Origin of the sequence: uncultured Microbacterium sp. (assembly GCF_963524805.1) — a bacterium.
Classification (GTDB): Bacteria; Actinomycetota; Actinomycetes; order Actinomycetales; family Microbacteriaceae; genus Microbacterium.
In genome coordinates this window covers 57,036-113,430 of the sequence record NZ_CAURGG010000010.1, presented here as the reverse complement: position 1 = coordinate 113,430, position 56,395 = coordinate 57,036, and the positions used below count along the sequence as shown (strand labels likewise).

Below are 56,395 nucleotides of genomic sequence, written 5' to 3'. Positions count from 1 at the left end.
CAAGATCATCGGGCGGGAGTTCATCCGCTCGTTCGAGGCGGCCGAGAAGGCGCTCGTCGCCGAGGCGGCCGCCGACGGCGAGCCGATCCGCTTCCTCGTGCAGGGCACGCTGTACCCCGACGTCGTGGAGTCCGGCGGCGGCAGCGGGACGGCGAACATCAAGTCCCATCACAACGTGGGGGGCCTTCCCGAGGACCTGCAGTTCGAGCTCGTCGAGCCCCTGCGCACCCTGTTCAAGGACGAGGTCCGCGCGATCGGCCGCGAGCTGGGCCTGCCCGAGGTGATCGTCGGGCGCCAGCCGTTTCCGGGGCCCGGCCTCGGCATCCGGATCGTCGGCGAGGTCACCGCTGACCGTCTCGAGATTCTGCGTGACGCCGACGCGATCGCCCGCGAGGAGCTGACCCGAGCGGGCCTCGACGGCGAGATCTGGCAGTGCCCGGTCGTGCTGCTCGCCGACGTCCGCTCGGTCGGCGTCCAGGGCGACGGCCGTACGTACGGGCACCCGATCGTGCTGCGCCCCGTCTCGTCCGAAGATGCGATGACCGCGGACTGGACGCGCCTGCCGTACGACGTGCTGGCGCGCATCTCGAACCGCATCACAAACGAGGTGCGCGAGGTGAACCGCGTCGTGCTCGATGTCACCAGCAAGCCGCCGGGCACGATCGAGTGGGAGTGACCCGGTAGAGGCAGGATGGGAGCGTGAGCGACTTTCCGGATGCCGAATACCTCATCCTCTCGAGCAGGCTGATCCCCGACCACGACGGCGGCTACGCCCTGGCCACTCTCGCCCGCGCGCGGCAGATGGCGGCGGCGGGCGTGCACAACGGACTCGGCCCGCTGCTGCTGACGCTGGACCCCGCGCCCCCGGCCGCGCACGCACAGCATCGGGCAGCGTTCGCCGGACGCGACCTGGTGGTCGACCCGGATCGCATGCGCAATCTCTTCGACGAGGCCACCGGCCCGCGCGGCGGAGCGGCTGACTGGCTCCGCGCCGCCGCACACGCGGGCGAGCCCGACCCGGCGCTGGAGTACCGTGCCATCGCCGATGACGCGGGACGCCCCGTCGCCGGACTGCCGGTCATCGCCGGCGACCCGGACTGGCACGTCACGACTGCGCCGATCGCCGTGTACGACGACCGCGGTCAGATCGCCGGGGTGGTCGACGGGTTCGGGGCGCTCTACCGGGCATGGCTGCAGCACGTCGTCGACGGCGTGCGGTCGGGGGATGCCGGCCGCGCCGTCGTCGTCGTCTGCGAATCCCGCCAGCTCGGCGAGCTGCTCGCGGGCTGGGACGATCCGGCGCTGCGCCTCGTGCACGCGATCCACACGATCCACCTCGAGCCGCCCTTCACCCCGGATGCGTCGCTGAATCCCCTCTGGTCCCGCTGGTTCAGCCTCGCCGAGCGGTTCGATGCGGTGCTGTGGCCGACGGCTGCGCAGCGCGCCGACGTCGAGGACCGCTTCGGCTCCTCTCCCGTGCACGTCGTCGTGCCGCATGCCGTCGGGGCGGCGGCATCCGTCACCCCGCTCGCCGACCGGGTGCCGGGTCGCGTCGTCATGCTCAACCGGCTCGCACCGGGCAAGCGCGTCGATCACGCGATCCGCGCGTTCGCGGCGGTGGTGGAAGCGGTGCCCGAGGCGTCGCTGGACATCTACGGGGACGGACCCGAGCGCGAGGCGCTGCAGGAGCTGATCGACGGGCTCGAACTCGAGGCGCACGTGGTGCTCCGCGGGATCACCGATGAGGCCGGGCGCGAGCTGGACGCGGCATCCGTCTTCGTCTCGACCTCGGCCTTCGAGGGGCAGGGCCTGTCGATCGCCGAGGCGCTCGTGCACGGCTGCCCCGTGGTCGCGTACGACGTGCGGTACGGTCCGCGGGATCTGCTCGCCGACGGTGGCGGGATCCTGGTGCCGGATGCCGACCTCGACGCGCTCGCGCGGGCCGTCGTCGACCTGCTCACCGACGTGGAGCTGCGCGCCCGGCTGACCGCCGAGGCCGTCGCGGCCGGGCGCGCCGTGCACCCGGATCACGCGATGGCGGCACTCGCCCAGGCGGTCCAGGACGTGCTGGCCCGGCCCTCCCGCCGGGTCTGAGCGGCGCCTCTTCTTCGCGAGATCACCCCGTGCTCGCGAAGTCACACCGCGCGGCCGCGGGTAGCAGGTGACCTGGCGGACAGCGGGTGATCTCGCGCACAGTGCGACGCCCGCTAGCCGCTCAGGGCGGATCAGCCGGGGGCGGAACGCGATGCCGCACCCGCGGCGTCGCGGCACGCTGGGGTCATGGCAGACGACGGCAAGATCCCCCAGTTCGGCGCCGAGGCGCGACGAGAACTGTTCCACCAGCGCGTGCTCGTGCTCGACGGGCCGCTCGACGACGACAACGGCACCCTGATCGCGACGCAGCTGCTCGCGCTCGCCGCCCAGGACGACTCCTCCGACATCGCCCTGTGGATCCACTCGCCCGGCGGGTCGGTCCCGGCGATGCTCGCGATCCGCGACGTCATGCGCCTGATCCCGAACGACGTCGCGACGCTGGCCCTGGGGCTCGCGTGCAGCGCCGGCCAGTTCCTGCTGTCGTCGGGAACGCCGGGCAAGCGCCGCGCACTGCCGCATGCGCGCATCCTGATGCACCAGGGCTCGGCGGGCATCGGCGGCTCGACCGTCGAGGTCGAGGTGCAGGCCGGCGACCTGCGCCACATGCGCGACACCGTGCTCGGGCTGATCGCGGCTGACACCGGCCAGAGCATCGAGCGCATCTTCGAGGACTCCCTGCACGACCGCTGGTACACCGCGGCGCAGGCGCAGTCCTACGGCTTCATAGACGGCATCGTGACCGACTTCGCGCAGGTCGTGCCCCGGCGGCGCCGGCCCGCGGGCCTGGGACTGGGGCTGCCGGACGAGCGCACCACGGAGGTGGCGGCATGAGCTACACGATCCCGAACGTGGTGTCGCAGCATCCACGGGGCGACCGCATCATGGATGTGTACTCGCAGCTGCTGACGGAGCGGGTCGTCTACCTCGGCACGGGAATCGACGCGGGTGTCGCCAACGCCCTCATCGCGCAGCTGCTGCACCTGGACGCGGACAACCCGGACCGCGACATCCAGCTGTACATCAACTCCGAGGGCGGTGACCCGAGCGCGATGCTGGCGATCTACGACACGATGCAGCACGTGCGGCCCGATGTGGCGACCACCTGCGTCGGACAGGCGATCGGCGTCAGCGCGGTCATGCTGGCCGCCGGCGCCCCCGGCAAACGGGCGGTCCTGCCGCACGCCCGGGTCGTGCTGCACCAGCCCGCCGGTCAGGGGCGAGGAGCCATTCCCGATCTGATCCTCCAGGCCGACGAGCTCGTGCGGGTGCGCGGCGAGGTCGAGGAGATCCTCGCCCGGCATACGGGTCAGGATGCCGCGAAACTGCGCACCGACACCGACCGCGACCGTGTCTTCACCGCCGATGAAGCCGTCGCGTACGGGCTGGTGGACCGGGTGCTGACGGATCGATCCGGAGGCGAACGCTAGAAATACTAGAGAATCCGCCCGACCGTGAATGCGGGTCGATTATGGTGACCTCATGCGGGCGATCGTCATCGGAAGCGGCTTCGGCGGCCTCGCCGCAGCCATCCGGCTGGCCGCCGCCGGGCACGAGGTGACCGTGCTCGAGAAGCGTGAGCGCATCGGCGGCCGCGCCTACCTGTACGAGCTGGACGGGTTCCGCTTCGACGGCGGGCCGACCGTGCTGACGGCCCCGTTCATGTTCGAGGAGTTGTTCGCGCTGGCCGGAGAGCGGCTGGAAGACCACGTGCAGCTCGTTCCGCTAGACCCGTTCTATCGCGCGTTCGACCAGGACGGCACGCACTTCGACTTCCACGCAGACCCGGTGCGCATGCAGCAGGAGGTTGCGCGGCGCAGCCCCTCGGACGAGCAGGGATACACGCGCCTGCGCGGCCGGGTCAGCCGCATCTTCGACGCGTTCTATCCCTACACGGAGCGGCCGATGATGCAGCTGCACGTCATGATGCGGATGCTGCCCTTCCTGCTGCGCCACCGGGCCGCGCTCGGCGTGCAGAGACTTGTCGACGGCTGCATCCGGGACCCCTTCCTGCGTCGCGCGCTGGCCTTCCATCCCCTGCTGATCGGCGGCCACCCGTCGCGCACGCCCGCGCTGTACGCGCTGATCGTCGAGTTCGAGCGGCGCTGGGGCGTGCATTACGCCGTCGGCGGCACCGCGGCGCTCGTGGACGCGCTCGGTGCGCTGCTGCAGCGGCTCGGCGGACGGATCGAGTGCGGGGTCGCGGTCGATCGCATCCTCGTCGAGTCCGGCCGCGCGGTCGGAGTGCACCTCGAGGACGGCCGCCGCCGCGACACCGATGTGGTGATCTCCAACGCCGACCCGGGCTACACCTACGACCGCCTGCTCGGAGCGGAGGGCGGTCTCGCGGCCCGTCGGCTGCGGGCTGCGCAGCCCAGCATGTCGCTGCACGTGCTGTACTTCGGCGCCGACCGCACGTGGCCGCAGACACCGCTCGCGCACCACAACCTGCTTCTCGGGGGCGACTCCGACGGTGTTCTCGGCAGGGTGTTCGGGCGGTCGCGCCGCGCGCGCGACAAGCACGGTGAGCCGCTGACGGCCGACGACTTGTTCCTCTACGTGCATCTGCCCACCCGGACTGACCCGTCGATCGCGCCGGCGGACTGCGAGGCGCTGTACGTCCTCGTCGCGGCGCCGCCGATCGACGCGGACGAGGTGGTGTCGGAGGCCACCGCGCGCCGGGTGCGCGATCTGGTCGTCGAGGTGCTCGATCAGCGGTATCTGCCCGGTCTGGCATCTCACCTGGTCGTCGAGCACGCGATCGGACCCGAGCATTTCCGCGATGTGCTGAACACGCCGCGCGGGGCCGCGTTCTCGCTGCAGCCGACGCTGTTCCAATCCGGATGGTTCCGGCCGCACAATCGGTCGCGTCGCGTCGAGGGTCTGTACCTGGTCGGCGCCGGCACGCACCCGGGCGCCGGAATCCCCGCGGTGCTCGCCTCGGGCAAGATCGCCGCCGAGCTGATCGAGGGCAGTGCGGCGGCGCAGCACGAGCGGGCTCGTGCTCAGCCGACGGCGGCGGGGACATGACCGCGGCGCCGTTCGCCGTGCACGGGTTCGGGGAGAGCCCCGAGGTGGCGATCGACGACGTGGCCGTACGCGGCGAGCTGCCGCCCTGGCTCACCGGATCGCTGCTGCGCAACGGACCGGGCACGTTCCAGGTGGGCGAGCGCCGCTATCGCCACTGGTTCGACGGACTGGCGATGCTGCACCGCTTCACGATCCGCGGCGGGCGGGTGTCGTACGCCAACAGGTTCCTGGAGACCGAGTCGTACCGCATCGCGCGCGACGAAGGCCGCATCGCATACCCCGAATTCGCCACTGACCCGTGCCGCTCGATGTTCGCCCGCGCCATGGCGGTGTTCGATCCGCAGCCCACCGACAGCGCGAAGGTGAACATCGCCCGCGTGGCCGAGCACTATCTCGCGCTCGCCGAGACGCCCATCCAGGTGGAGTTCGACCCCGAGACGCTGCGCACCGTGGGGGTCACCGGGTGGGACCGCTCGAACTTCGGCCGGATCACGACGGTGCACCCGCACCTGGACGAGCAGCGCCACGAGGCCATCAATCTCGTCACGCGCTATGGCGCGGTCAGCACCTACGTGTTCCGGCGCGTCGACACCATGCCCGCCGACGCCGCGGACCGGGGGCCGCTGCCCGGGGAGACGATCGCCTCAAAGGCGGTGCGGGAGCCGTCCTACATCCACTCGTTCGGCATGTCGCAGCGTCACCTGGTGATCGTGGAGTTCCCGCTCGTGGTGAACCCGATCTCGCTGCTGCTGTGGCTGCGCCCGTACATCGAGAACTTCCGGTGGAAGCCGTCGCGAGGCACCCGCATCCACGTGTTCGATCGCGCGACCGGAGCGCATGTCCGCTCGGCGACCGCCGACCCGTTCTTCGCCTTCCACCACGTCAACGCCTATGACGATGAGGACGGATCGGTCGTCGTCGACCTGGTCGCGTACGACGACGCCTCGGTGATCGAGTCCTTCTACCTGCACCGGCTCTCCGAGCCGGACGTGCAGATCCCGCCGGGGACGCTGCGCCGCCTGCGGGTGCCTCTCACGGGAAAGCAGGAGCGACTGCGCCTGGAGGTGCTCGCGCCCACGGGCATCGAGCTGCCGAGCACCGACTACGCCCGCCGCAACACCAGCCCCGCCCTGCGCTGCGTCTACGGCGTCGGGGTGCGCGGGGACCGCGGCTTCTACGACCAGCTCGTGAAGATCGACCTCGAGAGCCGCACCACGCTCACGTGGTCGGAGCCGGGATGCTATCCCGGCGAGGGAGTGTTCGTCGGCCGGCCGGAACGGATCGCCGAAGACGACGGCGTCATCCTGTCGGTCGTGCTCGACGCGGAGCGGGGGATCTCCTTCCTGCTCGTGCTGGATGCGGCATCCTTCGTCGAGATCGCCCGCGCCGAGCTGCCTCACCCGGTGCTGCTCGGGTACCACGGCCAGTTCTACGACGACCTGCTGGTCTCGGGCGAGCCGTCGTCCTCGGAGGCGCGCCCGGGCCAGGACTTGCCCGCCCAGGGGTCGTAGTCGGCCAGCAGTTCGCCCTGCGACGGACGAGCGGCCTCGGGGACGTGCTGCAGGTTGATGCGCACCCGGTACCAGAGCGAGCTCGAGCCCCGCATGCCGTCGACCATGGTGTCGGCGGGGTGAAGGTCGGCGACGAGGCCGGGATGCTGCGCCTTCCACTGCTCGAGCGCGGCGAGCGCCTCGGGCTTGGTCTTGGTGCGGGCGATCTCGATGAGGGGCATCGTCGAGGCACGCCGACCGGAACCGTCGCCGCCGCGCGGCGGCTTCTCGGCCGGACCGAGCTGCTTCGCGAGTGCCAGCAGCCCGTCGAGCGTGCCGATCGCATCGTCGATGCCCTCGTGCGGATCGCCGATGTCGGCGAAGCGTGCCGGCACGGTGAGTGCGGTGAACTCCTCGGGACGCCGCAGGCGCACCTCGTCCCAGTCCAGCGGGGTGGACACCCGCGCATCGGGGAGCGGACGGATCGAGTACGCGGAGGCGACGGTGCGGTCCTTCGCATTCTGGTTGAAGTCCACGAACACGCTCTCACCGCGCTCCTCCTTCCACCACCTCGCCGTCGCGAGCCCCGGAGCGCGGTTCTCGACCTCGCGGGCGAGAGTCTCAGCGGCCAGCCGCACGTCCTTGAAGTCCCAGTGCGGGGCGATCCGCACGAGGATGTGCAGGCCCCGTGAGCCGGAGGTCTTCGGCCACCCGATGAGCCCGACGTCGTCCAGCACCTCGCGGGCGACGGACGCGACGTCGACGATCTGAGACCAGTCCACGCCGGGCATCGGGTCGAGGTCCACCCGCAGTTCGTCGGGGTGGTCGAGATCCTCGGCGCGGACCGGATGCGGGTTGAGGTCGAGGCACCCCAGGTTGACCACCCATGCCAGGCCGGCGGCATCCCGGATCACTGCCTCCTCCGCCGACGTGCCACGGGCGTAGTGCAGCGTCGCGGTGTCGATGTAGTCGGGATGGTTCTCGGGCACGCGCTTCTGGAAGAACGCCTCCTGCTCGATGCCCTTCACGAAGCGCTTGAGCACCATCGGGCGACCGCCGGCGCCGCGCAGCGCGCCGGGGGCGACCGCGAGGTAGTACTGCACCACCTCGAGCTTGGTCAGCCCGATCTGCGGGAACACGATCTTGTCGGGGCTCGAAACGCGCACCTCGACGCCGTCGACCTCGATGGTCGTGTCTTTGCGCGCAGCGGGACTCATACTCGCGACGCTACCGGGCGGGCGGATGCCGCGGCCAGGCCTTGACGCGTGGCGAACGACGTCAGGCGACCAGCGACAGCCCGACCTGGTTGCCCACGGCAGCGCGCTCGGCGGTGCGCTCGCGCAGTTCGTCGACGACCGCCGCGGTGAGGTCTACGAGCGTCACTTCCAGCGCTCCGGCCACGGCCGCGATCATCTCGCTCGAGGGCTCCTTGAGTCCGCGCTCCATCTCGGACAGGTACTGCGGCGAGACCCCGGCGCGCTCGGCCGTATCGGCCAGCCGCTCGCCCCGATCGTGGCGCTTGCGGCGGAGCTGCTCGCCGAGCACGTCCCGCCACAGCGGTTCAGGCGCCCGCGCGGGCCGCTTGGTGGGCAACGGGATGATCTCCGCCGTACGTTCCTGCATGCGCTCACGATAGAACGTGCCGATGCCCGCTCCGAGTCGTTCCGCTCAGGGCAGAACGACCCGCCGAAAGCCCGGTCGGTCGTGCGACATGCCGGGCCGGGATGCCGAAAGCCCGGCGTGTCCGATGACGCGCCGGGCTTTCGGTGAGGGGTGAGCTAGTTCGAGCCTCGCAGGATCGCGAGGATCCGCAGGATCTCGACGTACAGCCAGACGACCGTGACCATGATGCCGAAGGCACCGAGCCAGGCGTACTGACGGGGAGCGCCGTTGCGCACACCCTGCTGGATCTGGTCGAAGTCGAGCACGAGCGAGTAGGCGGCCATGATGACCACGACCACGCCGATGATGAGGCCCAGCGGGATGCCGAACACCGTCATGCTGTACAGGCCGAAGGCGCCACCGGCGATCGGCACGTTGAACAGCATGAGCCCGAGGTTGATCAGGCCGAAGACCAGGTAGCCGATCATCGCGATCATGAAGACCTTGGTCGCCCGCTTGGAGGCGCGGATCTTGCCGCTCGCGAACAGGGCGAGCGTCACTCCGACGACCGTGAGGGTCGCCAGCGTCGCCTGCACCACGATGCCGGGGTAGAGGAACTCGAAGAAGGCCGAGATGCCGCCGACGAAAAGGCCCTCGAACAGGGCATAGCCGAAGATGAGCGCGGGACGCACCTTCTTGCGGGAGCCGAAGATGACGACCATCGCCATCACGAATCCGCCGAGCATGCCGATGATCCACGGTGCGATGTTCGGGTTGGGGTTCTGCGGGGTCACGCCGGCCATCGTCCAGACCCAGCCGCCGACCGCGGCGACCACGAGGATCGCGAACAGGCCGACCGTCTTCCAGACGGTGTCCTCGACGCTCATCCGGTCGGTCTCGATGGCGCCGGCGGCGGGGGCGGCGTACATGCCCTCGAGCTGGGCCTGCGCGGCGGCATCCGTTCCCGCGTGCTGCGCGGTCGCGTACTGCGTCGGCGCGGGCGGCGGAGTCAAACCGGCAGCCTGACGGCCACCGGGGTAGGACTTCACGGCTCTCGGGTCCTGAAAGGCCGGGTTATCGAATGCGGGGTTCTTGAGGGCCACAGCTCTCACACTCCAAGGTCAGGGGTTCACAGCACTGTGCTGTAGACCAACGATATCGGACGACCCGCATTCCCTCACGGACGGCCGCTGTGAGACGGCTTTGAGCGGGGCCTGCGCAGGGTGGCTTCGGACGGCCGGCGGGCCACCGGCGCGTAGCCTGAATCCGTGCCCCGGACCAGCCCGCTCGTGATCGGCCACCGTGGCGCGCCCGGCTACCGGCCCGAGCACTCGCGCTCGTCGTACGACCTCGCGCTCGCGATGGGCGTCGACGCCGTCGAGCCCGATGTCGTGGTCTCCAGAGACGGGGTGCTCGTCGTCCGCCATGAGAATGAGATCTCCGGCACGACCGATGTCGCCGACCGCCCCGAGTTCGCCCAGCGCCGCACGACGAAGACGATCGACGGCGCGGAGCTGACGGGGTGGTTCACGGAGGACTTCACGTGGCCTGAGCTCTCGAGCCTCCGCTGCCGGGAGCGGCTGCCGAAGCTGCGTCCGTCCAGCGCGTCCTTCGACGACGAACAGCCTGTCCTGCGGCTGCGCGACGTGCTCGATCTCGTGAAAGCGGGTTCGCTCGAGCAGGGCCGCGAGATCGGCGTCGTGCTGGAGATCAAGCATGCGACCTACTTCGACGGCATCGGCTGGGACATCGCCGATCTGGTCGAAGGGGAGCTGCTCGAGGCCGGCTGGGGGAGCGGCGAGCTGCCCCTGACGATCGAGGCGTTCGAGTCGACCGTGCTGCGCCGGCTGCGCGAGCGCGGCATCCCCGGGTCGTATGTCTATCTCCTCGAGGCCGCCGGCCGCCCCTTCGACGCCGTCGCCGCCCTCGGCGCTGTGGCGCCGACGTACCGGCAGACGGCGCAGCCCGCGGGCCTGGACCGCCTCGTCGGCGTCGTCGACGGCATCAGCGTGGACAAGCGCATGATCCTCGCCCCCGACAAGCTCGGGCGCGCCACCGGCCCCTCTTCGCTCGTCGCCGATGCCCACGAGCGGGGCCTGCGCGTCTTCACGTGGACGTGCCGTCCCGAGAACGCCTTCCTGGTGGCGCAGTTCCGCTCGCGGGGCGGAGCTGGCGCGTTCGGCGACTACGAGAGCGAATGGGCGATGATCCGGGAGGCCGGTGTGGACGGTGTCTTCGTGGACCATGCCGATCTCGGAGTCGCGTTCTTCCGGGGCTGAACCGCGAACGCGTGTGCCGGCGGGGTTTGCTCAGATCCCGTGCTGGCGGCGGAACGCCGTTTCGGCGGCATCCCCGTCTCGCAGGGTGATCGCCTCGCGGAGCTTCAGGTACCACTCGTGACGGCTGCCCGCATCGCCCACCAGGGGACGAGCTTCTCGGAGGTTGCGCTCCATCGTGGCGCCGGCTTCGCGCATGACGCGCATCAGCACGCGATTCTGCGACAGCTGCGTGAGATACAGCACGAACTCGCGCGCGGCCCGGTACAGGCGCTTGGCGTCGCCGGCCGTGTTCGCGTCGATCATGTCGTCCACCAGCGCTACTGCGGCGGCGAGCTGCTCGTCATCGAGCCGGGGGACGGCCATGCGCACCGCGATGCCGGCCTGATAGCCGGTGTACTCCAACGTCTCGCGCGCGAGCGCGCTGTCGACGGAGGTCACGCGCGTGTAGCGACTCGGTGAGGTCTCGATGAGTCCGACGGTCTGCAGCCGCGTCAGGGCGTCGCGGATCGGAGTGCGCGAAACCCCCAGCCAGCGCTGCAGATCGCTGTCGCGCAGCGTCTCTCCGGCCTGGAGCGTTCCGTCGAGGATCGCCGCGGTGAGGCGTTCGAGCACCGCGTCGGCGAGGCGGCCTTCGTCGGGTTCGATCGGCGCGGGTTCATCGGGTACGGGCATCGGGCGGCCTCCGGCACCGACTCTAATACTCCGCTCTAGGACGACGCCGAGTCCTGCCGGCGGGTGACGACCAGCCAGGAGGTGTAGTGCTCCGTGACGTGCCCGCCGAGGTCCGCCACGGCAGAGGCGGCCAGACCCACCTCCTCGGGCGACCAATCGCTGAACGTCGTGAAGAGCCGATGCACCTGCGCCTCATCGAATTCCACACTCCATCGGTACGTGTGCGTGGCCTCCACGCGGAACAGGCCCGATCGGGTGAGTGCTGAGGAAGCGGCATCGACTTCCTCCGCGATGTCGGACCGGGCAGGCGCACGGCGTGCGGCCACGATCTGCGCGATGCGATCACGGAACGGGGTGGATGCCGTGGGGTCGCCGAAGACGTTCCGCCAGACCAGCAGCATGCCGTCCGGTCGGAGCCATCGGTGGATCCTCGGGAGCACGACGTCCAGGTCCATCCAGTGGATCGAAGTCGCCGCCACGACGAAGTCGAAGCCGCCGTCAGGCAGATCGACCGTCTCGGCCCGCCCTTCCACGACCCGTGCCGCGGGGAGCGCCGCTTTCAATCGCGCCGCGAGCCGCGGTCCGGGCTCCACCGCGGTCACCCCCACACCGGCGGCCAGAAGCGGCCTGGTCGCCTGACCGGTTCCCGCGCCGAGATCCACGGCCGTGCGGCCGGCCCCCATGAGGCCGAGATCGCGGATCGCGCTCCACAGCGCGGCGGGATAGGGCGGCCGCGCCTGGTCGTACACGTCGGCGTGCGACTCGAAATGCATGCTCCGATCCGGCTCGCGCTCCTTCACTCGGCCAATCCGTCACTCGCACCGGCGTCCGCGGCGGGGAGGATGGGAAAGTCGGTCGGGTAGAGCGCGACGGTGAGTCCGAAGACCTCGTCGCCGTGGCGTTCGAGCGCAGAGAACTCGGCGACGACGGCTTCCACCCGCCCCCAGAAGGCACTGGCCTGACCACGGCTGATCCGCACGTGGCGCGTGTTCGCCCACATCGCGTCGGCGCGATACGCGTCGTCCGACTGCCGCATCGCGTCGCGCAGCGGGTGGGTCCAGGGTGGGGGGTCGACATCGCCGGGATCGACCTCTCCGACGAAGAACAGTCGCGCGGTGCGGCCGTAGAACCGCTCTTCGATGGCGCGCACTCGACGCGTGCGCACGACCTTGAGCATGTCGGCATCCACCAGCACCGCGACGTGGTGGGCGACCGTGCTCTTGGGTCGCTTCACCGCGACCGACAATTCGGACACGGTGGCTGCGCGCTCGAGCACCAGATCGAGGATGACGCCGCGAAGCGGATGCGCCATCGCCTTCAGCTCGTGCGGCGCAACGACGATCCGCCGGTCTTCGAGCGGATAGTCCGGCACGCTCGGATTGCTATTGACCATCATTTCGGAACATTCTAGATTATTGGATCATTGGTTTGCACGATCGAGGAGTCCCGACATGGCGACAGTTCTGATGTTCCATCACATTCAAGGGTTGACCTCCGGAGTACGCAAGCTCGCCGACGTGCTGCGCACCGCTGGACATGATGTGCACACCCCCGACCTGTACGACGGGCGCATCTTCGACACGATCGATGAGGGTGCCGCCTTCGCACAGAGCGGTGCGGTGGACGGGGACGCCCGTGCCGAAGAGGAAGCGGCGAAGCTTCCGGCGGGCGTGGTCTACCTCGGCATCTCGTCCGGCGTCATGCACGCGCAGCGGCTCGCCCAGCAGAGGAAAGGCGCTCGGGGCGCTGTTCTGCTGGAAGCGGCCATCCCGCTGACGGGCGAGTGGGCGTTCGGCGCATGGCCCGAAGGAGTTCCCGTGCAGATCCACGGCGCAGAGGCGGACAGGTACTTCGCGGGAGAGGGCGACCTGGATGCCGCACGCGAGATCGTCGCCACGGTTCCTGATGCGGAGCTGTTCCTCTACCCGGGCGACGAGCACCTGTTCGAGGACGACTCGCTGCCCTCTTACGACGCCCGAGCGACCGACGTTCTGATGACGCGCGTGCTCGCGTTCCTCGAGCGTGTGGACTCCTCCGCCTGACGCCGCCCGAGGAGTGCTCGGTGAAAGGCGTCGACGTCGCTGGCGAACGTGCTTGTCCGATGTCGGAGCCGGTTGAGAGACTGGCGACACCGAGGTGAGGAGGCCCACATGGCCCGTGACGACATCGACGAGTCACCTGACGCGCCTGCGACTTCGCACGTCATCAAGCCACTGGATGCCGAGACCTTCGCGGCGTGGCTGGCCCTCGCCCAGAAGCACAACGGCGTGTGGGGCGGGTGCTACTGCTCCTACTTCCACGGCGACACCGAGCACACCGTGAAGCGCGAGTACGACGGTCCTGCATTCAAGCAGCGGCTCGTGGCGGAGGGCGTCGCGCATGCGGCGCTCGTGTTCGACGGCGACGATGCGATCGCCTGGTGCGAGTACGGCAGCCCGGCCGAACTGCCCAACATCTACCACCGGAAGCAGTACGACGCGGGCGAAACCTCACTCGCACCGTGGCGCATCACCTGCTTCTTCGTCGACCGCGACCACCGACGGTCGGGGGTGGCCCGGGAGGCGCTGGACGGCGCACTCGACCTGATCGCGCAAGCCGGCGGCGGCGAGGTCGTCTCGTTTCCCAACGAGCTCGCCGAGGGCAAGCGGACCTCGTCGTCATTCCTGCACAACGGCACCAGGGCGATGTTCGAGAAGGCCGGCTTCACCTTCGAGCGTCACATCGGGAAGAGCAAGACCGTGATGCGCAAGACGATCGCACCTGCCGTCGCCTGAGGCCCCGTCACTGAGCGAACCACCCGGTGGAGTGGTATTCCGCGGTGAAGGCGTGCCGCTCGCGATCGGCGGCCGCCCACCGCGCACCGTTGGCCAGCACGCGCTGCACGTCGGGGTGGTGGTACACCGGGAAGTCCTGGTCGCCGGGGGAGAAGTAGAAGACGCGCCCGAGCCCACGGGTATACGTCACGCCCGAGCGGAACACCTCGCCGCCCTCGAAGGTGGACAGGAACACCGTCTCGTCCGGAGCCGGGATGTCGAAGTACTCGCCGTACATCTCCTGCTGCGCGATGTGGATCGGGTGGGGCACGCCTTCGGCGATCGGATGCCGCGGCGCGACCGTCCAGACGAGCTCCCGCTCTCCGTCATTGCGCCATTTCAGTGAGCACGTCGTGCCCATGAGCCGCGTGAAGATCTTCGAGTAGTGGCCCGAGTGCAGCACGAGGATGCCCATGCCGGACAGGACCGCCTGATGCACCCGGTCGACCACGGCATCCTCGACCTGGTCATGGCCGGCATGGGCCCACCACAGCAGGACGTCGGTGCGATCGAGCACCTCTTGCGAGAGGCCGTGCTCGGCATCCTGCAGGGTGGCGGTGGACACGTCCGCACCGGCGCCGAAGTGCCGCCGCAGTCCCTCTGCGATCGTGGTGTGGATGCCGGCCGGGTAGTGGGTCAGGGTCTTCTGGTCGCCGCGCGTCTCGTGGATGTTCTCGTTCCAGACGAGGATGCGCAGGGGCGAAGCAGTCATGGGATCTCGATCCTCTCGAAGGGTCAGGGGTGGTGCACGGTCTCGACCCGGCCGCTGGCCGCCGAGCGTGCAGCGGCCTCCATCAGGGCGAGGCTGCCCAGGTTGTCGCGGCCGGTGCTCTCCGGCGCAGGGCCGCCCTGGATCGCACGCGCGAAGATCCGCAAGCCGGCCGCACGGTCGTAGAGATCGGCGTCGGGGAGGGCGATCCGCTTCGGTCGGCGCTGACCGGGCCGTCTCAGGGTCACGAGGTCTCCGGACGCGTCCTCTACCTCCCCGCCGGACCGGGAGGTGAAGAACAGCTCGCCCTCCTCGCCTTGGATGCTCCACTCGCCCGCCCAGGCGGTCTCGAGGCCGCGGCTGATCCAGCTGCCGCGGTAGCTGACGACCAGGCCGTCCGACATCTCCACCGTGATGACCGCGGATGCCTCCTCGTCGTACTTGCTGAAGGACGGATCGCCGACCTTTGCGAAGACCGTCGCCGCCTCCCGGCCGGTGATCATCCGCAGCAGATCGAAGTGGTGGATCGCCATGTCGCCGATGAGCGGATGCGGGAAGGCGTAGTGGCGATGGGTCGCCCGGGGGGCGTCGTTGTCCCACCGGCGGAAGTCGATGTTGATCGCGGACAGTTCGCCCAGCGTGCCGTCCGTCAGCAGATCCCGGACGACGTGCGGCGCGGGATAGTTGCGATAGTTCTGACTGACCTGCAGTGTGAGCCCTTTCTCCTCCGCCCGGACGACGGCGAGAAGAGCCTCCTCGACAGTGCCGGCGAGCGGCTTCTCGACGAGCACGTGCCTGCCCGCATCCAGGGCCATCAGGGCGAGCGGGACATGGGTGGCCACCGGAGACGTGATGATGACAGCGTCGGCCTCGACAGCCGCCAGCGCGGCGTCCAGGGCGCCGAATGCGCGTGCTTCGGGCACACCGATCGCCGCCGTCACGCTCTGGAGCGTCTCCGGGTGCGGATCGACCACGGCGACCACGTCGACCTCGGGCACGGCCGGGATGGCGGTGCGGGCCCAATTGCCGCCCCACCCGCCGAGACCGGCGTGGATGACTCGTACGCTCACTCGTTCCGCCCTTCGTGTCGTGGCTGTTCCATCCTCACCCATGCGACGCACTTCGCGAGGCGGCCAGAGCCTCCGTCGGCATCCCCGGCCGAACGTCACCAACACGTAAGGACCGGTCCGCGCCCGCTTGCGCAGCCGCTGACAGGGTGGATGGGTGCGCACAGATCATCACGGCCCCCTCACGGTTGCCGTCATCGGCGGCTCGGGTCTGTACGAGCTGTTCGAAGACGGTCTCGAGCGGCGCATCGACACGCCCTATGGCACGCGTGTCGAGGTGACGATCGGCCGCATCGGGGGCCGGGAAGTGGTGTTCCTTCCGCGTCACGGACGCGACCACTCCGTGCCTCCCCACCGGATCGATGCGCGTGCGACCATCTGGGCGCTCGCGAGCCTCGGCGTCCGTGCGCTGATCTCCACGGCGGCGGTGGGCTCGCTCCATGCCGCCCTGACGGTCGGCACGATCTGCATCGCCGACCAGCTCGTCGATCGCACGCACGGACGCGCCGATACGTTCTTCGACGGCGCGGTGGTCCGGCATCTTCCCTTCGCCGACCCGTTCGGCGGTCGACTGCGGACACAGGCGCTGGCGGCCTGTCCGGAGGCCGTCGACGGTGCCACGGTGCTCGTCGTGCAGGGGCCGCGCTTCTCCACTCGCGCCGAATCCGAGATCAACCGCGCGAACGGGATCGACGTGGTGAACATGACGCTGTATCCCGAGGTGGCCCTGGCGGCGGAGCTGGGGATCGACACGGTGGCGCTGTGCCTGGTCACCGACCTGGACAGCGGCGAGTCCGCCGAGGACGCCGTCACCGCAGAGGCGGTGTTCGCCGTCCTTGCGGAGGCCCGACCTCGTCTCGTCTCGGCCGTCGCGCGCATCGTCGCCGCGGTTCCGGCGGACTACCTGGGCCGCGACCTGCTGGATCGCGACGCGATCGAGCAGGTCCTGCGGGCTCCGGTGCGATGAGCCGGGTTCTCGTCACGGGAGGCGCGGGTTTCATCGGATCGCGCGTCGTCCTCCACGCCCTGCGCGAGGGCTGGGATGTCCGGATCCTGGATTCCCTGACGCCCGACGTCCACGCCCGGCCGCCGGACGTGCCTGCCGGAGTCGAGCTCGTGCGCGGCGATGTGAGCGACGGGCAGGCCGTGCACGGATGCCTGGCCGGTGTGGACGTGGTCTGTCATCAGGCCGCCAAAGTCGGCATGGGCGTCGACTTCTCCGATGCCCCGGACTACATCGCGGCGAATGCGCTCGGCACCGCCGTCGTGCTCGCTGCGATGGCGCGCGCCGGCGTCGGCCGGCTCGTCCTGGCCTCGTCCATGGTCGTCTACGGGGAAGGGCGGTACGTGGGTCCGGACGGCGACGCCCTGCCCGCGGCGCGCCGCCAGGACGATCTGCGAGCCGGCCGGTTCGAGCCGCGCGACCGCGTGACGGGCGGATTCCTCTCGCCCGCCCTCACCGACGAGGACGCGCCGCTGGACCCTCGCAGCGTCTATGCGGCGAGCAAGGTCGCGCAGGAGCACCTCGCGGGGGTCTGGGCCGCCGAGACCGGCGGGTCCGTCGCGATGCTCCGCTATCACAACGTCTACGGACCCGGCATGCCGCGGGACACCCCGTATGCCGGGGTGGCCGCGATCTTCCGTTCTGCGCTCGAGCGCGGCGACCGGCCGCGCGTGTTCGAAGACGGGGGTCAGCGCCGGGACTTCGTGCACGTCGATGACGTGGCGGCGGCGAACATCGCCGCTCTGGCATGGACGGCGGCGGCGCCCCCTGCCGTCGCCCGGGCGTTCAACATCGGGTCGGGGACGGTCTCGACGATCCTCGATGTGGCGACGCAGCTGAGTCTGGCGCACGAGGGTCCGGCGCCCGTGGTCACCGGAGAGTTCCGGGCCGGGGACGTGCGACACATCACGGCGTCGTCCGCCCGAGCTCGGGCGGAACTGGGCTGGGCGCCGCACGTCGATCTGGGCAGCGGCATCCGCGAATTCGCCACGGCGGCGCTGCGCGACTGACTCAGGCGAAGGACGTCTCGGGCTCGCTCGCCCGCGGCAGAATCAGATCGAAGCGGCACCCGCCCGGAACGTTGCGGACGGTGACCTCGCCCTGGTGGGCGGCGGCGATCCCGCGCACGATGGCAAGCCCCAGGCCGGCCCCGCTCGACCGGGACGGGTGGGTCGTGCTGGGCGAAGCGGGCTGGGGCGTGCGTGCGGCTTCGCCGCGCCATCCCGGGTCGAAGACGCGGATCAGGTCCTCCTCGTCGATCCCCCCGCCGGCATCGATCACCGCGATCGATGCGCGGCCGTCGACGACGGACGCCGACACCGTGATCGGGGTGCCCGGCGGTGTGTGCTGGATCGCGTTCAGGAGGAGGTTGCTGACGGCACGCGACAACTCGCGGGGATCGGCACGCACGAACACCTCGCCGCCCAGATCCGATTCGATGCGGATGTCGCGCCCCTGGGAGATGGGCCGAAGGTCGGCGACGGAGTCGGAGATGACGTCGTACAGCGAGATCTCCTCGAGCCGCAGTCGCAGCGCCCCGGAGTCGATCTTCGACAGCTCGAACAGGTCGTCGACCATCGCGGACAGGCGGGAGACCTGTTCGCGCATCTGCCGGTGGTAGCGCTGCGGGTCGCCCGCGACCTCGTCCTCGAGTGCCTCGGCCATGGACATGATGCCGGCGAGCGGCGTGCGCAGGTCGTGTGCGATCCAGGCGACCAGCTCGCGCCGGGACTCCTCGATCCTGCGCTCGCGGTCCTTGGACTCGGCGAGCTTGGCGCTGGTCGCCACGAGCTCCCGGGCGAGAGCCGTCAGCTCCGCCCCGGACTGCCGGCCGACGGCATCCACGCGTTCTCCCGCGCCGATGAGGCGCGCCGCCCGCGACAGGGAGCGCGCATTGCGCACCACCACGGTGCCGAGGGTGGCCGCCAGAGCGAGCGAGACCACGCTCGAGATCGCGGCGACGTTGAGCGCAACGGTGAGGTCATGCTCGGAGATGTACATGAGCGACGACGCGCCGATGATGCTGAGCACGACCGACATGAGCGCGGCCGCCACGAGGATCAGCACCTGGACGATCAGGGAGGACCGGCGCAGCGCCCACAGGAGCAGCATCGCCGTGCCTCCGACGGCGAGGGTGATCGCCAGGGTGAGCCCTGCCACCTGCGCCAGATCAGGCCAGCTCATCTGCGGTCTCCTCGATGTCGATGCGGTAGCCGATGCCCCACACTGTCGTCAGCAGCGTCGGTCGGGTGGGATCGGCTTCGATCTTCTCGCGCAGCCGGCGCACGTGCACGGTCACCGTCGACAGATCGCCGTGCGTCCATCCCCACACCGTCGAGAGCAGCTCCTCCCGGCTGAACGCCTGACGGGGGTGCTTGACGAAGAACGCGAGCAGGTCGAACTCACGCACGGTCAGGTTGAGGAGCCTGCCGTGCAGCAGAGCCACACGGGCCGCCGGATCGACGTGGAAGGGCCCGCGATCCAGCGGCGATTCGGGGGCGAGATCGGTCAGCGACCGGCGCAGGATCGACTGCACCCGCAGCACGAGCTCGCGGGGCGAGAAGGGCTTCGTGAGATAGTCGTCGGCACCCGCTTCGAGCCCGCGGATGCGGTCCTCTTCGCTTCCGAGCGCAGTGAGCAGGATGATCGGCGTCGCGCTGACCAGCCGGATCCGCCGGCATGCTTCGATACCGTCGATCCCCGGAAGCATCCTGTCGAGGACGATGAGATCGGGGGCGATCGCGCGCTCCGCCTCGATCGCCGCGAAGCCGTCCGAGACACGGTCGACCACGAATCCCGCCGAACGCAGGTACTCGGCGACGACCTCCGACACGGTCGGGTCGTCGTCCACGACCAGGACCCGGCGGTCGATGAGGTCCTCATTGCCCAGCGTGCGCGCGGGTTCCGGGATCACGCCCTCAGGCTACGCCTGACAGCGGCGGCCCGATCGGCCGGACCGTCACCTGTTCGTGTTCCGTAAGACTTGGCCGACGACCCCGCGCGGCCGCGCGCCTACCGTCGGAGCATGGCCCAGGTCGATCTCGTGCTCCCCTGTCTCAACGAGGCGAAGGCGCTGCCCTGGGTCCTGTCGCGTGTGCCGAGGGGCTACCGCGCGATCGTCGTGGACAACGGCTCCGTCGACGGGTCGGCCGAGGTGGCGCGGGCCGCGGGGGCGACCGTGATCGCGGAGCACGCGCGGGGTTTCGGGGCCGCGGTGGCCGCGGGGGTGGATGCCGCCACCGCGCCGATCGTCGCGATCTGCGACGCCGACGCCTCGCTCGATCCCGCGGAACTGCCGCGGCTGGTGGGTCTGCTCGACCGCGCCGACCTCGTGCTCGGTCGCCGGGTCCCCACCCATCGATCGGCGTGGCCGATGCACGCGCGCGCCGCCAATGGGTGGTTGTCCGGCCGCATCTCCCGCGTCGCCGGGGTGCGCGTCACCGACCTCGGGCCCATGCGCGTGGCACGCACGGAGGCGCTCCGAGGGCTGGAGCTGCGCGATCGGCGCAGCGGATACCCGCTGGAGATGGTCCTGCGCGCTGCTGCGGCCGGATGGCGCATCGCCGAGATCGACGTCCCCTACGCGCCACGCGTGGGCCGGTCGAAGGTCACCGGCACGGTGCGCGGCACCGCGACGGCGGTCTACGACATGGGCCGGATCCTGCGGGAAGCCCGGGCATGAGCGCCCTCGTCGTCATCGCCAAGGAATGCATTCCCGGCCGGGTGAAGACGCGCCTGCATCCGCCGTTCTCGCTCGAGGCGGCCGCGGCCATCGCGGCCGCGAGTCTCGCCCAGACGCTGGATGCCGCGCGCGAAGTGCCGGCACAGCGCCGCATCCTCTACCTGCAGGGCCGGGCCGCCGGGATCCCGCACGCCGGCTTCGACGTCATCCCGCAGCCGGAAGGCTCGCTCGCGGAGCGGCTCGCGGCGATCTTCGACCTGCTCGATGAGCCCACGCTGCTGATCGGCATGGACACCCCCCAGGTGCGGGCTGCCGACCTGCGATGGCCCGACCGTGCCGACGCGATCGTCGGGATCGCCGCCGACGGCGGCTTCTGGGCGCTGGGCATGAGCCGGCCCCGTGGCGACGTGATCCGCGGTGTGCCGATGTCGCAGCCGGACACCGGGGCACGCCAACTCGCCGCCCTCGCCCGGGCGGGGATGAGCGTCGAACTGCTTCGCACGCTGCGGGACGTCGATCTCGCCGATGACGCCCGTGCCGTCGCAGCGCAGCTGCCCGCTTCGGGTTTCGCCCGCGCGGTGGCCACGGCGTCCGCGGGGTCGCAGGTGAGGGCATGAGCACCGTCGTCTCGTTCGGAGCCGGTGGCGAGGAGCCGTACGCGCTGGTCCTCGGCGGGGGCGGCGGCACCGCGCTCGCCCTCCGAAGGATCGATGACCCGGGCGGCTCGGTCGAGATGGATGTCGCCGACTGGTGGTCCCCGGCGAGCGAGATCGACCTCGGAGTGCTGGCGCGCGTCCAGGGCCCTCTGCTGGACATCGGGTGCGGACCGGGTCGCATGGTGCGGGCTGCAGAGGCGCACTCGCTCGCCGCGCTCGGCATCGACGTGTCGGCCCACGCGGCGGCCCTCGCCGGCGCGGGCGGCACCCCCGTGCTGCGGCGGTCGGTGTTCGATCGGCTGCCCCTCGAGGGCCTGTGGGGCACCGCGCTCCTGATGGACGGGAACATCGGCATCGGCGGCGACCCGGACGCCCTTCTTGCCCGCTGCGCGGAGCTCATCGCCGAGGACGGCCGCATCGTCGTGGAAGTGGACGCCGACCCGGATCTTTTCGACTGCGCCGAGTACACGGCCGTGGGTCACGGGGGCAGGGAGAGCGCACCGTTCCCCTGGGCGCGCGTCGGTTCCGCCGCGCTCGCTCGTCTGGCAGCAGGCAGAGGACTTGCCGTCGACGACGCCTGGGCCGCGGGAGCGCGTCGCTTCGTCGTGCTGCGGCGCAGACGGCCCGCTGCCCGCACCACCCACCGATCGGAGAAATCATGACTGACACATCTGTCGACCACAGTGACCTGGTCGCCGTCTACATCAACTGCACCCTCAAGCGGTCGCCGGAGGTGAGCAACACCCAGGGGCTGATGGATCGCAGCATCGCCCTCATGAGATCCCAGGGCGTGGAGGTCACCTCGGTCCGGCTCATCGACCATGACGTCGCGACGGGGGTCTACCCCGACATGAGGGAGCACGGCTGGGCCGAGGACGCGTGGCCCGATGAGATCTGGCCGCTCGTCGACGCGGCGGACATCCTCGTCATCGGTGGGCCGCTGTGGCTGGGTGACAACGCCAGTGTCACTCGGCGTCTCATCGAACGCCTCTACGCCATGAGCGGTCTGTTCAATGACAAGGGACAGTACGTGTACTACGGCAAGGTGGGCGGCACGCTCATCACCGGAAACGAGGACGGCGTCAAGCATGCGGCGATGGCCAACCTCTACAGCCTCCAGCACGTCGGCTTCACCATCCCGCCCGCAGCCGACGCGGGCTGGATCGGCGAAGTGGGTCCGGGGCCGAGCTACCTCGACGAGGGCTCGGGCGGTCCGGAGAACGACTTCACCAATCGCAACACGACCTTCATGACCTGGAACCTCCTGCACATGGCACGCCTCCTGAAAGACGCCGGCGGCATCCCGGCATACGGAAACCTGCGCGGCGCCTGGAACGACGGCGAGCGGTTCGGCTTCAATCCGGAGTACCGCTGAGGCGGCGCTCGCGCCCACGACGCGCGAGCCGGGAGTGCAGAACCACTGCCGCGGTCGTGACGACAGCCAGCGCCACCAGGAAGACGGCGAGGTTCGCCGCGTAATCCAGCGGCAGCACGCTGGGATTCGCCGTGCCGACGGCCTTTCCCACGATCTGGGGCACGACCACCAGGGCGACGATCGCGCCGACGGCCAGCGCGCACTGGACGATGACGATGGATGCGGCCGGTCTGCTTCGGCGCACTCGTCGCCCCGCGAAAGCGACGGCGAAGACGAGCCCGACGATGAGCACATCATGGACCAGCAGTGCGAGCACCAGCCACGCCACGATCGCCGGATACTGGCGCGGCGGGATGTCGGTGATCAGCACGAGAATCCCCACAGCGGTGAGCAGGATGCCGCCGCCGATCAGGATCGCGCGGACATCGGCGAGGGTGAAGAAGGTCGACCATCCGATGCGGGGGGCTGCCCCGGTCCGGCTCATGCGAGCACCTCGATCCGGTCGAGCCATTTGGTCTGCAGCACGCCGGGCCGGCCCGGGGCGATGATGCGCGCGGGGTAGCCGTGGTCGATGTCCAGCACCTCGCCGTAGAGCTCCAGCGCGACGAGCGTCAGAGGATCGCGCGCGAACTCCGGCTGCATCTGCGTGACCCCGAAGTTGCCGTGCGTCTGCAGACTCGTGATGCGCACGTGGGCATCACGCGGCGCGCCCACGGCGTCCAGCAGATCGACGAGCCGCGGACCGCGCCACGGCGCGTCCTGGCTCCAGCCCTCGACGCACGCGATGGGCAGGACGACGTCGTACTGCGGAAGGGCCGACAGCCGCGCACGGGTGAAGACCTGACGGGCGGCTCCGTTCACGACGGTGAGGGTCCACTCGGACGCGATGGCCGTCGCGGTCACGCCGGCGGCCTGAGCCGTCCGATTCACCGGCAGCCCCTGCGCGCCGACACCCATCTTGCGCGGCGCGAACACGTTCACCGGGTCGAGGAGGCGCAACGACTGCCCGGCCGTGAGCACCACGACGCTGCCGACCGCGCCGGCGACCGCGATCAGCAGCCCGCGCCGGCTCGTGGCAGCGGCAGCGTCCGGGTCGAGCGGTGCAGGGCTGCGGTCGATCCACGCGAACATGCGACCGGTCAGTCCCGCCGACGGCGCTCGGCCGGTGAGCCGCTGAAGCTCGTCGGGAGCATCGAGCCCGGCATCCGCAGGCACGCCCCCGCGAACCGACCCTTCTTCGTCGTACGCGTCCCGCTTGCGCCAGTATCGCGCGATGACAGGCAGCTTCACGCCGATGTGGATGGCGAGCGAACCCACGACGATCCACGCCAGCGCATAGTGGGTGAGGCGGAACGAGAAGCCGAACACGCGGTACAGCTGGTAGGTGTTCAGCAGCCCGGTCGTGATCAGCACGAGCGAGGCGGCCACGAACACGGCGATCGATGCGCGCTCGAGCAGGTGAGCGGCCGAACGCACCGGGGGACTCTGGAAGAGCTCCGGAAAGATCGTGTACAGCTTGGCCAGCAGCAGCGGGAAGCAGGCGATTCCCACAGTGACGTGAACGCCCTGTGTCAGCTGGTACAGCCAGACGGGTCGGGTGGGCAGGATCAGCCACGCCACCGGGTCCTGCAGCAGATGACTGTAGAGGCCGGACGCGAAGCACACGAGGAAGGCGAGTGCGAGGATCCGCCCGATCACGACGGCCATCCGGGGGTTGCGTGCCGGCGCGCCGACCGTGTGCCTGAGCTGGTGGAGGATCCGCTGGATCCGCGCCGTCACGTGCATCTCGTTCCCGTCGTCGTGCAGACTCTAGGTCGCCGGTGCCCGGCCAGGAGCTGATCACATGTGACGAAGCGCGGACGCTTCACGTTCGAGATCCGTAACATCTTGCTCCGGACGCGCGGTGGCCGTCTGCCTAGCCTCGAGTTGTGACGACTGAGCGCTTCGCCGCGACCTCCGCGCGCACGAGCGGACGCTCGGCCGCGCCGTGGATCGGACTCGGCGCGGCGCTCGTCCTCATCTCTCTGGCCGTCGCCGTGCCTGCGGTTCTGGGAATCGACGTGCACGTGCGCTGGTTTCCGCCGTTGCACGCTGAATGGATGCCGCGCATCGGCCTGGGCACCCCCGCGGCCATCGCGCTCGCAGTGCTGGGCATGGTCTTCGGGGTGGACCTCGCCCGCAGGCTGACGTGGAGGATGCTGCTGCTCGCGGCGTTCGGCACGAGCCTCGCGTGGATGCTGAGCCTGGCCACCGTGGACGGGCTCGCCGGCATCGGCGTGATCCTCGACACGCAGTACGAGTATCTGCGGACGGCGCGCGCGGTCACCGACGTGGGCGCGCTGCTGCGGAGCTACATCGCCCATATTCCGCTCGACTCCGTCGAGAACTGGCCCGTGCATATCGCCGGTCATCCACCGGGCGCCGTGCTGTTCTTCGTCCTGCTCGCGCGCGTCGGGCTCGGCAGCGGGATCGCCGCCGGGCTCACGGTGACGATCATCGCCGCGACGACCTCGGTCGCGGTGCTGATCCTGCTGCGGCGACTGGAAGCCGAGGCGTCTGCGCGCCGCGCGGCGCCGTTCCTCGCGCTCGGCCCGGCGGCGATCTGGATGTCGGTTTCGGCCGACGCGGTGTTCGGGGCGTTCGCCGCGTGGGGTCTCTGCCTGCTCGCCTGCGCGGCCACCGCGCGCACGCGCGCCCGCACGGCGGCCTGGGCCGCGGCATCCGGTCTGGTACTCGGCTGGTGCGTCATGATGTCGTACGGCCTGCCGCTGCTCGCACTGCTCGCTGTCACTGTGCTGCTGCTCACCGGGCGGTGGAGCGCCCTGCCCTGGGCGGTCGCGTCGGCGTTGCTCGTCGTTCTGGCGTTCGCGATGGCGGGTTTCGCCTGGTGGGAGGCGTACCCCGTCCTCGTGGACCGGTATTGGGCGGGCGTTGCCATCAACCGGCCCTTCGCCTACTGGGTGTGGGCCGACCTCGGCGCGCTCGCCGTCAGCGCCGGGCCGCTGGTGGGCGCGGGCGCCGCGGCGGCCATCGCCCTGCTGCCACGGCTGCGGACGCTGTCAGCGGGGGAGCGGGTGACCGTCGCGCTGACCGTCGCTGCACTCGCCACGGTGCTCGTCGCAGATCTCTCGGGGATGAGCAAGGCCGAGGTCGAGAGGATCTGGCTGCCCTTCATTCCCTGGCTGCTGCTGGGGACGGCGCTGCTGACCGATCGCTGGCGGCGCTGGGGGCTGGCGGGCCAGGTCTGCTTCGCAGTAACCGTGCAGCACCTGCTCGCCACGGGGTGGTGACCTGCGCGAGCCGGTCAGTCACTCACTGAATCGACGCTGGAGATCGGCGTACCCGATCGCGCCGTCGAGGAACCCCAGAGTGCCCGATGCGCGCAGTTCTTCGCCCGCACGCTGCAGGGCCGTCAGGGCGACCCGGGCGAGGCTTCCTCCGAGGCTGACCCTTCTCACGCCCAGCGAGAACAGCGTCGGCGCATCCACGATGTTCGCCGCAAGCCCGGCGACGATGTTCAGCGGAGCGGGGATGGCCTGGGCGAGCCGGCGGATGGTGTCGGTGTCGTTCACGCCGGGGACGAAGACGCAGTCGGCGCCCGCCTCGATGTAGCGCAGCGCACGCTCCACCGTTGTCTCGAACGGGTCGTCCGCGCCGCCGGCGAAGTAGGCGTCGGTGCGCGCGTTCAGGACGAAGCTGCCGGAGGGTGCGGCTGCTCGCGCGGCGGCGAGTCGGTCCGCGGCTTCGTCGATCTCCAGCAGTGCGCCGTCGATGGCGTCCTCGAGGTTGGCGCCCACGACTCCCAGCTCCACCACGCGCGCCACCACACGGCCGACCTCGGCGGGTGTCGCACCGTACCCGGACTCGAGGTCGGCGCTCACCGGCACGGCGACGGCGTCGACGATCCGGTGCAGGCTCTCGAACATCGTCTCGAGCCCGAGCTCGCCTCCGTCCGGGATGCCGAGCGACCACGCGATCCCTGCGCTCGTCGTGGCGATGGCAGGGAAGCCGACCTGTTCGAGGATGCGTGCAGATCCCGCATCCCACGCGTTGGGGATCACGAAGCCGGGGCCGTCGTGCATCGCGAGGAAGGCGGCGCCTCGCTCGGCTGCGGCCGCCTCATCGTCGGATGCGGGCATGCCTGTATTAAGTGCGGACGCCTCGGCGTTCGTCAAGAGGCGCGGCGACGCAGCGCACACGGAATCGGCGGCTCGGAACGGGGGTTCCGAGCCGCCGAAGCGAGAGGGCGGGCTGTCAGCTGTCGCAGGCAGCGTGCGCGACGGCGTTCTTCCCCTGTCCACCGAGCGCCTTGACGGCCTGGCCGACGTTGTCCAGACCGAGGAGGCTTTCGGTGTTGATCATCTTGTGAATGCCACCGAAGCAGGCGGCGTCGGCGGGGGCAGCGCTGGCGCTGGCGCTGAAGCCGAAGACGGAGAGGGCGACGACGGATCCGATTACGAGAATGCGCTTCATTGGACTTTCCCTTCTGATGCCGGGTGCGTGTCACCCGCCATGATGTCTTTCTCCGACCGGCGTGGTTTTGGATGCACGTCGCCGAACTTTCTGCGCACGCCGCGAACGTAGGCTGACGCCATGACCGGTGGGTTCACGCATTTCGCGGCGCTTCGCATCGCCTGGGCCGACGCCGCGGCATCCACCGATCCACCCGTCGAGGTCCTCCATGGGCTCGGCCCGACGCAGGTGCACCGGTACCGGGCACTGCAGGCAGACGCGGCCCGGCGATTCCTCGTCGGTCGGGCTCTTCTCGTGTCGGTCATCGAGGAGATGACCAGCGCCGAGGATCTGACACTCTCCACGTTCTGCGAGCGCTGCGGCGGGGACCATGGCCGACCCCGGCTGGAACGCGCACCGGTCGCGGTGAGCATCAGCTACGCGGGCACGATGGTCGCGGTGGCAGCCGGCCTGCACGTCGATGCCGTCGCGGTCGGTGTCGACCTCGAGGTACTTCCCGCAGGGGGAGCGTCGCAGCCCCTGCACACGTTGGACCGGCTGTTCCTTCCGCACAGCCCTCCCGACACGGCGGGCTGGTCGCTCATCGAGGCAGCCGTGAAGGCCGACGGCCGCGGTCTGACGATCGACCCTGCCGACGTGGTCGTGGGAGATGTCGGAACGGGGACTTCTCCCCGATGGCGAGCTGTCCGGATCCCGGGTCGCCTCGACCCGGTGGATGCCGCCGTCGCGAGTGGCCCGCCGGGCTTCGTGCTCAGTGCAGCGATGGTTCCGGCGGCGGGGGAGCGGCATCCCGCCTGACGCCCGCTGGGGGGCGGGGGAGCGCCGGCAGCGCGGGCAGGTCGAGCCAGGCGTGCATGAGAGCCGCGATGGGCGCGTCCGCCATGTCTTCCGCCAGCGCGATCAGGTCGGCGGTGGTCGCCGTGGCGGCGCGATAGGTCCGCGCCCATGTTCGCAGCAGCGTGAAGAACGCGTCGTCCCCGAGCGTGAGGCGCAGGGCGTGCAGCGCGAGCGCGCCGCGTTTGTAGACGCGGTCGTCGAACATCAGGTCCGGTCCCGGATCCGAGAGCACGAGGTCCTGGGGGAGCGCCCTCAGCCGTGCGTGGTGGGCAACCGCCTTCTGGTCGGCGGTGGGACCGCCGGACCGCTCCGACCAGAGCCATTCCGCGTAGCAGGCGAAACCCTCGTTGAGCCAGATGTCCTGCCATCTCGCCACGCCGACGCTGTTGCCGAACCACTGATGGGCCAGTTCGTGCGCCACCAATCTCTCCAGGCTGCCGGACCCGTCGATGTGATTGGCGCCGAAGACCCCGATGCCCTGGGCCTCCAGCGGGATCTCGAGGTCGTCCGCGGTCACGACGACGGCATACTCGTCCAGCGGGTAGGGGCCGAAAAGCTCCACGAAGACAGCGACCATGCCCCGCAGGTCGGCGAAATCGGAGTGCACCCGCGCGGCGAGTGCGGGCGGGTAGATCAGTCTCCCGCGCGGTCCACCCAGAGCGACCGTCTCCTCGGTGTAGCGACCGACCTGCAATGTCATCAGGTACGTCGGGGTGGGTGCGTTCTGCTCGTAGGTCCAGGTCGTCTTGCCGCCCTGGGTGGCGCGCCGCGTCCGCAGCCCGCCGGCCACCACGGTGTAGGCGCGGTCCGTGGTGAAGGTGACGCGGGAGGTGGGCTTGTCCGCCGGCACGTCGTTGCAGGGGAACCAGGTCGGCGCCCCCGTGGGCTGCGAGGCGGTGAGCACTCCGTCGGCGAGCTCCTCCCAGCCGATCGTTCCCCACCGCGAGCGTCGTGGCCGGGGAGCGCCGGCATAGGCGACGGTCACTTCGAAGCTCTTCCCTGCCGGAAGCGCCGCCGGCAGCGTGATCCGCAGCTTGCGGTCGCTCTGGTGGAAGCTCGTCGTCCGGGATCCGGCGAGCGTGACCTTCGACGCCCGAAGGCCCACGAGGTCGAACGACAGTGCCCGCGTCGGGAGCACGGTCCGACCTCGGATCACGGCTGTGCCGGTGAGTCGATTCGTGCTGACCCGGTAATCGAGGGTCAGCTCGTAGTGATCGACGCGGATGCCGGCATCACCGCTCTGGGGGGTGTACGCGTCCGCGCTCATCGGGCGCAGCTCATTCGTCGGCAGACTGGTACGCCCGCACCTTGACGGCCCGCCACGGCCCGATCGGATTCCCGCTCCACCGGCTGCCCACGGGCACCGACTCCCCGCGCATCACCAGTGAGGCGGGACCGACCGTCGCGTTGGCGCCGATGTTCGCCGCGGGAAGGATCACGCTGTGCGGGCCCAGAGTCGCGCCCGCTTCGATCGTGACGGTGTCGATGCTCATCACCCGATCATGGAACAGATGCGTCTGCACCACACATCCCCGATTGACCGTCGCTCCGTCCCCGAGGGTGACCAGGTCGGGCTCGGGCAGCCAGTAGCTGTCGGTCCAGACGCCACGTCCGACTTTCGCGCCGAGCGAGCGCAGCCACATGGCGAGCGCGGGCGTCCCGGCGGCCGCATTGGCGAACCAGGGCGCGGCCACCATCTCGGTGAAGGTGTCGGAGACCTCCGTGCGCCAGACGAAGCTGGACCAGAGCGGATGTTCGCCCACACGGATGGGACCCACGAAGAGCCACTTCGCGATCGTCGTGATCGAGGCCGCCACCGCGCCGGCCGCGAGCAGCACCACTCCGGACAGGAGGACGGCGGCAGCGAGGCCCCACGTCTCGATCAGCCAGCCGAGCGTGAACACGACAGCGAGCGCGAGTGCGCAGGTGACGAAGACCGGGATGATCCGGCACAGCTCCCAGAGCGCACGCGCGACCCGCAGCGCCCGCCGGGGGCGGTACGTGCGCTCGAGGTCGGCGTCGTTGACGACGCGGCGCAGCCGCACCGCGGGCGAGCCCAGCCACGACGAACCGGGTTTGGACTTCTCGGGTGCGACGGACAGCACGGCCACGAGGCCGTCGCGCGGCACGCGGTGCCCGGCTGCCGCCATGCCGGAGTTGCCCAGGAACGCACGCTTCCCGATCCGCGCCGGACCCAGGCGCATCCACCCGCCTTTGAGCTCGTAGGTGGCGACCATCGTGTCGTCGGCAAGGAATGCCCCGTCGTCGATCGTCGTCAGCGACGGAATGAGCAGGACCGTGGACGCTTCGACGTCGTGCCCGACCTGGGCGCCGAGCAGGCGCAGCCAGACAGGCGTGAACAGGCTCGAGTACAGCGGGAAGAGCATCGTCCGCGCAGAATCGAGGAGGCGTTCGGTGGTCCACGCCTGCCAGGCGACGCGGCCGCGGATCGGATGGACGCCCTCGACGAGTCCGATCGACAGCACCCGCACGAGCAGAACGACGGCACCCGCGAACGCGACCCCCACGACGAGCGCTGCGGGGACGAGCCAGGCGAGCGCGGCCGGGATCGCATCGACGATCGAACCGGCGCCGCGGATGCCGAATCCCAGGACGATGCCGCCCGCCGCGATGGCGAGGAACGGCAGCAGCCCGAGCGCGGCCGAGGAGGCGCCGTACGCCCACAGCCAGCGCTTCGGCGCCGCAGGGCGCTCGGGTGCAAGGGGACTCGAGGTTCCGCCGACGCGAACCGCGGGGGAACCCGCCCACAGCTGCCCCGCGCGAACCCGCCCGAAGACCGCGGAGCCGGGGGCGATCTCCGCGCCGCGGCCGATCCGGGTCCCGGGCGCCAATGTGCTGCGCGTGCCGATCGTGGCGCCCGCGCCGATGGCGATGCCGCCGATCCGGACGGTGTCGCCGTCGATCCAGTAGCCGGACAGGTCGACTTCGGGCTCGATCGCGGCGCCCTCGGCGATCTCGAGCATGCCGGTGACCGGCGGAAGCGAGTGCAGGTCGACGTTCGCCCCGAGCTTCGCGCCGAGCGCCCGGGCGTAGTAGCTCACCCACGGCGCTCCGGCCAGCCCGACCGGGTCCACCTGGTGGGCGACCTGCTCGGCCAGCCACAGCCGCAGATGCACCCCGCCGCCGCGCGGGTAGTCGCCCGGGCGGAGGCCGCCGAGCAGCAGCCGGGCGAACGCCGCCGCGGTCGCCATCCGGCCGAAGGGGGTGACGAACAGCAGCAGGCCGAGCAGGATGAGCCAGAGCGGGGCTTCGGGGAGGAAGTCGAAACCGGGAATCAGGCGCAGCACCCAGCTCGCCGTCAGCAGCCATGCCGTCCAGCGAAGGCCGGCCAGAACGAACAGGGGCACGCCGGCCAGAGTCTGCACCCACTGCATGATCGGAGGTGTCGGGCGCGCCACGCTGAACGTGTTGGGCATGTCGTCGAGCTCTGCCGCCTCCGCCTCGACCGCGTCGGCCATCCGCTTCAGCCGGGGAAGGTCGTAGACGTCGGTCATCGTGAATTCCGGCGCGCGGGCGCGGATGCGGGAGACCAGCTGTGCCGCGGCCAGTGAACCGCCCCCCAGCTGGAAGAAGTCCGCCTGATCATCGGCGGGGCGGATCCCGAGGACGGCCAGCCACTGCTCCGCCAGCCAGGCGGCGGTGCCCGACAGGCCGGAGTCGCCGGCTCCCGTGTCGGTCAGCGGCCAGGGCAGCGACGCTTTGTCGACCTTGCCGGAAGTTCTGACCGGGAGGTCTTCGACCACGGCGAGGAGCGGGATCAGCGGGGCCGGCAGGGTGTGGGCGAGTTCGGCGCGAGCTGTCTGCCGATCGAATCCTTCGGCGGGGACGACGTATCCCACCAGCAGCGGGATGCCGGCCTCGGAGCGCTGCACGACCACTGCCGCAGCGGACACCGCGCTGAGCGACTGCAGAGCGGACTCCACCTCGCCGAGCTCGATCCGCCTCCCGCCGACCTTGACCTGGTCGTCCGCCCGACCCTGGAACAGGAGGCCCGCAGGGTCGAGACGAACCAGATCGCCGGATCGGTAGGCGCGGTTCCAGCCCAGGCTGGGCATCGGCGCGTACTTCTCGGCGTCCTTGGCCGGATCCAGGTACCGGGCCAGACCGACGCCGCCGATGATGAGTTCGCCCACCTCGCCGTCGGCGACCCTGGTTCCCGACGCGTCCACGACCGCGAGTGCCCACCCGTCCAGGGGAAGCCCGATCCTGACGGGGCCCTCGCCATCCAGGAGCGCCGCGCAGGCGACCACCGTTGCCTCCGTGGGGCCGTAGGTGTTCCAGAGTTCGCGACCCTCGGCGACGAGGCGGCTGACCAACTCGGGCGGGCACGCCTCGCCGCCGAAGATGAGCAGCCGGACATTCTCGATCGCGTCCTGCGGCCACAGCGCCGCGAGAGTCGGCACCGTCGAGACGACGGTGATGCCGTGCCCGACCAGCCAGGGACCGAGGTCCTCGCCCGAGCGCACGAGCGCCCGGGGAGCCGGCACCAGGCAGGCGCCGTGGCGCCACGCCAGCCACATCTCCTCGCAGGAGGCGTCGAAGGCGACGGACAGGCCGGCCAGCACACGATCTCCCGGCGCGAGCGGCGCGGACCGCAGAAACAGACGCGCCTCCGCGTCCACGAATGCCGCCGCGGACCGATGGGTGACCGCGACGCCCTTGGGCACCCCCGTGGATCCGGAGGTGAAGATGATCCACGCGTCATCGTCGACGGCCGGCGGCGGAAGGGCGGGGATCGCTCGGGAACTGGGGTGCGGCGCTTCTCCGAAGAACAGGTCCGGCGCGGGGCGCCGGCCGACCGAGCCGGTCGGCTCGAAAGAGCCCCCGCCGGTCACGACGCCCGCCACCGCGGCTTCGCGGAACACGAGTTCCGCCCGTTCGGCAGGGTCGTCGGCATCCACCGGCACGTAGGCTGCCCCGGCCGCCATGATCCCGAGGATGGCGATGTACAGATCGCGACTGCCCGAGGGCATGTGGACGCCGACGCGGTCACCCCGGCGGACACCGTGCTCATGAAGCCGGGACGCGGTTCGGCCGACATGGGCCAGCAGCTCGGCGTAGCTGAGGGCCCCTTCCGCGTCCTCGATCGCCGAGGCCTGCGGGTACCGGGCGGCTGTCGTACGCAGGATATCGATCAGCGTCCGCGGCGCGGGCGCGGCCGACGACAGATCGAGGTACTCCTGCATCGACCGGGTCAGGACGACAGCAGCGCCATGAGCTGCGCCTTGGTATAGCGGGAGAACCCGGCGTGGCCGGCGTCGCGGGCCCGAGCGCGCAACTGCACGACAGTGAGCGAAGAGAGATCCGGCGCGGCGCTGAGCACCGCCGCGGCGGCGGGTCGCTCCGGCGGGGTCTTCGATGGCGGTGCCGGCGCGTCGTAGAGGCCGGGCTCGGTCGGAGCGGACTTCTTCGCCTTGCCGGCGTCCTTGGACTTCGCCGCCTTCTTGGCCGCCCTGGCCTTCTCCTTCGCCGCCGACTTCCTGCGGGCGGCGAGTCCCGCCTCCGCCTTGTCCACGGCCTTGTCCAGGCGCGCGATGGCGGCGATCGCCTGCTTCTCCACCTTGCTCGGCCGACGCGCCACCTTCTTCTTGGACGCCTGGGCCGCATCCTTCGTGTCGGCCGCGACGGACTTGAGCTTCTTCGCGTCCTTCTTGGGAAGCGTCCTGCTCAGCCGCTTCGCTTCTTTCGCAGCCGTGGCCGCGGCATCCATCGCGGCCTCGGCCGCTCTGGTCGCCTTCGTCGTCTTCGCCATCTTCACACCGTGTTTCCTCGGATGGGGGCGGGCACCGTTGCCGTCGCTCCTCGCGGGGCTAAAGGCTACAGGGCCCGCAAGAACGGATTGCGAACGGATCGGCCGGAGCGCACAGGAGGCAGTGCGTCAGTGGACGCGACGGCGGGAGTCGAACCCGCACCGCTGCCAGGTATGAACTGGAGCCCGGGACCGCCCGGATCGCCGCGATGATGAGGCCACGCTAAGCCCGAGCGACGACAGAAGCGAGAACCGTGAACCGGGAAGTCGCCCTGAGTCCTCCGATGACACGTGCCGAGCAATGACGCCGCGGCCCGGGCCGCGACTCCCGGCCCGGGCGGCAACCCGGGCCGTGAGAGCCGATCGGTGCCGCCAGCAGGTCCGGTCGGGCGCCGTGCGAACCACTAGCGTGAACCCATGACAACGGCGACGCGGCGGGCGATCGTCGCCGTCGTCACCATCGTCGCGCTGGTGGCCCTCGGGGCGGGCCTGGGGGTGGTGGTCGGCGATGCGCTGGGCATCCGCACCGAGCCCGCCGCGCAGATGCAGCCCGCCGCCCCGGTCGTGCCGGCATCCACCGTCGCGGTGCTGCCGCCGGAGTTCACGCAGATCGACGCCCCGCTGACCGAACGCGTCGCCGTCGCGGTGGGAGAGCTCACGGATGCCGTCGCCGACGCCGCCGGCACGGCGGGAGCGGCATCCCTCACCGTTGTCGCGGGCGACGGCGACAACGACGACGAGACCTACCGGCTGAGCGGCACCGCCGAGGCGCTGCGCATCGAGGGCGTGAGCGAGACCGGGGCCGTCCGCGGCGTGTACGACCTCGCCGCGCGGGTGCGCGCCGGCCGGGCCGTCGCCGAGGGCCTGGGCGAGGAGGTCACCTCGCGCCTGCCGTTGCGGATGGTGGACATGGGGGCGGTCGCCGTCACACCGGACCCCGCCGCCTGGGAAGCCGGAGACGACTACTCGCACGCGTCGAAGGCCTTCGCCGACGTGCTGCTGCCCGACCCGCCGTACATCGACCCGGAGTCCCTCGCCGATGCGTACGACGACTTCGATCTGTTCATCCGTCACTCGCTGGCGAACGGCTACAACGCGGTCGCGTTCCCGGGACTGGTCGAGTACCTGACCTTCGACGAGGCTCCCGGTGGCCCGGTCTACGCAGACGGCGACGATCACCGCGCCAAGGCCCTCGCGCTGCGCGAAGCGTTCGCCCCGTTCTGGGAGCGGGCCGACGAGCTGGGCATGAAGGTGTTCCTGCGCACCGACATGCTCACGCTCACCACGCCGCTGGAGCAGTACCTCACCGGCCGCTTCGGCTCGCTCGACACCGAGGACCCCGAACTGTGGGACGTCTACGCCGCCGGGCTGGACGAGCTGTATGCGGCGGAGCCGTCCGTCGACGGCGTTCTGATCCGGATCGGCGAGGCCGGTCGCGTCTACGACGTCGAGGGATGGGATGTGTACTCCGCACTCGCGGTGACCTCGGTGGACTCGGTGCGGACGATGCTGGAGACCCTGACCGCCCAGGCGGAGGCGACGCAGCGCGAAGTCATCTTCCGCACCTGGAGCGTGGGGGTCGGCGCGGTCGGCGACATGCATACGAGCGACGCCTCGTACGAGGCGGTGCTCGGCGGCATCGACTCGCCGGCGCTCATCGTGTCCACCAAATACACGCTCGGCGACTTCTACAGCTGGCTGCCCCTGAACGTCACGCTCGAGCAGGGGGAGCAGCGGCGCATCGTGGAGTTCCAGAGCCGACGCGAGTTCGAGAACTTCGGGGCGTTCCCCAACGACCTCGGCGCGCAGTACCAGTTCGCCCTCGAGGAGCTCCTCGCCGCGAGCCCGAACATCGAGGGCGTCTGGACCTGGACCCAGGACGGCGGTCCGTGGCGCGCCGGGCCTATGACGCTCTACCTGAAATCGGGGTTCTGGCAGCTGTACGAGCTCAACACGATGCTGGCCGCGGACCTCGCGCGCGACCCGGCGGCCGATGTCGGTCGCACCACGCAGGACTGGGCGGGGGAGTGGTTCTCGGACGACCCGGCGACCGTCGAGGCGATCCTGCAGGCGATGTCGGTCTCGCGCACGGCGATCGAGCAGGGCATGTACATCCAGCCGTTCGCGCAGCAGCGGGTCTTCGCGATCGGGCTCGAGCCTCCCCCGATGATGTGGATCTTCGAGTGGGACATCCTCACCGGCGACTCGGCCGTGCTCGATGTCATCTACACGATCTCGCGCGACGCCACCGGGGGCGACATCGAGCGCGCGATCGCCGGGGGCACGCAGGCGCAGGCGGATGCCGAGGCCATGCGCGACCTCGTGGCCGAAACGGATGCCGCGACCTGGCGCGATGCCTCGATGCGCGAGGCGTTCCTCGGCACGCTGGACTACGAGGCCGACGTGCTGGGACTGCTCGCGTCGTACCGGGCGATGATCCTGCACCAGGCGCAGTGGCACGACACGCTGTCCTCCGACGCGTATGCGGCGTGGGAGAGCGACCGCGAGCAGTTCGAACTGCTCGCGGCCGAGCACGTCGAGCAGTACGCCGGAAACATCGACTACCCGGCGTACAACCTGACGGCAGCCGAGCTCGGTGTCCAGCGCGCCGACCGGGACCTGACGATGGCATGGCTCGCGCGCGGCCTGCTGCTGCTGGCCGCGGTGTGGGTCGTGATCGGTGTGCTCTCGTCGCGGACGAGTCTGGTGCGCCGGCCCGGTGCGGCCGCCGCACGCGCCACCTGGCTGGGCGCGACCCGGCCGTGGCGCGCGCGCGAGTCGACGCTCGGGTTGCTGTCGCTGGACAAGTGGCTGCTGCTCGGCATCCCGGCCGCGCTGCTCGTGGCCACGCGCGCCGTCCAGACGTCCTTCCTGTCGTGGACGCATCTGGCGCTCGTCCTCGGTGCATGGCTCGTGTTCCTCGTCGTGGTGCGGCTGCTCGTGCGCCGGCGATCGCCCTGGCCGGTCATCGCGGCGGTGGGCGGCGTGCTGGTGCTGCGCTGCATCGTGACCCTCCTGGCGCTGTCGCTCACCGGACCGGGCGGCTACTGGTTCGCCTTCTGGACCGAGCCCACGCAGCGCACGGTGTACATATCGGTGGCGTTCGCGCTCTTCGTCTGGCTGTTCGTCGCGGCCGGCTGGGCCCTGTCGTCGCAGATCGGCGGACGGCGGGCCACCGGCACCGTGCTCGCCGGCGTGGGCGCCGGCCTCGGTGTGCCGGCGCTCGTGGTGGCGCTGGTCGGCCTCGAGCAGGCGCTCACCATCTGGAACGACGAGATGGGCCTGCTGCCGTGGGGTCTGGCGCGCATCCTCGGCATCACGGTGTACCTCGACATTCCGGCCGCCGCGGCGTGGTTCGCGGCGGTCTTCGGATTCGCGGTCGCGGTCGTCGGCGTGCTGCTCGCGCTGCCCTACCGCCAGGCGGATCCTCGGCGCGAGCCCGAGGTCCCCGCCGAGGTGGTCAGCTGACCGCGGTTCGGCCAGGAGCCCCGGGGGGCCGCGCCTAGGGTGAAGTGATGACCCCCACGATCACGGCGTCCGGCGTGCGCCGATCCTTCGGCGACGTCCCGGCGGTGCGCGACGTCGATCTTCACGTCGCGGCCGGCCGCGTCACGGGTTTGGTCGGGCCCAACGGGTCGGGCAAGACCACGCTCATGCTCATGCTCAGCTCGCTGCTCGCACCGGATGCCGGAGAGATCCGCATCGGCGACGTCGATCCGATCGCCGACCCCGCCGCCGCCCGGCGGGTGCTCGGGTGGATGCCGGATGCGCTGGGCGCCTGGGGATCGCTGTCGGCGCGCGAGACGCTGGCCGTCACCGGCCGGCTGTACGACCTTCCGCGGGCGGCCGCCCGCGACCGGGCCGACGAGCTGCTGCGGCTCGTGGACCTCGCCCCGCTCGCGGCCGCCCCGGCGCGTGTGCTCTCGCGCGGGCAGAAGCAGCGCCTGGGACTGGCGCGGGCTCTGGTCCACGACCCGCGGGTGCTGCTGCTGGATGAGCCCGCCTCGGGCCTGGACCCCGAAGCGCGGGTGGCCTTGCGCGTGCTGCTGCGCCGCTTGGCGGGGGAAGGTCGCACGGTGCTCATCTCCAGCCACGTGCTCTCCGAGCTCGAGGAGGTCGTGGACGACGCCGTGTTCATGGTCGCCGGCGCTACGGTCTCGGCCGAGCGCGTCGCGGCGGCATCCCAGCGCCAGCGCGCCTGGCGGGTCAGGTTGGCGGATGCCGCAGCCGACGCATCGGTGGCAGCGGTCGCCGCGGCGCTGAGCCGGGAACCGGGGAGCCTGGCGACGGACCGCACAGGCGTGCTCGTCGGCTTCGCATCGGACACCGAGGCCGCCGCAGCCCTCGGAGCACTCGTGCGGGCCAGGCTTGCCGTCGTCGAATTCGCCCCGGCGACGGGGGATCTCGAGCACACGTTCCTGGACCTGCGGGACGGGAGCGCCTCGTGAACGCGGCTCGCATCGGCACGATCATGCGTCTGGAACTGACGCAGCGCGTGCGCAGCGTCGCGTGGTACGTGCTTCTCGGGGTGTTCGCCGTTCTGCTGGTCATCGTCACGGCGCTGTCGTTCGCCGCGGTGCCGATCGGTGCCGCCCAGCTCGCCGGCAGCGCGATCTTCTCGATCGTCGTCTACTTCGTCCTCCTGCTGGTGGTGCTGGTCTCCCCGACGCTCAGCGGCAACGCGATCAACGGCGACCGGGAGGCGGCGACCCTCGCGCCCGTGCAGATCACGCTGGCCACGACCGGAGACATCATCGCGGGCAAGCTGCTCGCCGGGTGGACCACCGGCCTCGCCTTCCTCGCGGTGGCGGTGCCGTTCCTGCTCATCGCGATGGCCGCCGGGGGCGTCTCGGTCGGCGTGCTCCTCGCCTCGATCGGGGTACTCGTCGTGGAGATCGGGATCGTCGCGGCGATCGGCATCGGCTTCAGCGGCATCCTCGCGAGGCCGCTGTTCTCGGTCGCCGTGACCTACCTCGTGGTCGCAGCCCTGGTGATCGGCACCCTGATCGCCTTCGGGCTGGGGTCCGCGGCATCCCGGATGGAGGTCGAGTCGCGCTCGCGCTCGCTCGAACCGGCGTCCATGCCGTCGATGCCGACCGTTCCACCGCAGTGCATGACGGCTGCGCCCGGTCAGACCGAACCGCTTCCGGAATGCATGACGCCGCTGCCGATGCCGGAACCCGAATTCGTCTGCGGGCCCTGGACGACCTCACGCTATGAAGCCGTCCGCACGGACACAGTGTGGTGGATCCTGGCGGCGAACCCGTTCGTGGTGCTGGCCGACGCCACCCCGTCGCGCTTCGAGAACGGCTATCCGATCGACCTCTTCGGCAACATCAAGGTCTTCGTCCGCGGTGCGCAGGTGGCACCCGAGGCCGTGCAGGAGTACGACGGGTGCAACGAGTCCGAGACGTCCTTCCCCACGTCGGAGCAGATGATCGAGGGGACGACTCCGAGCTGGTTCGTCGGCCTGGGGGTGCAGCTGCTCCTGGCGGGACTGCTCGTGTGGGGAGCGTGGGCACGCACGCGCACGCCATCGAAGCGGATGCCGCCCGGAACCCGCATCGCCTGAGTGGGGTGTCGGGTCGCGCGCCTAGACTTGACGGGCTATGACCGACGCCAGCACGCCCATGATCATCGTCGGCGGCGACCGGGGTCCGGCTGCCGCATCCGAGGGATCGGCGCGCCCCGACGAGGACCTTCTGGCAGGGCTCAACCCGCCCCAGCGCGAGGCCGTCACCTACCGGGGTCCGGCCCTGCTGATCGTCGCCGGCGCCGGCTCGGGCAAGACGAGCGTGCTGACCCGTCGTGTCGCGTCGCTGCTGCGCACCCGCGAGGCCTGGCCCAGTCAGATCCTCGCGATCACCTTCACGAACAAGGCTGCCGGAGAGATGCGCGAACGCGTCGGGCAGCTGATCGGAGACCGTGCGCAGGGCATGTGGATCTCGACGTTCCACTCCGCGTGCGTGCGGATCCTGCGCCGGGAGGCCGAGCAGTTCGGCTTCACCAAGTCGTTCACGATCTATGACTCCGGCGACTCCCGGGCGCTGCTGAAGCGCCTCGTGAAGCAGCACGAAGCGGATGCGTACGGGCTCACCCCGGCGGGAGCGCAGAGCCGCATCTCGAAGCTGAAGAACGAGCTGTCGGATGCCGAGGCCTACGCGCGCTCGGCGAACATGAGCGATCCGGCCGAGCGCGTCTTCGTGGACGTCTTCACGGACTACCAGCGCGAGCTGCAGCGTGCCAACGCCTTCGACTTCGACGACCTCATCGGGCAGGTCGTCTACCTCTTCCGCGCGTTCCCCCACGTCGCCGACGTGTATCGCCGCCGGTTCCGGCACATCCTCGTCGACGAGTACCAGGACACCAATCATGCGCAGTACGCGCTCATCCACGAGCTGACCCGGCCCATCTCCGGCGGCGGAAGCGCATCGTTCGAGTCGAACGGGATGATGATCTTCGAGCCCGAGCCGGTCGCGGATGCCGAGGCGCCGGCATCCCTCACCGTCGTGGGCGACTCCGACCAGTCGATCTACGCGTTCCGCGGCGCCGACATCCGCAACATCAGCGAGTTCGAGAAGGACTACCCGGGCGCGAAGGTCGTGCTGCTCGAGCAGAACTACCGGTCCACGCAGAACATCCTGAGCGCGGCCAACGCCGTGATCGGCCACAACTTCGACCGCAAGGACAAGAAGCTGTGGACCGACGTCGGTGCGGGTGAGAAGATCATCGGCTTCACCGGCTACTCCCAGCACGACGAGGCCCAGTTCGTCGCCGACGAGATCGAGACGCTGCACCGCGGCGGTGTCGACTACTCGCAGATGGCCGTGTTCTACCGGACCAACTCGCAGAGCCGTGCGCTGGAGGAGATCTTCATCCGAGCGGCACTGCCGTACAAGATCATGGGCGGCACGAAGTTCTACGAGCGCGCCGAGATCAAGGACGCCCTCGCGTATCTGATCGCGGTGTCCAACCCGGCCGATGAGATGGCGCTGCGGCGCATCATCAACAGGCCGCGCCGCGGCATCGGCGACGTGACGATCGAGGCGATCTCGCGCTACGCCGCCAACGAGCAGATCACGTTCCGCGACGCGCTCGCCAATTCCTCTGCGCTGGGAGTCGGTCCGAAGATCCAGGCCGCGATCGCCCACCTCGACGCCGTGCTCGCCGAGGCCACCGACCTGATGCTTCCGGCGACGGGTGAACTGGCACCGCCGACCGCGGTCGCCGAGGGACTGCAGCTGCTTCTCGGCAGGACCGGCTACACCGACGCCCTGCGCGCGAGTCGCGACGCGCAGGACGAAGCGCGTGTCGAGAACCTCGACGAGCTCGTCGCGGTCGCCCGCGAGTTCGCGCGCAACAACCCTGAGGGCACGGTGGTGGACTTCCTCGCCGAGGTGCAGCTCGTCTCGGACGCCGACGACCTCGAGGATGCGTCGGGGTCGGTCTCGCTCATGACGATGCACACCGCGAAGGGCCTCGAGTACGACGCGGTCTTCGTCACCGGTGTCGAAGAGGACCTCATCCCGCACCGCATCTCGGCGGGGGAGCCCGGAGGTCCCCAGGAGGAGCGTCGCCTGTTCTACGTCGGCATCACCCGCGCCCGCAAGCGGCTGTATCTCTCGCTCGCTATGACGCGCGCGCAGTTCGGCGAGATCTCGGTCGCCATGCCCAGCCGTTTCCTGCAGGAGATCCCCGCCGAGCTCGTGCACTGGCGCCAATCTCCCGGAGATGTCAATTCCCGCGGCGGCATGCAGTCGCGCGCGCTCAACGCCCGCCGGCCCGGCGGCGGGGCCGGGGGAGCGGCGCCCGGCCGGCGCTACGGCGACGACCTCGTTCCGAAGTCGACGTCGATCGAGCGCTTCGCGAACCGGATCCCCGCGAAGGTCCGCGACAACGGCGACATGGTGCTGGTCTCGGGTGACCGGATCAAGCACGACGACTTCGGCGAAGGACGTGTGGATGCGGTGACGGGCGAGGGAGCGAAGCGCGTTGCCCACGTGCGCTTCGACTCGGCCGGACCGAAGAAGCTCCTGATCAAGATCGCGCCGATCGAAAAGCTCTGACGCTCTCCGCGGGGCCGATGACGGGCGGTTAGGCTCGAACGATGGCCCTGTTCTCACGGCGCAAGAAGGCGGACGACGGCGACTCGGATGCCGGGGCGGCCGAGCCGGTGGCACCGCCCGCGTCGGCTGCTGCACCGAGCGACGCCGTGACGGATGCGGCAGCATCCGTCGGCATCTCCGTCTCGTCGTACCAGGGACTGGGTGCGGCCGAAGTGCCGGCTGCACCGGTCGACCGGCCGCGCGTGCCGCGTGCGGCTCCTCGCGCGGCGGAAGCCCCGGTTGCGACCGAGACCATCCCGGGGCTGCGCGACAACGTCGTGCTGCGTGAGGCTCTCGCCGCGCTGCCCGCAGCGCCGGAGTCCACGGACCTGCTCGAGATCGCGCGACAGCTGATGCAGGGGCACCTGTTCCTGCGTGTGAAAGGCGATGCGCGCTCGCTGCTGGCCGAAGGCAAGGACCTGCCGCTCGGTGTGGCGGAGGTGAAGGGCAAGCAGTTCGTGCTGGCCTACAGCAGCGGCGCGGCCCTGCGCGAGAGCATCCGGGCCGACCGCGACGCCGACACCTCGGCGATGGGTCAGCCGGTGATGGCGGTGCTGCGCTATGCGCTGGCCGGCACCTACGACGGCCTCATCATCGACAACGCCTCCGCTCCCGCGCGCGCCGTGCTGCCCAGAGAGCTGCTGGAGAAGCTCGTCGACCAGGCCGACCCCTCGCTCGAGCTCAAGACGCTCCTCGCCGGCGAGCGCACCGATGCGACGGCCGCTGCCGTGGCCGACGCCCTCACGAGGGTGAAATTCTGGGTCGCGGTGAATCGTTCGCCCGAGGGGCGGTTCGGCGTCGCCGAGGCCCGCACCGAGGACGGCGCGCGCCTCATCGAGGTGTACTCGCACCCACTCGAGGTCGCCTCCCTGCGCCGCGGCGATCAGGCCGCGCCCATGACCGCCGCCCAGCTGGCTGCCGCGCTGAACACCGACGAGGGCCTGGGCGGCGTGCTCGTCGACTCCGGCGGACCGTGGATCCGGCTGTCACGGAACGACCTCGCGCCCCTGCTGGCGCTCGCCGACTGAGCCGCCCCCGTTCGGCCGCCGCCCCCGGTCCGCCGGACGACCCACCCGTGCGCAATTCAGGATGGGGGCGGGGCAGGGCGCTGTGAGCCGCGCAATCGCGCGGATCGTCCCCGCCCAGTTCGCTTTCATCCTGAATTGCGCATCGCCGGCCGGGGTGACGATGTCGCGGCGGTTCGCTAGCGTCGGAGCATGGCGAGCGAGCGCATCACCCTGACCGTGCCCGGCCCCGACGGCGATCGCGAGGTGGGGCTCTCGAACCCCAACCGGGTGCTGTGGCCGCAGCTCGGCATCACCAAGCACGAGCTGGCCGAGTATGCGATCGCCGTCTCGGAGCCGTTCCTCGAGGCCAACGGCAACCGCCCCGTTTCGCTCGAGCGGTTCCCGGACTCGATCGACGGAGACTCGTTCTTCTCGAAGAATCCGCCCAAGGGCACCCCCGCGTTCGTCGAAGCGGTCACGGTGACCTACAACAGCGGGCGGCGGCATCCCCAGCTCGTCCTGACCGAGACCGCCGCGATCGTCTGGGCCGTGCAGATGAACACGATCGTCTTCCACCCGTGGGCCTCGCTCGCCGGCCAGACCGACAACCCGGTCGAGCTGCGGATCGACCTCGATCCGCAGCCGGGGACGGGATTTGCGGATGCCGTTCCCGCGGCGCACGCGCTGCGAGAGGTCCTCGGCGAGGCGGGCCTCGAGGCCTGGGTCAAGACGAGCGGCAACCGCGGCATCCACGTGTTCTGCCCCATCGAGCCGACGCACGAGTTCCTCGAGGTCCGCCACGCGGTCATCGCGGCGGCGCGCGAGCTCGAGCGCCGGATGCCCGAGAAGGTGACGACCAACTGGTGGAAGGAGGAGCGCGGAGAGCGCATCTTCGTCGACTTCAATCAGGCCAACCGCGACCGCACGATGGCCGGGGCCTACAGTCCCCGCGCTCTCCCGACGGCGACCGTGGCGACTCCCGTGACGTGGGATGAGCTGAACGGCGTCGACCCTTCCGCGTTCACGATCCGCAGCGTCCCGCAGCGCCTCGCCGACAGCGGCAACCCGTGGTCGGGCTTGCTCGATAGGCCCGGGCGCATCGACACGCTGCTCGAGTGGTGGCAGCGCGACCTCGACGCGGGCCTCGGCGAACTGCCCTTCCCGCCTGATTTCCCGAAGATGCCGGGCGAGCCGCCGCGGGTGCAGCCGAGCAAGAAGAACGCCGAGAACTGGACCGCGGACGGCCGGGCCCGCTGATGGCTCAGTCCAGTACGGCCCCGACGTCGTAGGCGGACACCGACTCGAGCTGCTCGTACGTGCACGAGGCAGGATCGCGGTCGGGCCGCCAGCGTTCGAATTGCACGGTGTGCCGGAAGCGCCACCCCTCGAGCTGGTCGTAGCGCACCTCGAGCACCCGCTCGGGGCGCAGCTTCACGAAGGAGGAGTCGCGTCCGGCCGCCGAGAACCGTGACTTCTCGCCCTCGCCGGTGAGCGCGGCACCCTCGTCATCGGTCTGCACGAGCGGGGCGAGCTCATCGATCAGCTCGAGCCGGCGCTTGTCGCTCCAGGCCGAGACCGCCCCGACGTTGTGCAGCCTGCCCTCGTCGTTGTACAGACCGACCAGCAGCGACCCGACGCCCTGGCCCGACTTGTGGATCCGGTACCCGAGGGCGACGACGTCGGCCGTGCGGGCGTGCTTGATCTTGAACATCGTGCGCTTGTTCGGTGCGTACGGCTGAGCGAGCGGCTTGGCGACCACGCCGTCCAGCCCCGCCCCCTCGAACTGGCTCAGCCAGCCGCGGGCGGTGTCGGCATCCGTCGTCGTCCGCGTGACGTGGATCGGATGCGGCAGCCCGGCGAGCAGGTCGACCAGCTGCGCCCGCCGCTCGGAGAACGGCTCGCTCTGCAGGTCGCGGTCGCCGCGGGCCAGCAGGTCGAACGCGATGAACATCGCGGGCGTGGTTTCGGCGAGCATGGTGACCCGGGATGCCGCGGGATGGATGCGCTGGGTGAGCGACTCCCAGTCCAGGCGCTGCGCTCCGGGCGGGCCCTTGGGCACCACGACCTCGCCGTCGAGCAGACACGGCTCCGGCAGAAGCCGGGAGAACGCCTCGACCAGCTCGGGAAAGTAGCGGGTCAGCGGCTTGGCTCCGCGGGAGCCGATCTCGACGTTCTCGCCGTCCCACGAGACCAGCCCGCGGAACCCGTCCCACTTCGGCTCGTAGCTGAGTCCACCGGGCACCTTGTCCTGGTCGGGCACGTCGGGAACGGACTTCGCGAGCATCGGAGCGGGGATCTCGTAGGTCATGCGCCTATCCTGCCGGTCCGGGCGGACACGGTCGAGGTGGCGTCGATCGATTCGCCGGCATGTATCTGACGGGCTGGCCCGCGCTCCTCGCTCTATGACGACGTCGGCCCCCGCCCTGCCCCGCACGGAAGTCATTCCCCACGGCGCGCGAGCGCTGCGGATGCGCGCCCTGTTCTGGGTGCGACGGTACGGCCCCGCCGAGATCGCGTGTCTGGTGACGATGCTCATCGCCAGCGTGATCGCCGCGCGGCTGACCGACTCGCCTCCGCTGCTGGCCGTCTCGGCGATCGTGGGTGCGACAGTCGGGTTCTACGGAGTCCTCGTGACGGCAGTGCTGCGGGAGCAGCTCGCTCTCCTGCCCCCCGCGCCGCACCGGATCCGCCGGGCGTTCGGGCGATCGGTGGGGCTGCTGGCCGCCGAGTTCGGCGTCGCCGAGCTGACCGACACGTTCTTCCTGCGTCCGGCGCTCATGATGATCGGGGTCGTCGTCCTCGCCGATCCCGTCTGGGGACTGCTGGTGGGCAAGATCGTGGCCGACGTGCTCTTCTACGTCATCTCCGGTGTGAGCTTCCGGATCACTCAGCGCACCGGCATCCGACTCCCGCGCCCGCTCCTTCGCGCCTCCTGATCACGAACCCTTGGGCTGGGACGCCCGCTCTGTCCTGGGACGGTCGAGGGAACGCTGGGCCACCCGGTCGGGGAGGCTCTCGCGATCGTCGCCCTCGGCACGCTTGCGCCGGGCCCACCGCGCCGGCGTATCGGGACCGTCCCAGACCTGCACGACGCCCCACGCCGCGGCGGTCAGCGGTACCGCCAGGATCGCGCCGAGGATTCCTCCGAGGACGGTGCCGGCGGCGAGTGCGATCAGGACCACGAAGGCGTTCAGTCGCATGGTTCGACCCATCAGGAACGGCTGCAGGATGTTGCTCTCCAGCTGCTGCACCAGGACGATGACTCCCACGACGATCAGCGCCTGGACCGGGCCGAGGGCGACGAGGGCGACGAGAGCCGCGATCGCACCGGCCAAGACCGCACCGACGATGGGGATGAACGAGAGCACGAAGGTGAGCACCACGAGCGGCAGGGCCAGAGGGACCTGGAGGATGATCAGCCCGATGCCGATGCCCACGGCATCCACGAGGGCGACCAGTGCGGTCCCGCGGAGGTAGGAGCCGAACGTATGCACGGTGCGCTCGCCGATGCGCTTTCCCCGGGCGTAGTTCTCGCCCTCGAAGGGGCGCAGGACGAACTCCCACATCCGGGGGCCGTCTTTAAGGAAGAAGTACAGCACCGTGACCAGCAGCACGGCGCCGGCGAGGAAGTTGCCGATCGCCGACACGCCTCTGAGCGCACCCGTGCCGAACTGCGAGCTCGTGACGAAGTCGATCACCGCATTGCGGGCCGACTCCAGCTGGTCGTCACTGGGGGCGAACGGGAGGCCTTGAACCCAGGCCAGAAGCTCCTGGAAGCCTTCCTCGCCCTGCGAATACAGGTCGTCCCACTGGTCCTGCACGGCCCAGACGATCAGCCAGCCGACGCCGCCCAGGATGATCACGACCGCGAGGAGGGTGATGATCGTCGCGAGCACCGACGGGATGCCGCGTCCGCGCATCCAGCGCATCGCGGGCGCGAAGGCGCTCGCGAAGATGAGCGCGAGGAGCACCGGGATCGTGACGACGGTGACAGATCGAAGGCCGATGAACAGCAGTGTCGCCGCTCCGAGCACGATGAGCGCCTGCAGCGAGCGGGTCGACAGACGCCCGAAGCCATCGGCCCACAGGCCCAGCGGCGGCTTCTGCACCATCTTGTCGACGACGGCGCCGCCGGGCGGGCGCGGAGGAGTACGGCTGAACAGGCCCATGCGTCGACCGTAGGCCCTCGCCGCGGCGAGCAGCCCAGGGTTGCGATGTCCGGGCCGCGCGGGTATGTGCGACGCGCGACGTCAGGGGATCAGGCGAACGCGCTGTGACCGGTGATGTCGCGCCCGATCAGCAGCGCCTGGATCGACTCCGTGCCCTCGTACGTGTGGATCGCCTCGATGTCGGCCATGTGCTGCATGACGCGATTCTCGAGCAGGATGCCGTTGCCGCCGAGCAGATCGCGCGCCACCGATGCGATCCGCCGTGCGGCGCGGGTGTTGTGGTACTTCGCCAGGGAGGCCTGGGTGGGGCGCAGCCCGCCGCCGGTCTCGAGGTCCGCCAGGTGACGGCAGTAGAGCTGCATCGCGGTCAGCTCGTCGAGCATCTGCGTGAGCCGCTCCTGCACCATCTGGAACTTCGCGAGCGGCTTGCCGAACTGCACGCGCTGCTGGGCGTACGCGAGGGCCGCTTCGTAGCACGCCGTGGCGTGGCCGAGCGCCGACCAGGCCACGCCCGAGCGGGTCGCGTACAGCACGGTGGAGGCGTCTGTGAAGGTGTGCGTGCCCGGAAGGACGGCATCCCGCGGCACCCGCACGTCGGTGAGCCGGATGTGCGCCTGATGGATCGCGCGCAGCGACGCCTTGCCGAGGATCGGCCGACCCTCGTAGCCGGCGCTCTCCTGGGGAACCAGGAAGCCGCGCACCTTGCCGTCGTGGTCGGGGTCTGCGGGGTCGCTCACCCGTGCCCACACGACGGTCAGGCCACCGGAGGAGCCGTTGCCGATCCACTTCTTCGCGCCGTTGAGGATCCACTCATCGCCCTCCCGGCGTGCCTCGGTCTCGAGCGAGACGGAGTCGGAGCCGTGGTCGGGTTCGGTGAGGGCGAAGGCGGCCAGCACGTCGCCGCGCGCGATGGGACGGAGCCACTGCTCCTTCTGGGCGTCGCTGCCGAACAGGGCGATCGAGCGCAGCGCGAGTCCGCCCTGCACGGCGAGGATCGTGCCGAGCGATCCGTCGCCGCGGGAGATCTCCATATTGACCAGGCCGGCAGCCAGAGGGGAGGAATAGCCCAGCCCCTCGTGGACCAGACCGTCCGTGAACAGGTCGAGCTCTCCCATGCGGCGGGCGAGCCTCACGTCGTATTCGCCGCGGTCCCACAGGCCGTCCATGCGCGGCAGCACTTCGTCGACGAACGCCTTCGCGCGGTTCCACACGTCGCGGTCCTCTCCCGCGACGTCGGCGAACACTTCGTAGTAGTCGGTGTCCAGTCGCGCGGAGACGTCATAGCCGGCGACGCGCTCGCCGGGCACGGGAGAGTGGCTCATGCCCTCAGCGTACCGGCACTCAGTGTCGTCGACAATGAGACTGAATACCATGAGGAGCGGAGCGCCGATCTTCTCTCCGCCGGCGATACTGTGGCGGCATCCGAACGAAGGAGTGCGGCGTGGACAGATTCACCGACCGGGTGGCGTTGATCACGGGCGGCAGCCGCGGCATCGGGTTCGCGATCGCCCGGCGCCTCGTCGCTGAGGGCGCGTCGGTCGTGATCACCGGGCGCCGACAGGAATCGCTGGACGAGGCCGTCGCGGTGCTGGGCGCACGGGCGAGCGCGGTGGCAGGCAAGGCCGACGATGCGGACCACAGAGCGCGGGCGATCGCGCACGTGATCGAGCGACACGGGCATGTGGACCACCTCGTCAACAACGCGGGGATCAACCCCGCGTGGGGTCCGCTGCGCGAGGTGGAGATCGCCCTCGCGCACAAGATCCTCGCCGTCAACGTCGTCGCGACCCTGGAATGGACGCGGGATGCGGTCGCAGCCGGTCTCGGGCGGTCGGTCGTGAACCTCTCCTCCGTGAGCGGGCTGAGCGCGAGCCCGAACATCGGGCTGTACGGCATCTCGAAGGCCGCCATCATCAACCTCACGGTGCAGCTCGCGGAGGAACTCGCCCCCCGGGTGCGGGTCAACGCGGTGGCGCCCGCGGTCGTCAAGACCGCCTTCGCGCGGGCGCTCTACGAAGGGCGCGAGGCCGAGGCGTCCGCGCCGTACCCGCTGGGCCGGCTGGGCGAGGTCGACGACGTGGCCGGACCTGTCGCGTTCCTGCTGTCCGATGACGCCGCCTGGATCACCGGCCAGACCGTCGTGATCGACGGCGGAGCGAGCATCCGCTCCGCCCTCTGATGCCCTCAGCGGCCGAACTCGGCCTTGCCGAGGGCGCTCAGGTGCACCTCATCGGGACCGTCGGCCAGCCGCAGCGCGCGCACGCCGGCGAACATCTCGGCCAGCGGCTGGTCTTCGGACAGACCCGCCCCGCCGAAGACCTGGATCGCGCGATCCAGGATCTGCTGCACCGCGCGCGGCACGGCGATCTTGATCGCCTGGATCTCGGTCATGGCCGCCCGATTGCCCACCGTGTCCATCAGCCAGGCGGTTTTGAGCACGAGCAGGCGTAGTGACTCGAGCTGGATACGCGACTCGGCGACCCATTCCCGCAGCACTCCCTGCTCGGACAGGGCGCGGCCGAACGCGATGCGCTCGGAGGCACGCTCGCGCACGAGCGACAGCGCACGCTCGGCCATTCCCAGGGCACGCATGCAGTGATGGATGCGGCCGGGTCCGAGCCGCGCCTGGGCGATCGAGAACCCGTCGCCCTCCCCTCCGATGAGGTTCGCCGCGGGCACGCGCACGTCGTCGAAGACGATCTCGGCGTGACCTCCGTGGTCGCGGTCGTCGTAGCCGAACACGCTCAGCGGCCGCACGATGCTCACTCCGGGGGTGTCGCGCGGTACGAGGATCATGCTCTGCTGGCGGTGGCGCGCGGCATGCGGATCCGTCTTGCCCATCACGATGAGGATCTCCGCCCGGGGGTTCATCGCCCCGGTCGACCACCATTTGCGACCGGTGACCACGTAGTCCTCGCCGTCGCGGCGGATGCGGGTCTCGATGTTCGTCGCGTCGGACGAGGCGACCGCCGGCTCCGTCATGCAGAACGAGGAGCGGATCTCGGCGTCCAGCAGCGGTCGTAGCCAGCGGTCCCGCTGCGCGGGCGTGCCGAAGTCGGCCAGCACTTCCATGTTGCCGGTGTCGGGCGCGGCGCAGTTGAAGGCGATCGGACCCAGCCGCGGACTCCAGCCGGTCAGCTCGGCCAGCGGCGCGTACTGCACAGTGGTGAGGCCGGCCCCGTCGGGGCCGGACAGGAAGAGGTTCCACAGTCCCTGCTCGCGCGCGGCCGACTGCAGCTCCCGCACCACCGGACGGGTGCCCCATTCGCCGGGCGTCGCGGCCACCTGGGCCGCGAGCACCGGCTCGGCTGGAATGATCCTCTCGTGCAGGAAGCCGTGCACCTGTGAGATCAGCGCGGCTGTGCGCTCGTCGTGGCCGAAATCCATGTCATCGCCTTCCCGCGCGCAGCTGCCGCAGTCCCTCGCCGGCGATCGGCTCGACGAGCGCGCCGATCCGGTCGAATCCCGCCCCGACGGTCTCACCGCGCCCGAAGCGGAAGTGGATGCCCTCCGCGATCACGCCCAGCTTGTACGCCGCGAAGGCGCCGTACCACGACAGATCCGGCACCGGGATGCCCGCCCGAGCCGCATACGCGTCGACGAGCTCCTCGAATGCCGGATAGCCGGCGGCGGGATCGATCGCGCTGGGCAGAGCGGCCCCGGCGCCGGGGAGTGCGCCGACGTTCCAGTACAGCCCGAACATCCCGAGGTCCACGAGCGGGTCTCCGATCGTGGACATCTCCCAGTCGAGGATCGCGGCGATCCGGGCGGTTTCCGCTGAGCCGCTGTCCTGCGCGGGGGCGACGATGGCGTTGTCGAGGCGATAGTCGCCGTGCACGAGGCTGGAGCGGTTGGATGCCGGCATGCGCGCTGCCAGATCGTCCTGCAGCCGATCGAGCGCGGGCAGATCCCGTGAGCGGGACGCGTCGTACTGCCGGCGCCAGGTGCGCAGCTGACGCTCGAGGAAGCCGTCGGCGCGCCCGAAGTCGCCGAGACCCACCGAAACCGGATCGACGGCGTGCAGGTCCGCCAGCACCTCGGCCAGCCTCAGGCTGAGGCTACGCAGGCCCGCGGCGGAGAAGGCGGCGTTCTGATCGGGGCGGGACATGACCATGCCCTCGACGAACTGCATGACGAAGAAGGGCGTGCCGGTGACTTCGGCGTCGGCGGTGTCGTCGACGAAGTCGATCGCGGGCGGCACGGGGACGGGCGTGCCTCGCAGCGCCGAGATGACGCGGTGCTCGCGGCCCATGTCGTGCGCGCTCGCCAGGACATGACCCAGCGGCGGTCGTCGCACGACGAGCGGGATGCCGGCCCCGTCGACGCGGTAGGTGAGATTGCTCTTGCCCCCGGCGATGACCTGCGCGGTCAGCTCCCCGGGTGCGAGCTCGGGGTGGGCGCGCCGCATCCAGTCAGTCAGGCCGGCGACATCGAGCCCCGGGACTTCGGTCATCGTCGACGTCCTCCTGCAGCCACGCGCGCGTCAGCCGTCCAGCTGGCCGCGCACCCGCCGCGCCATCTCGGCGCTCGGCATGGCGCGCGGGAAGACCGCGACCACGACATCGTCCCCGGCCGGCGCCGCACCGTCGGGGTGCACGCCGTACCGGCGCAGTGCATCGTCCAGCGCTCGCCGCAGCGCGGTGAGCGGAACCCGTTTGGTGCCGCGCAGCAGGCGGCGCAGCACGTGGTTGTGCAGTGCCGTCACCAGCGCGGCGAAGCCGACGGCATCCAGCGGGTCGATCTCCGGGAGCGCCCGCCGCAGATACTCGTCGAATTGACGTTCGTAGCGGAACACCGTCACGATCTCGCGTTCGCGCAGGGCCGGCACCTGCCGCACGATCTGATATCTCAGCCGGGCCACCTCGGGATCGCGTGCGAAGTGCGCGAAGACGCGTTCCGACGCCTCGCACACCGCGACCCACGGATCGGCATGACCCTTGTCCAGCCACTCGCGCAGCTCGTCCAGCAGCACTTCGTGGTCTGCGAAGACGACGTCCTCCTTGCCGCCGAACTGGCGGAAGAACGTGCTGCGCGAGACTCCCGCGGCCTGAGCGATCTGCTCGACCGAGGTCGCCTCGAATCCCTGGCGCGCGAACAGGTCGAGCGCGGCGGCGACGACGGCGGTGCGCGCGGCGGAGGCGGACGGAGTCTCACTCATGTCGACAGAAGCCTAGACCCGGCGGGCGCGCGGGCCGCGGCATCCACCGCTCCACCGTCGTCGGGAGCGTCGAGCAGGCGGTAGTAGGCTGGGAAGTCGGTCGAGATATCTCGACATCAAGACGCTTTCTGCGTCATCCCCCGTCGCCCCAGCGAAGGAACGCACTGTGGATCTGTACGAATACCAGGCACGCGACCTCTTCGAGAAGTACGAGGTTCCGGTGCTCGCCGGCCTCATCGCGGACACGCCCGAAGAGGCGAGGGCCGCGGCCGAGAAGATCGGCGGCGTGGTCGTCGTCAAGGCGCAGGTCAAGACCGGCGGCCGCGGAAAGGCGGGCGGCGTCAAGGTCGCGAAGACCCCCGACGAGGCGTACGAGGCGGCGAAGGCGATCCTCGGCCTGGACATCAAGGGCCACGTGGTCAAGCGGGTCATGATCGCCCAAGGCGCCCGCATCGACAAGGAGTACTACTTCTCGGTGCTGCTGGACCGCGCGAACCGCGCGTACCTGTCGCTGTGCAGCGTCGAGGGCGGCATGGAGATCGAGGAGCTCGCGGTCGAGCGCCCCGAAGCCCTCGCCCGCGTGGCGGTCGACCCCCTCACCGGCATCGACAAGCAGAAGGCGGTCGAGATCGCCGAGGCGGCGGGCTTCGCTCCCGAGCTCGTCGACAAGGTCAGCGACGTCTTTGTCAAGCTCTACGCGGTCTACACCGGTGAGGACGCGACGCTCGTCGAGGTCAACCCGCTCGTGCTGACCGAAGAGGGCGACATCATCGCGCTCGACGGAAAGGTCACGCTCGACGAGAACGCGGACTTCCGTCACCCGGGCCATGCGCTGCTCGAGGACAAGGATGCCGCCGACCCGCTCGAGGCCAAGGCCAAGGAGAACGACCTCAACTACGTCAAGCTCGACGGTCAGGTCGGCGTCATCGGAAACGGCGCGGGGCTTGTCATGTCGACGCTCGACGTCGTCGCCTACGCCGGTGAGAACCACGGCGGCGTGAAGCCGGCCAACTTCCTCGACATCGGCGGCGGCGCCTCGGCCGAGGTCATGGCCGCAGGCCTGGACGTCATCCTCGGCGACCCGCAGGTCAAGAGCGTGTTCGTGAACGTCTTCGGCGGCATCACCGCCTGCGACGCGGTGGCCAGGGGCATCGTCGGCGCGCTGGCGGAGCTCGGTGCCAGCGCCTCCAAGCCGCTGGTCGTTCGCCTCGACGGCAACAAGGTCGAGGAGGGCCGTGCGATTCTGCGCGACGCGAACCACCCGCTCGTCACGCTCGCCGAAACCATGGACGAAGGCGCCGACAAGGCCGCCGAGCTCGCGAACGCTTAAGGACGGTTAGAACAGTGTCGATTTTTCTTGACAAGGACTCCAAGGTCATCGTCCAGGGCATCACCGGCGGCGAAGGCACCAAGCACACGGCGCTCATGCTCAAGGCCGGGACGCAGGTCGTCGGCGGAGTGAACGCCCGCAAGGCCGGCACCACCGTGCTGCACCGCGACGCCGACGGCAACGCCGTCGAGCTGCCCGTCTTCGCAACGGTCGCCGAGGCGATCGAGAAGACCGGGGCGGACGTGTCGATCGCCTTCGTGCCGCCCGCGTTCACCAAGAGCGCGATGGTCGAAGCCATCGACGCCGAGATCCCGCTGCTGGTGGTCATCACCGAGGGCGTCCCCGTGGGCGACACCGCCGAGGCGTGGGCGTACGCGCAGTCCAAGGGCGACACGACCCGCATCATCGGACCGAACTGCCCCGGCATCATCACGCCGGGCGAATCGCTCGTGGGCATCACCCCGGCCAACATCGCCGGCAAGGGGCCGATCGGCCTGGTCTCGAAGTCGGGCACACTGACGTATCAGATGATGTTCGAGCTGCGCGAGATCGGCTTCTCCACCGCGATCGGCATCGGCGGCGACCCGGTCATCGGCACGACCCACATCGATGCGCTCGCTGCGTTCGAGGCGGACCCCGAGACCAAGGCGATCGTGATGATCGGCGAGATCGGCGGCGACGCCGAAGAGCGCGCGGCCGAGTACATCAAGGCGAACGTGACGAAGCCGGTCGTCGGCTACGTCGCGGGGTTCACCGCGCCCGAGGGCAAGACGATGGGCCACGCGGGCGCGATCGTCTCGGGCTCGGCGGGCACCGCCCAGGCCAAGAAGGAGGCCCTCGAGGCCGCCGGGGTCAAGGTCGGCAAGACTCCGTCCGAGACGGCCGACCTGATGCGCGAGATCATCGCGGGTCTGTAAGCGAGGTCTCCCGGGCCTCCAGCGGAGGTCAGTCGGCCTCCAGCGCGTCGCGCAGCTGGGTGACGGCTTCGGCGTACTCGGCCACACGGTAGTACTCGCCGTGGGTCCCGACCTCGACCATGTATCCCGAGAGGTCCAGCTCGCTTGCGTAGCGGTCGACATGGTTCTGCCAGCCCTCGCCGTTCGGGGCGGTGCTGAAGGCGGGATAGCCGAGGTAGTCGGTGAGCCGCCAGAGGCTGATCCATCGCACCGGCGGTGGCGTCGTTCCGCCCGCCACGAGGGTTCCCGACACGCGACCGATCGGCGGCCTCGGCGCCGGGATGCCGGGGGCCGCGGGAGCAGGGTCGGCCGGCAGTCGCGCCGCGCGCTGCTGGCTGGCGAGGTCGGCATCCCACGGATCGGCATCCGAGAATCGCGGAGCCACCGACGAGTGGGTGCCGAGCACGTCGGGCCCCAGCAGCTCTGGAAGCATCCGGCCGAACAGGGGACGCAGCTGCACCCCGAAGGTCAGCAGCGCGATCCGATTCAGGTCCCGGCGGGTCTCCGCGGCGCTGGCCAGCAGGCCGAGAGCCGCGACGGACAGCACGCCGCCCATGCTGTGCGCCGAGAGGATCGCGCGGCGCGAGGGGTCGCCCGAGAGCCAGTGGTGCAGCCGGCCGGCGATCTCGGGCACGGCCCGCTCGGCGTAGCACGGAGGCCCGAACGGGTGGCCGGTGCGCGGCAGGAAGCACGTGATGTCCCACACGATGCCGAGGGGACGCGAGCCGCCGGCGGTGGCACCCGCCGCCAGCACGCCCACCAGGAGCACGCCGATCCAGGCCAGGCTGAACATGCCGACGTCGAGGATGGACACCACGAGGTCCCGCCCGAATCCGCTCAGGTCGCCCCAGAGCGGCCTTCCGGTCAGGTACGACCCGCACGTCCAGACGATTCCTGCCCAGATCGCGACGAGGAGCGCGACGGTCAGCGCCCACACGGCCGGCTCCATCAGGTGCACGCGTGCCGCACTCGCCCGCTTGTCCGTGATCCGCCGCAGCAGCGTCCGGCTCGACGGCGGCAGCACGCCGCCACGGGGCACCTGCAGCTCATCGGGGGTCGTCGGTGGCTTGGCACCTCCGCGCTGCGGCGGCTCCGAGGTCGGCGCATCACGCCAGAGCGTGGCACGGGGCGTCAGATCGCGGTGCGGGCGCATCATCCGCAGAAGCAGATAGAGCACCGCGAGGAGCAGGCCGATGACGATCAGTGTGCCCACCGCCACGTAGCTGCGGGAGATGTGGATATCCGAGGCTGCCGTGCCGATGAGCGCGGAGGGTCCGTTCGCCCCGTTGAGGAAGTCCCCGACCGCGACGACGAAGATCGCGCTCGTCGCGAGCGCAACGCCGAGCGAGATCGTCATGAACACTCCCGGTCCGCGACCGGCCCACGCCGTGGCCGCGCTGCGGTGCTCGCGGGAGCGCCAGGTGAACCCCCAGACCGCGATCGCCGCCCCGGCGATCGCGATGACGAGCAGGGCCATGCCGCCGCCGTACAGCCGCTGGACAGCGATCACCGGGGTCGGCACGACGGCGAGGGCGAGCAGGACGACGCCGAACGCGGCGCTCGAGCCGACGAGGAGCCATCGGCTGAACCGGTTGGACGAGTTCGCGCTGACCTGCTCCTCGGTCTGGATCGACATCGTCGGGAGCCGCCAGACCAGGATGCCGGCCGCGGCGAGCCCGCACGCGCTGCCTGCGACGATCAGCAGTGCGGGCCAGAAGGTCCATGGGGCGCCGCCGGCCCCGAAGCAGCTGGCGAACCCGACACCGCGGCACGACGCCTGCCACCCCATCGAGGCCTGCAGGCCCACCAGCAGCAGAGTCAGGCAGATGGCTGCCGACAGGTGCGTGCGCGCGAGGTAGCGCGTCAGTCGGTTGGACCAGAATCCGGGCTGGGACAGCACAGCCTCGGGCGTCGCACCCTCGAACCCCGGGGTGTCCACGCCGTCCTCCATCCCGGGAAGGACGTCGTAGCGCACCTGCGAGACCGATGAGACGATCCACAGCAGGACGACGGCCGCAACCGGGGCGAGCGCGAACAGGGCGAGCCGTCTGCCCCCGGTCCAGTCGGCGAAGATGCCGAAGAATCCTTCGAGCGGACCGCACAGCGACGCGAGCGCCGCGC

51 protein-coding genes and 1 tRNA gene (2 of these 52 only partly in view) are annotated in these 56,395 nt (G+C 70.4%); 27 read left to right on the top strand and 25 right to left on the bottom strand.

Translation table 11 applies throughout. The features are described 5' to 3' along the window. The 6 genes from guaA to RWQ91_RS15790 form a co-directional block, all read left to right on the top strand. Window positions 1-676 carry the 3' portion of a glutamine-hydrolyzing GMP synthase gene (gene guaA / locus RWQ91_RS15815; protein ID WP_314508003.1) on the top strand. 908 nt of this gene lie to the left of the window's left edge, so the window shows 676 of its 1,584 coding nt (coding positions 909-1,584); the start codon falls outside the window, past its left edge; its stop codon occupies window positions 674-676. A gap of 23 nt (window positions 677-699) precedes the next feature. Next, window positions 700-2,094, top strand: a complete 1,395-nt coding sequence (locus RWQ91_RS15810) for a glycosyltransferase (RefSeq protein ID WP_314508002.1) — start codon at window positions 700-702, stop codon at window positions 2,092-2,094. Between the two features lie 186 nt (window positions 2,095-2,280). Next, a complete protein-coding gene (locus tag RWQ91_RS15805) occupies window positions 2,281-2,925 on the top strand; it encodes an ATP-dependent Clp protease proteolytic subunit (protein ID WP_314508001.1) in 645 nt (214 codons plus the stop codon). Next, window positions 2,922-3,521, top strand: coding sequence for an ATP-dependent Clp protease proteolytic subunit (locus tag RWQ91_RS15800; RefSeq protein ID WP_314508000.1), 600 nt, complete (start codon window positions 2,922-2,924; stop codon window positions 3,519-3,521). Before RWQ91_RS15805 ends, RWQ91_RS15800 begins: the two co-directional genes overlap by 4 nt. 52 nt (window positions 3,522-3,573) lie before the next feature. Beyond that, window positions 3,574-5,121, top strand: a complete 1,548-nt coding sequence (crtI, locus tag RWQ91_RS15795) for a phytoene desaturase family protein (protein ID WP_314507999.1) — start codon at window positions 3,574-3,576, stop codon at window positions 5,119-5,121. Beyond that, a complete protein-coding gene (locus RWQ91_RS15790) occupies window positions 5,118-6,632 on the top strand; it encodes a carotenoid oxygenase family protein (RefSeq protein WP_314507998.1) in 1,515 nt (504 codons plus the stop codon). The genes crtI and RWQ91_RS15790 overlap by 4 nt, the downstream gene beginning before the upstream one ends. Here RWQ91_RS15790 and ligD (RWQ91_RS15785) read toward each other — a convergent pair. The 3 genes from ligD (RWQ91_RS15785) to RWQ91_RS15775 form a co-directional block, all read right to left on the bottom strand. Continuing rightward, window positions 6,551-7,828: a non-homologous end-joining DNA ligase gene (gene ligD / locus RWQ91_RS15785; protein WP_314507996.1), complete on the bottom strand. Its 1,278-nt coding sequence runs from the start codon at window positions 7,826-7,828 to the stop codon at window positions 6,551-6,553. The genes RWQ91_RS15790 and ligD (RWQ91_RS15785) overlap by 82 nt on opposite strands. Before the next feature lie 61 nt (window positions 7,829-7,889). Next, a complete protein-coding gene (locus tag RWQ91_RS15780) occupies window positions 7,890-8,234 on the bottom strand; it encodes a helix-turn-helix transcriptional regulator (protein ID WP_314507994.1) in 345 nt (114 codons plus the stop codon). 155 nt (window positions 8,235-8,389) lie between these two features. Then, a complete protein-coding gene (locus tag RWQ91_RS15775; protein ID WP_314507991.1) occupies window positions 8,390-9,316 on the bottom strand; it encodes a Bax inhibitor-1/YccA family protein in 927 nt (308 codons plus the stop codon). 165 nt (window positions 9,317-9,481) lie between these two features. Between RWQ91_RS15775 and RWQ91_RS15770 the strand changes: the two genes are divergently transcribed. After that, a complete protein-coding gene (locus tag RWQ91_RS15770; protein ID WP_314507990.1) occupies window positions 9,482-10,492 on the top strand; it encodes a glycerophosphodiester phosphodiesterase family protein in 1,011 nt (336 codons plus the stop codon). 30 nt (window positions 10,493-10,522) lie between these two features. Here the strand turns inward: RWQ91_RS15770 and RWQ91_RS15765 are convergent, their stop codons facing one another. The 3 genes from RWQ91_RS15765 to RWQ91_RS15755 are packed head-to-tail and all read right to left on the bottom strand — an operon-like array spanning window position 10,523 to window position 12,560. Further along, complete coding sequence (locus RWQ91_RS15765) at window positions 10,523-11,164, bottom strand: GntR family transcriptional regulator (protein WP_314507987.1); 642 nt, start codon at window positions 11,162-11,164, stop codon at window positions 10,523-10,525. Between the two features lie 35 nt (window positions 11,165-11,199). Then, a complete protein-coding gene (locus RWQ91_RS15760) occupies window positions 11,200-11,937 on the bottom strand; it encodes a class I SAM-dependent methyltransferase (protein WP_314507984.1) in 738 nt (245 codons plus the stop codon). 23 nt (window positions 11,938-11,960) lie between these two features. Continuing rightward, the gene (locus tag RWQ91_RS15755) at window positions 11,961-12,560 is read right to left on the bottom strand and encodes a winged helix-turn-helix domain-containing protein (protein WP_314507982.1); all 600 of its coding nucleotides are present in this window, start codon (window positions 12,558-12,560) and stop codon (window positions 11,961-11,963) included. Between the two features lie 55 nt (window positions 12,561-12,615). Here RWQ91_RS15755 and RWQ91_RS15750 point away from each other — a divergent pair, with 55 nt between their 5' ends. Together RWQ91_RS15750 and RWQ91_RS15745 are read left to right on the top strand one after the other, a co-directional pair. After that, the gene (locus RWQ91_RS15750; protein WP_314507978.1) at window positions 12,616-13,206 is read left to right on the top strand and encodes a dienelactone hydrolase family protein; all 591 of its coding nucleotides are present in this window, start codon (window positions 12,616-12,618) and stop codon (window positions 13,204-13,206) included. Window positions 13,207-13,314: 108 nt separating this feature from the next. Further along, window positions 13,315-13,938, top strand: coding sequence for a GNAT family N-acetyltransferase (locus tag RWQ91_RS15745; protein WP_314507976.1), 624 nt, complete (start codon window positions 13,315-13,317; stop codon window positions 13,936-13,938). Between the two features lie 7 nt (window positions 13,939-13,945). On the opposite strand, the gene RWQ91_RS15740 is transcribed toward RWQ91_RS15745, so the two are convergent. Beyond that, window positions 13,946-14,689 carry a ThuA domain-containing protein gene (locus tag RWQ91_RS15740; protein ID WP_314507973.1) on the bottom strand — a complete coding sequence of 248 codons (744 nt, stop codon included), beginning with the start codon at window positions 14,687-14,689 and terminating at the stop codon, window positions 13,946-13,948. A 23-nt stretch (window positions 14,690-14,712) separates the two neighbouring features. Beyond that, complete coding sequence (locus RWQ91_RS15735) at window positions 14,713-15,756, bottom strand: Gfo/Idh/MocA family oxidoreductase (RefSeq protein ID WP_314507970.1); 1,044 nt, start codon at window positions 15,754-15,756, stop codon at window positions 14,713-14,715. Between the two features lie 154 nt (window positions 15,757-15,910). Between RWQ91_RS15735 and RWQ91_RS15730 the strand changes: the two genes are divergently transcribed. Next, entirely contained in the window at window positions 15,911-16,720 is an 810-nt protein-coding gene (locus RWQ91_RS15730) for an MTAP family purine nucleoside phosphorylase (protein ID WP_314507967.1), read from the top strand. Next, on the top strand, window positions 16,717-17,766 hold the full coding sequence (locus RWQ91_RS15725) for an NAD-dependent epimerase/dehydratase family protein (protein ID WP_314507964.1): 1,050 nt from the start codon (window positions 16,717-16,719) through the stop codon (window positions 17,764-17,766). The genes RWQ91_RS15730 and RWQ91_RS15725 overlap by 4 nt, the downstream gene beginning before the upstream one ends. A gap of 1 nt (window position 17,767) precedes the next feature. On the opposite strand, the gene RWQ91_RS15720 is transcribed toward RWQ91_RS15725, so the two are convergent. Beyond that, entirely contained in the window at window positions 17,768-18,940 is a 1,173-nt protein-coding gene (locus RWQ91_RS15720; RefSeq protein WP_314507961.1) for a HAMP domain-containing sensor histidine kinase, read from the bottom strand. Further along, complete coding sequence (locus tag RWQ91_RS15715; RefSeq protein ID WP_314508043.1) at window positions 18,927-19,667, bottom strand: response regulator transcription factor; 741 nt, start codon at window positions 19,665-19,667, stop codon at window positions 18,927-18,929. Before RWQ91_RS15715 ends, RWQ91_RS15720 begins: the two co-directional genes overlap by 14 nt. Before the next feature lie 114 nt (window positions 19,668-19,781). Here RWQ91_RS15715 and RWQ91_RS15710 point away from each other — a divergent pair, with 114 nt between their 5' ends. The 4 genes from RWQ91_RS15710 to RWQ91_RS15695 are packed head-to-tail and all read left to right on the top strand — an operon-like array spanning window position 19,782 to window position 22,469. Next, complete coding sequence (locus RWQ91_RS15710; protein ID WP_314507959.1) at window positions 19,782-20,438, top strand: glycosyltransferase family 2 protein; 657 nt, start codon at window positions 19,782-19,784, stop codon at window positions 20,436-20,438. After that, on the top strand, window positions 20,435-21,055 hold the full coding sequence (locus RWQ91_RS15705; RefSeq protein ID WP_314507957.1) for a DUF2064 domain-containing protein: 621 nt from the start codon (window positions 20,435-20,437) through the stop codon (window positions 21,053-21,055). Before RWQ91_RS15710 ends, RWQ91_RS15705 begins: the two co-directional genes overlap by 4 nt. Then, window positions 21,052-21,756 carry a methyltransferase domain-containing protein gene (locus tag RWQ91_RS15700; RefSeq protein WP_314507954.1) on the top strand — a complete coding sequence of 235 codons (705 nt, stop codon included), beginning with the start codon at window positions 21,052-21,054 and terminating at the stop codon, window positions 21,754-21,756. The genes RWQ91_RS15705 and RWQ91_RS15700 overlap by 4 nt, the downstream gene beginning before the upstream one ends. Beyond that, the gene (locus RWQ91_RS15695; RefSeq protein WP_314507952.1) at window positions 21,753-22,469 is read left to right on the top strand and encodes an NAD(P)H-dependent oxidoreductase; all 717 of its coding nucleotides are present in this window, start codon (window positions 21,753-21,755) and stop codon (window positions 22,467-22,469) included. The genes RWQ91_RS15700 and RWQ91_RS15695 overlap by 4 nt, the downstream gene beginning before the upstream one ends. Here the strand turns inward: RWQ91_RS15695 and RWQ91_RS15690 are convergent. Next, window positions 22,450-22,953 carry a hypothetical protein gene (locus RWQ91_RS15690; RefSeq protein ID WP_314507950.1) on the bottom strand — a complete coding sequence of 168 codons (504 nt, stop codon included), beginning with the start codon at window positions 22,951-22,953 and terminating at the stop codon, window positions 22,450-22,452. The two genes, RWQ91_RS15695 and RWQ91_RS15690, sit on opposite strands and share 20 nt — an antisense overlap. Next, window positions 22,950-24,248 (bottom strand): molybdopterin-dependent oxidoreductase, encoded by a 1,299-nt coding sequence (locus RWQ91_RS15685; protein ID WP_314507947.1) that lies wholly within the window; start codon window positions 24,246-24,248, stop codon window positions 22,950-22,952. The genes RWQ91_RS15690 and RWQ91_RS15685 overlap by 4 nt, the downstream gene beginning before the upstream one ends. A 149-nt stretch (window positions 24,249-24,397) precedes the next feature. Between RWQ91_RS15685 and RWQ91_RS15680 the strand changes: the two genes are divergently transcribed. Beyond that, on the top strand, window positions 24,398-25,759 hold the full coding sequence (locus tag RWQ91_RS15680) for a hypothetical protein (RefSeq protein WP_314507944.1): 1,362 nt from the start codon (window positions 24,398-24,400) through the stop codon (window positions 25,757-25,759). An 18-nt stretch (window positions 25,760-25,777) separates the two neighbouring features. On the opposite strand, the gene RWQ91_RS15675 is transcribed toward RWQ91_RS15680, so the two are convergent. Then, on the bottom strand, window positions 25,778-26,608 hold the full coding sequence (locus RWQ91_RS15675) for an isocitrate lyase/phosphoenolpyruvate mutase family protein (protein ID WP_314507943.1): 831 nt from the start codon (window positions 26,606-26,608) through the stop codon (window positions 25,778-25,780). 115 nt (window positions 26,609-26,723) lie between these two features. Further along, window positions 26,724-26,942, bottom strand: a complete 219-nt coding sequence (locus RWQ91_RS15670) for a hypothetical protein (protein ID WP_314507940.1) — start codon at window positions 26,940-26,942, stop codon at window positions 26,724-26,726. Between the two features lie 120 nt (window positions 26,943-27,062). On the opposite strand from RWQ91_RS15670, the gene RWQ91_RS15665 reads away from it, so the two are divergent. Continuing rightward, window positions 27,063-27,740, top strand: coding sequence for a hypothetical protein (locus RWQ91_RS15665; RefSeq protein WP_314507938.1), 678 nt, complete (start codon window positions 27,063-27,065; stop codon window positions 27,738-27,740). Here the strand turns inward: RWQ91_RS15665 and RWQ91_RS15660 are convergent. From RWQ91_RS15660 to RWQ91_RS15645, 4 genes are all read right to left on the bottom strand, one after another. Beyond that, window positions 27,694-29,046, bottom strand: coding sequence for a M1 family metallopeptidase (locus tag RWQ91_RS15660; RefSeq protein WP_314507935.1), 1,353 nt, complete (start codon window positions 29,044-29,046; stop codon window positions 27,694-27,696). The two genes, RWQ91_RS15665 and RWQ91_RS15660, sit on opposite strands and share 47 nt — an antisense overlap. 10 nt (window positions 29,047-29,056) lie before the next feature. Beyond that, entirely contained in the window at window positions 29,057-32,986 is a 3,930-nt protein-coding gene (locus tag RWQ91_RS15655) for a Pls/PosA family non-ribosomal peptide synthetase (protein ID WP_314507932.1), read from the bottom strand. Window positions 32,987-32,994: 8 nt separating this feature from the next. Next, the gene (locus tag RWQ91_RS15650; protein ID WP_314507929.1) at window positions 32,995-33,552 is read right to left on the bottom strand and encodes a hypothetical protein; all 558 of its coding nucleotides are present in this window, start codon (window positions 33,550-33,552) and stop codon (window positions 32,995-32,997) included. Between the two features lie 130 nt (window positions 33,553-33,682). Next, window positions 33,683-33,758: transfer RNA gene (locus tag RWQ91_RS15645), tRNA-Met, on the bottom strand. A 208-nt stretch (window positions 33,759-33,966) separates the two neighbouring features. On the opposite strand from RWQ91_RS15645, the gene RWQ91_RS15640 reads away from it, so the two are divergent. From RWQ91_RS15640 to ligD (RWQ91_RS15615), 6 genes are all read left to right on the top strand, one after another. Beyond that, on the top strand, window positions 33,967-37,017 hold the full coding sequence (locus RWQ91_RS15640; protein ID WP_314507926.1) for a hypothetical protein: 3,051 nt from the start codon (window positions 33,967-33,969) through the stop codon (window positions 37,015-37,017). A gap of 47 nt (window positions 37,018-37,064) precedes the next feature. Next, a complete protein-coding gene (locus RWQ91_RS15635) occupies window positions 37,065-37,997 on the top strand; it encodes an ABC transporter ATP-binding protein (protein WP_314507922.1) in 933 nt (310 codons plus the stop codon). Next, a complete protein-coding gene (locus tag RWQ91_RS15630; protein ID WP_314507920.1) occupies window positions 37,994-39,121 on the top strand; it encodes an ABC transporter permease in 1,128 nt (375 codons plus the stop codon). The genes RWQ91_RS15635 and RWQ91_RS15630 overlap by 4 nt, the downstream gene beginning before the upstream one ends. A gap of 37 nt (window positions 39,122-39,158) precedes the next feature. Further along, window positions 39,159-41,615, top strand: coding sequence for a UvrD-helicase domain-containing protein (locus tag RWQ91_RS15625; protein ID WP_314507918.1), 2,457 nt, complete (start codon window positions 39,159-39,161; stop codon window positions 41,613-41,615). A gap of 41 nt (window positions 41,616-41,656) precedes the next feature. Next, on the top strand, window positions 41,657-42,682 hold the full coding sequence (locus RWQ91_RS15620) for an SseB family protein (protein WP_314507917.1): 1,026 nt from the start codon (window positions 41,657-41,659) through the stop codon (window positions 42,680-42,682). Between the two features lie 189 nt (window positions 42,683-42,871). Then, window positions 42,872-43,918 carry a non-homologous end-joining DNA ligase gene (gene ligD, locus RWQ91_RS15615; RefSeq protein WP_314507915.1) on the top strand — a complete coding sequence of 349 codons (1,047 nt, stop codon included), beginning with the start codon at window positions 42,872-42,874 and terminating at the stop codon, window positions 43,916-43,918. A gap of 4 nt (window positions 43,919-43,922) precedes the next feature. Here the strand turns inward: ligD (RWQ91_RS15615) and RWQ91_RS15610 are convergent, their stop codons facing one another. Next, window positions 43,923-44,969: an ATP-dependent DNA ligase gene (locus tag RWQ91_RS15610; protein ID WP_314507913.1), complete on the bottom strand. Its 1,047-nt coding sequence runs from the start codon at window positions 44,967-44,969 to the stop codon at window positions 43,923-43,925. A gap of 94 nt (window positions 44,970-45,063) precedes the next feature. Between RWQ91_RS15610 and RWQ91_RS15605 the strand changes: the two genes are divergently transcribed. Further along, a complete protein-coding gene (locus tag RWQ91_RS15605; RefSeq protein WP_314507910.1) occupies window positions 45,064-45,597 on the top strand; it encodes a hypothetical protein in 534 nt (177 codons plus the stop codon). Here RWQ91_RS15605 and RWQ91_RS15600 read toward each other — a convergent pair whose 3' ends face one another. Together RWQ91_RS15600 and RWQ91_RS15595 are read right to left on the bottom strand one after the other, a co-directional pair. Continuing rightward, window positions 45,598-46,830, bottom strand: a complete 1,233-nt coding sequence (locus tag RWQ91_RS15600; RefSeq protein WP_399546625.1) for an AI-2E family transporter — start codon at window positions 46,828-46,830, stop codon at window positions 45,598-45,600. It lies immediately after the preceding gene. Between the two features lie 89 nt (window positions 46,831-46,919). Next, window positions 46,920-48,152, bottom strand: coding sequence for an acyl-CoA dehydrogenase family protein (locus tag RWQ91_RS15595; RefSeq protein ID WP_314507907.1), 1,233 nt, complete (start codon window positions 48,150-48,152; stop codon window positions 46,920-46,922). 119 nt (window positions 48,153-48,271) lie between these two features. Between RWQ91_RS15595 and RWQ91_RS15590 the strand changes: the two genes are divergently transcribed. Next, window positions 48,272-49,009 carry an SDR family oxidoreductase gene (locus tag RWQ91_RS15590; RefSeq protein WP_314507905.1) on the top strand — a complete coding sequence of 246 codons (738 nt, stop codon included), beginning with the start codon at window positions 48,272-48,274 and terminating at the stop codon, window positions 49,007-49,009. A 5-nt stretch (window positions 49,010-49,014) separates the two neighbouring features. Here RWQ91_RS15590 and RWQ91_RS15585 read toward each other — a convergent pair whose 3' ends face one another. The 3 genes from RWQ91_RS15585 to RWQ91_RS15575 are packed head-to-tail and all read right to left on the bottom strand — an operon-like array spanning window position 49,015 to window position 51,988. Continuing rightward, a complete protein-coding gene (locus tag RWQ91_RS15585) occupies window positions 49,015-50,217 on the bottom strand; it encodes an acyl-CoA dehydrogenase family protein (RefSeq protein ID WP_314507903.1) in 1,203 nt (400 codons plus the stop codon). Between the two features lies 1 nt (window position 50,218). Then, window positions 50,219-51,283 (bottom strand): phosphotransferase family protein, encoded by a 1,065-nt coding sequence (locus RWQ91_RS15580; RefSeq protein WP_314507901.1) that lies wholly within the window; start codon window positions 51,281-51,283, stop codon window positions 50,219-50,221. A gap of 30 nt (window positions 51,284-51,313) precedes the next feature. Beyond that, window positions 51,314-51,988, bottom strand: a complete 675-nt coding sequence (locus RWQ91_RS15575) for a TetR/AcrR family transcriptional regulator (protein WP_314507898.1) — start codon at window positions 51,986-51,988, stop codon at window positions 51,314-51,316. A gap of 166 nt (window positions 51,989-52,154) precedes the next feature. Between RWQ91_RS15575 and sucC the strand changes: the two genes are divergently transcribed. Both sucC and sucD read left to right on the top strand, forming a co-directional pair. Further along, on the top strand, window positions 52,155-53,318 hold the full coding sequence (gene sucC / locus RWQ91_RS15570) for an ADP-forming succinate--CoA ligase subunit beta (RefSeq protein WP_314507896.1): 1,164 nt from the start codon (window positions 52,155-52,157) through the stop codon (window positions 53,316-53,318). 14 nt (window positions 53,319-53,332) lie between these two features. Next, window positions 53,333-54,235 (top strand): succinate--CoA ligase subunit alpha, encoded by a 903-nt coding sequence (gene sucD, locus RWQ91_RS15565; RefSeq protein ID WP_314507894.1) that lies wholly within the window; start codon window positions 53,333-53,335, stop codon window positions 54,233-54,235. 28 nt (window positions 54,236-54,263) lie between these two features. Here sucD and RWQ91_RS15560 read toward each other — a convergent pair whose 3' ends face one another. Beyond that, a protein-coding gene (locus tag RWQ91_RS15560) for a hypothetical protein (protein ID WP_314507891.1) crosses the window boundary here: on the bottom strand, window positions 54,264-56,395 show its 3' portion. Its footprint extends 571 nt past the window's final position; 2,132 of the gene's 2,703 nt are visible here — the last part of the coding sequence; its start codon lies beyond the right edge, outside the window; it ends in the stop codon at window positions 54,264-54,266.

What these genes read in the sequence shown, in the direction of transcription:
- RWQ91_RS15675 (WP_314507943.1), bottom strand. Translation starts at nt 26,608, where the DNA reads ATGCCCGCATCCGACGATGAGGCGGCCGCAGCCGAGCGAGGCGCCGCC.
- ligD (WP_314507915.1), top strand. Translation starts at nt 42,872, where the DNA reads ATGGCGAGCGAGCGCATCACCCTGACCGTGCCCGGCCCCGACGGCGAT.
- RWQ91_RS15600 (WP_399546625.1), bottom strand. Translation starts at nt 46,830, where the DNA reads ATGGGCCTGTTCAGCCGTACTCCTCCGCGCCCGCCCGGCGGCGCCGTC.
- RWQ91_RS15585 (WP_314507903.1), bottom strand. Translation starts at nt 50,217, where the DNA reads ATGGATTTCGGCCACGACGAGCGCACAGCCGCGCTGATCTCACAGGTG.
- RWQ91_RS15710 (WP_314507959.1), top strand. Translation starts at nt 19,782, where the DNA reads ATGGCCCAGGTCGATCTCGTGCTCCCCTGTCTCAACGAGGCGAAGGCG.
- ligD (WP_314507996.1), bottom strand. Translation starts at nt 7,828, where the DNA reads ATGAGTCCCGCTGCGCGCAAAGACACGACCATCGAGGTCGACGGCGTC.
- RWQ91_RS15640 (WP_314507926.1), top strand. Translation starts at nt 33,967, where the DNA reads ATGACAACGGCGACGCGGCGGGCGATCGTCGCCGTCGTCACCATCGTC.
- RWQ91_RS15755 (WP_314507982.1), bottom strand. Translation starts at nt 12,560, where the DNA reads ATGATGGTCAATAGCAATCCGAGCGTGCCGGACTATCCGCTCGAAGAC.
- RWQ91_RS15720 (WP_314507961.1), bottom strand. Translation starts at nt 18,940, where the DNA reads ATGAGCTGGCCTGATCTGGCGCAGGTGGCAGGGCTCACCCTGGCGATC.
- RWQ91_RS15780 (WP_314507994.1), bottom strand. Translation starts at nt 8,234, where the DNA reads ATGCAGGAACGTACGGCGGAGATCATCCCGTTGCCCACCAAGCGGCCC.
- RWQ91_RS15700 (WP_314507954.1), top strand. Translation starts at nt 21,052, where the DNA reads ATGAGCACCGTCGTCTCGTTCGGAGCCGGTGGCGAGGAGCCGTACGCG.
- RWQ91_RS15790 (WP_314507998.1), top strand. Translation starts at nt 5,118, where the DNA reads ATGACCGCGGCGCCGTTCGCCGTGCACGGGTTCGGGGAGAGCCCCGAG.
- RWQ91_RS15635 (WP_314507922.1), top strand. Translation starts at nt 37,065, where the DNA reads ATGACCCCCACGATCACGGCGTCCGGCGTGCGCCGATCCTTCGGCGAC.
- RWQ91_RS15705 (WP_314507957.1), top strand. Translation starts at nt 20,435, where the DNA reads ATGAGCGCCCTCGTCGTCATCGCCAAGGAATGCATTCCCGGCCGGGTG.
- RWQ91_RS15800 (WP_314508000.1), top strand. Translation starts at nt 2,922, where the DNA reads ATGAGCTACACGATCCCGAACGTGGTGTCGCAGCATCCACGGGGCGAC.
- RWQ91_RS15765 (WP_314507987.1), bottom strand. Translation starts at nt 11,164, where the DNA reads ATGCCCGTACCCGATGAACCCGCGCCGATCGAACCCGACGAAGGCCGC.
- RWQ91_RS15655 (WP_314507932.1), bottom strand. Translation starts at nt 32,986, where the DNA reads ATGCAGGAGTACCTCGATCTGTCGTCGGCCGCGCCCGCGCCGCGGACG.
- crtI (WP_314507999.1), top strand. Translation starts at nt 3,574, where the DNA reads ATGCGGGCGATCGTCATCGGAAGCGGCTTCGGCGGCCTCGCCGCAGCC.
- RWQ91_RS15725 (WP_314507964.1), top strand. Translation starts at nt 16,717, where the DNA reads ATGAGCCGGGTTCTCGTCACGGGAGGCGCGGGTTTCATCGGATCGCGC.
- RWQ91_RS15695 (WP_314507952.1), top strand. Translation starts at nt 21,753, where the DNA reads ATGACTGACACATCTGTCGACCACAGTGACCTGGTCGCCGTCTACATC.
- RWQ91_RS15605 (WP_314507910.1), top strand. Translation starts at nt 45,064, where the DNA reads ATGACGACGTCGGCCCCCGCCCTGCCCCGCACGGAAGTCATTCCCCAC.
- RWQ91_RS15670 (WP_314507940.1), bottom strand. Translation starts at nt 26,942, where the DNA reads ATGAAGCGCATTCTCGTAATCGGATCCGTCGTCGCCCTCTCCGTCTTC.
- RWQ91_RS15620 (WP_314507917.1), top strand. Translation starts at nt 41,657, where the DNA reads ATGGCCCTGTTCTCACGGCGCAAGAAGGCGGACGACGGCGACTCGGAT.
- RWQ91_RS15740 (WP_314507973.1), bottom strand. Translation starts at nt 14,689, where the DNA reads ATGACTGCTTCGCCCCTGCGCATCCTCGTCTGGAACGAGAACATCCAC.
- RWQ91_RS15665 (WP_314507938.1), top strand. Translation starts at nt 27,063, where the DNA reads ATGACCGGTGGGTTCACGCATTTCGCGGCGCTTCGCATCGCCTGGGCC.
- RWQ91_RS15575 (WP_314507898.1), bottom strand. Translation starts at nt 51,988, where the DNA reads ATGAGTGAGACTCCGTCCGCCTCCGCCGCGCGCACCGCCGTCGTCGCC.
- RWQ91_RS15625 (WP_314507918.1), top strand. Translation starts at nt 39,159, where the DNA reads ATGACCGACGCCAGCACGCCCATGATCATCGTCGGCGGCGACCGGGGT.
- RWQ91_RS15595 (WP_314507907.1), bottom strand. Translation starts at nt 48,152, where the DNA reads ATGAGCCACTCTCCCGTGCCCGGCGAGCGCGTCGCCGGCTATGACGTC.
- RWQ91_RS15745 (WP_314507976.1), top strand. Translation starts at nt 13,315, where the DNA reads ATGGCCCGTGACGACATCGACGAGTCACCTGACGCGCCTGCGACTTCG.
- RWQ91_RS15760 (WP_314507984.1), bottom strand. Translation starts at nt 11,937, where the DNA reads ATGCATTTCGAGTCGCACGCCGACGTGTACGACCAGGCGCGGCCGCCC.
- RWQ91_RS15805 (WP_314508001.1), top strand. Translation starts at nt 2,281, where the DNA reads ATGGCAGACGACGGCAAGATCCCCCAGTTCGGCGCCGAGGCGCGACGA.
- RWQ91_RS15750 (WP_314507978.1), top strand. Translation starts at nt 12,616, where the DNA reads ATGGCGACAGTTCTGATGTTCCATCACATTCAAGGGTTGACCTCCGGA.
- RWQ91_RS15660 (WP_314507935.1), bottom strand. Translation starts at nt 29,046, where the DNA reads ATGAGCGCGGACGCGTACACCCCCCAGAGCGGTGATGCCGGCATCCGC.
- RWQ91_RS15650 (WP_314507929.1), bottom strand. Translation starts at nt 33,552, where the DNA reads ATGGCGAAGACGACGAAGGCGACCAGAGCGGCCGAGGCCGCGATGGAT.
- RWQ91_RS15690 (WP_314507950.1), bottom strand. Translation starts at nt 22,953, where the DNA reads ATGAGCCGGACCGGGGCAGCCCCCCGCATCGGATGGTCGACCTTCTTC.
- RWQ91_RS15580 (WP_314507901.1), bottom strand. Translation starts at nt 51,283, where the DNA reads ATGACCGAAGTCCCGGGGCTCGATGTCGCCGGCCTGACTGACTGGATG.
- RWQ91_RS15610 (WP_314507913.1), bottom strand. Translation starts at nt 44,969, where the DNA reads ATGACCTACGAGATCCCCGCTCCGATGCTCGCGAAGTCCGTTCCCGAC.